This is a genomic window from Sphaerospermopsis sp. FACHB-1094 (assembly GCF_014696195.1).
GTDB lineage: Bacteria > Cyanobacteriota > Cyanobacteriia > Cyanobacteriales > Nostocaceae > Sphaerospermopsis > Sphaerospermopsis kisseleviana.
The window spans coordinates 1-57,369 of record NZ_JACJPT010000018.1; the positions used below are offsets into that span (position 1 = coordinate 1).

The window sequence follows — 57,369 nt, forward strand, 5'->3', positions numbered from 1 at the left end:
CTTTTGCTCCCATGTCAAGTCAAATTTTTCTCTGCTCGCTGCTGCTTATCTTGTTTCTTTTGTCAAGTTCATTTTATACCAAATTAGATGAGCTTACCCTGACAATAGTTTCCTATAAATTACCCCTTCTTAGTCCCCAGGAGTTAGCAAGAATGTTTACTATGAGTGATTTAAAGAACACCAGATACTATCAAGAAGTCCGCTATGAAGAGGCGTTAAATCTGGTAATGCGTTTACTGGAAAGGCGCGTAGGAGGAATTAATCAAGATTTACAGGTAAAAATTAATAAGTTATCTGTGGAAGATTTGGAAAATCTAGGTTTAGCTTTGTTGGATTTTACTAGTGTTAATGATTTGGTTATTTGGTTAAATAATCAAAATATTGCAGAGGGTTAAATATTAATGGTGGGTTACGTTCCTAACCCACCTGACAACTTTTAATTTAATTGTTTCATCATCACAGATTTATTCAGTTTTACCAATAAATTTTCTCTGTTATCCGTGCCTGGAGTGGTTCAATATTCCATATTTTATAACTTGTCGTAATTTAATAACTTTTATTTAAACACTATTAAACACAATGATTTACACAAAATCACAAAAAAATGTAATTTAGTAAATTTTGCAAAATATTGGAAATAATTTTCATCTAGCTTATTGACTTTTATTCCTAAAAGTTTTAAATTGATTTACCGTATTAGTTGAAAGTTATTTGCAAAAATACTGAGAAAAGTTACTAATGAATAGCAATAAAGTGGGTGTGACTAAAAAGGGCTTATTAGCTGCTAGTGGGGCATTTGCAGCCCTCGCTGGTTTAGTTAGCACCTTGGGCGGAATGCAAGAAGTTGTAGCTAACCCGAATCTCAACCAACAAGCACCACGCTTACTTGCCCAAAGAAGTTCTCAAAGTTTAACAATAGTTTTTCCTACTCGAAAGGATGCACCTGATTTGCAAGAAAAGGCTAACAAGGTAGCCAAATTCTTGTCTAAAGAATTGGGAATGCCTGTAAAAGCGCAGTTAGCTGATGATACAGCCGCCGTGGAAGCTTTACGAGCAAACCGTGCTGATGTGGCTTTCTTGAGTAGTCGTCCAGCTTTGAAGGCTGAACAATTAGCAAATGCACGCTTGCACTTAGCGGAAGTTCGTGACAATTATTCCGGGAGATTTACTTACAACTCCATATTTGTTGTTCCCAAAAATAGCCCTCTGCAAACCAGAAATACCGCTAAAGCAACTCTGGAACAGCTACGGGGTAAAAGAATGGCGTTTACTTCTCCTACTTCTGGTTCAGGTTTTATGTTCCCTGTGAGTGAGTTGGTGAAAAACGGTTTTGTACCTGATAAAGACCGTATGGAAGGGTTCTTTGGTCAAATTGCCTACGGCGGTAATTATAGTAAAGCTTTAGAAGCTGTAGTGCGTGGTCAAGCGGATGTGGCAGTAGTATCAGAATATGCCATGTACCCCCCTTATATTTCCAATGAAGACCGGTCTAAGTTACGTGTGCTGCATGAAATTTCTGGTGTTCCTGCTCACGGAGTTGTTTTTGATGATGATATTCGAGTAGATGTTCGGGAAAAAATCATTAACGCCCTACTCAAGTTAAATAGACCAGAAAATAACGAAATGCTCAAGAGCTTGTATAATTCTACAGAGTTAGTGAGAGTCGATCATAATCGTCATCTCAGACCTGTCCGCGAAGCCTTGAAAACTTTGGGAATGGAACCATAATTACAGCAGAAGTCAGGAGTCAGGAGTAAAACTGGCCTTGTACATAAGGTTCAATTGAGATTCTGTAGCTCATTGATCTGCAATCTGCTGTAATTAGGGGTAAGCATTATGCTAAACCCCTATAAAAATTTCTCCTTATATCCAATTAGCTATTATCAATTACTAGCGTGAAACAGATCGAATGTCATAATTTAGAAACGGCTTATTCTACATCTTTAAATCGTCCTATCCTCAACAATATTAATCTTGAGATTGAACAAGGTGAATTTGTGGTTTTGTTGGGTTTGAATGGTGCAGGTAAGTCTACATTATTGCGATCGCTGGTAGGTTTAGTACCATTGGAAAAAGGAGAAATTCACATTAGTGGTTTACAAATTACTCCCCAAACATTGCCGAAAATTCGCCGGGAAATTGGGATGTTGTTTCAAGGTGGTGGTTTAATTCGGCAATTATCAGCTATTGAAAATGTTTTGTGTGGTCGTTTGGGTGTGAGAACAACTAGACAAACTTTATTTGGTTTTCCTCAACGCGATCGCCTTTTGGCAAGAGAATTATTAGGACAATTAGGTTTAAGGGAGCAAATGTATCAAAAAACGGGTCAACTGAGCGGTGGACAACAACAAAGAGTAGCGATCGCCCGTGCTTTAATTCAATCACCACAAATACTTTTAGCTGATGAACCTATCACCGGTTTAGATGTAGTTGCATCCCAACAAGTAATGCAAACTTTATCTCACCTCAACACAGATCAAGGCTTAACTATTATCACAGTATTACATGATTTAGGCATAGCCGCAGAATACGCCCACAGAGCTATAGTTTTAGATGCGGGTCGTGTAGTTTATGACGGAAAATGTGATAACTTGCAAGAAAAATTTTCTCATGTTACAAGCGTGTAAAAATCTAGATTCACCCCAATAACTTTATAATTAATGTTTAATTTTTGCTGATAACATTTTTGTTTTAATCCTGTAAATCCTTAAATCCTGTACTTCGACTTACTTCGACACCGCCCTTCGACACCGCCCTTCGACACCGCCCTTCGACACCGCCCTTCGACACCGCTCAGGACAGGCTCAGGACAGGCTCAGGACAGGCTCAGGACAAGTCGCTCAGTAACAAGACATCCTGATTCTGACAAATTGCCCAATTAGCAACTTACATTATTATTGATTTTATTTTTATATTCTCAAATCAAAATTACGAGTCATGAAAAAAATGAAAAAATCCTTTAATTCTAAATTTCTTCACCATTACTCTTGGCTAATGAATATAGTGATTGTATTAGTAATGGTAGTAGCTTATATTTGGGCTTTGCAAGGTTTAAAAGTAGACTCTGCACTATTAAAAGATAGCTGGCCTTATATTATAGATTTTATTAGTCGCTTATTTCCACCAGATTGGAAAGTGGTAGATATAGCAATTAAAGGATTAATTGAAACCGTGCAAATGTCCTTATGGGGAACTTCTCTTGGTGCTATTATTTCCCTACCAATAGCGATCGCCAGTGCTAATAATATCGCTCCCTTATGGTTACGTTGGTTAGCAAATTTACTGCAAAATGCCGTTCGTTCTGTTCCCTCAATTATTCTCGGTTTAATATTTGTAGCAGCTACCGGTTTAGGCGCTCCCGCAGGAACGTTAGCTTTATCCATCTACACTATTGGTTATCTTGCTAAATTTTATCAACAAGCTATTGAAGCTGTAGATGCTCGTTCTTTAGAATCTTTACAGGTAATTGGTGCATCAAGAATTCAAGTAGTTCAATATGGAATAATACCCCAAGTTTTACCCTTGGGATTAGGCTATACTTTGTGGATGTTTGAGTACAATATCCGTGCTGCTTCCGTACTCGGTGTAGTTGGTGCAGGAGGAATAGGTTTTCAGTTAAAAAGTTATATAGATGGTTTTGAATACAACAAAGCTACAACCATGATGTTAGTGTTATTAGTAGTAGTAACAGTAATTGATGTTATTAGTAGTAAATTACGGCGTTATTTAGATTCAATGTAAAAATTCAGGATGTCCAGGATTTGAGTACAGGATGTGATTTATCGGTTATTTGTTGGTGCTGAATGTTGTATTATTCTGAATAATCATAAACAAAAAAAACTCAACTTCCTAACAACCATGTTTAAGAAATAATGAACCACGAAGACACGAAGGAAGCGAAGGAAGAAGATTATAAGCTGGGTTTAAGATCCCCGACTTCTTTAAGAAGTCGGGGATCTGCCTGATACCGCTTTACTTGTAAATGTGCTAGGTTATTTAAAACACAGTGTCTAACTTTTTCAGACTTTTTCAGAAAAGTGATACTCCTGTGTTGTTTAATGACAAAGCTTACAACAATCTAAGACTTGCTAAGGGTGAAATACAGCAAAATTAGTCATGTATATATTTGTACTTGATAACACTATAGTTTTCCAATTTAACGAAGTAGAAAATTATCTGCGTTTATCTGCGTACCCTTCGGGAAGCAAGCTACAATTATTACTACTTGTACCTCACTTAAATAGAAATCGCTGTAATATAGATGTTATAATAAAAATCAACAAGGAAATAAAAACTACCCATGATTACTGGAATTAAACAAAAAGCAACCGTTGGTAAAAATGGCAAAATTGAATTACCTACAACTGAGTTACCAGAGGGAACAATTGTAGAAGTAATTGTATTGTCATCTCCTCTATCTGTAAAGAAAAAAATATTAACTGCTCGTGAGTTACTTGATTCGAGTTTGATAGGTTTATGGGAAAAAAGGGACGATATTCCAGATAGTCTTGTTTACGCTCGTCAGTTACGTGAACAGTCCCAAAGGAGAGATTATGATTCTCCTAGATAGTGATATTGTGATTGACTTTCTGCGTAAATATTCACCTGCAATTATTTGGTTAAGTTCTTTAGGAGATGAAGAAATTGCTTTACCTGGTTATGTAGCAATGGAATTGATGCAAGGATGTAAGAATTAGTTGGAATTGCAGGAAATTCGCAAATTTATTAATAATGTTGAAGTAATTTGGGCAACACCTGAAACTTGTGATCAAGCATTAGAAGTATTTGCAAATTATCATCTTAGTCATAATTTGGGATTAATTGATGCTTTAATTGGTCAAACATCAATCGCTTTCGGTTTATCATTACATACATTTAATGTTAAGCATTATGCTGTTATTCCAGGTTTAATCACAGTCCAACCTTATAAAAGATTATAGAATTATTAACTATTGTCTGAATCAGGATATCCAGGATTTGAGGATGTACAGGATGTAATTTATCAGTTATCTGTTGGTGCTGAATGTTGTAATATCTGAATCAGGATAAACAAAAAAATCCCCAAATTCCCACTAACAATCATTAAATAATATCCTGTAAATCCTTTAATCCTGGACATCCTGATTCAGACAAAAAAATCCCCAACTTCCGACAAACCAATTCTTGATTATTGATTAATCTGTAAGTTTCCTAGTTTAAGAAATGATGAACCACGAAGACACGAAGGAAGCAAAGGAAGAAGATTATAAATGGCGATCGCCCATTCTCCTAACTAATAAAATCATCCGATGATCTTCACCATTAGGATGAAGGAATAATAAGCCGGAGATTGGGAATATCGAGAAAGTCTTTGATGTTGTGAGTAAGTAGCGGTAAGTCATAGCGTAAAGCTGTTGCAGCAATCCAAGCATCTTGTGGAGATATTGGTCGTCCTGCACTTTGTCGCTTGGCACGAATATACGCCCATTCTCGACAAAGTGATTGATCAACTGGAATAATTAAGTAGTTAGATAGGTATTGTTCTAGTTGTGTGAAACGACTATCTCCCCATTTACGCAAAATTGCCCACTGAAACAGTTCAGCTACGGTCATGAATGACATTGCTAATTGTTGACCAGTTAAATAAGGTAAGTAAGGGTCGGCATAATCACTACCTTTGAAGATGAAAGAAGCGATATCAGTATCAATGAGGTAAAAGCTCATGGCGTTGCGTTAAATCACTTCTTGGCGTTGTTGTCGTAGGAAGATGAGAAAATCTTCGATGGAGTCTTCTTCAGGCCAAAAGTCAGCAGCAAGATGTTTGAGGTTATCTACGGTGATAGGGGTCTGTGTGGCAAGTAGTTCCTTGAGTGTGGTATCTTGCCAAAACTGATGACTGAGATTTTTAAGATCGTTTTCAGAGTTTGAGAATGAATTGCTTTGGGTAAAAATTTGCAACAGTTGTTGACGTTCTGTAGATGATAGCTGTTGGATAGCAGCGATCGCATTTTCGAGTCGTGAAGTCATAGTGCTGTTTTGTTTATATGATTCTATATTTATTTAAACTCAAGGGCGATCGCTCTCCCAACTTATGCCTGAATAGTGATCGCTCGCAACTACTCTAATGTTAGGAGATCGCCACCTCAATCGCTCAGACAACTTATGTATTTATTTTTTATCACTAGCACTAAATGGTGAAACAAGTATGTAAACGAAATTTAAAACCAGGTGAGAGAACCTGCATTCTTTGTTAAGATTCATCATTTTGTGTCATCTAGGGGAGAAAATTCGCACAAAATCAGAGTTTTCTACTAAAAAACTCTTATTACCGAAAATAATTGAAGTTACAAACGGCTATATTAGCCGTGACAAACTTCAGGAAAACACGCTTTAAAGGAGCTTATTTTACCAAATCATCCCCAAATTCAAAACAAAACCCTTTAAAACATCTTCCCCCGAAACCGTAGCAGGAGAATCTAAAACCTCAACCTCTTTTCCTTGTCTATAAATCTCAACTTGACGAGATTTACGATTAATTAATATCCCCAAACGCACACCATTATCTATATACTCTCTCATCTTTTCTTGTGTAGTCTTCAAACTATCACTAGGAGAAAGTAACTCAATTACAAAATCAGGACAAATAGGAGGAAACTTTTGTTTTTCCTCATCAGTTAAAGCATTCCATCTTTCTAACTTGATCCAAGAAGCATCAGGAGAACGATCTGCACCATTTGGTAACTTAAAACAAGTAGAAGAATCAAAAGCTATCCCAGTACCATCAATATCAGTCCAATTCATTAATTGTTGAGTGATTCTACCATTACGATTTCCCGTTTCTCCTCCCGTTGGTGGCATAATTATTAACTCTCCATTTGCATTTCTTTCAAATCTCAATTCCCGGTTGTTTTGACATAGTTGAAAAAACTGCTCATCAGTCATTTCTATTACTGATTCTAAATTAACAGTTAAAGCATTCATGGTCATATCCTCATTGAAAAATAAGGCTGTAATTTTAACTATCTCATATCATATTATATACGATTAATTTAATTTTTTTTATATAGATTATTTAACAGAGAAAATAACGATGTACACAAAAACTCTCTTACCTCTGTGGTTCATTCCTTTTCTTCTGTGTCCTCTGTGCCTCTGTGGTTCATTCCTATACCAACTACATAATCATTCAACAACCATATAGTTAAATAACCAACTATTTATGTAAATAGAAATTACAAACATCTGAGAAAACCTTGCTAAATTGTTAAGATTTATCAATAATGATTACGTTTTTTATATCATTTTGTTTCAGTTCAGGGAGAAAACCCCCACTGACACAGAGTTTTCTGGTACAAAACTCTTAATTGCCGAAGAAAATGGAAGAAATGAACTTCCAGTAGAGAACACGCCTCAAAGGAGCTTATCTGAATGTTCACCCAGGTCAAGTCCACAATTAGACATATTGCACCTGACGACCTACGCGGACGCAATCTGATTAAAGTCGTTTATGTTGTGCTTGAGTCTCAATATCAAAGTTCTTTATCTCAAGCAGTACGGGAAATTAACGCCAACCATCCCAGCGTGGCCATTGAAATTAGTGGTTACTTAATTGAGGAACTGCGCGACTCGGAAAACTATGAAGATTTTAAACGCGATATAGCTAGTGCTAATATATTCATCGCTTCCCTGATATTTATTGAAGACTTAGCGCAGAAACTCGTCGCAGCAGTCGAACCCCACCGGGATAACTTCGATGTAGCGGTTGTGTTCCCCTCCATGCCTGAAGTTATGCGCCTTAACAAAATGGGTAGCTTCTCCTTGGCACAGTTGGGACAATCTAAGAGCGTTATTGCCAACTTCATGAAGAAGCGTAAAGAGAAATCTGGCGCTGGTTTCCAAGATGGAATGTTAAAGCTCTTGCGTACCCTTCCCCAAGTGCTGAAATTCCTCCCCATTGAAAAAGCGCAAGATGCGCGTAACTTCATGCTGAGTTTTCAGTATTGGTTAGGTGGTTCAGCAGAAAACCTGGAAAACTTCCTGCTAATGCTGGCTGATAAATACGTCTTAAAAGGGGAAGATAAACAAAAACTAGCTGCTGCTGAATATCAAGCACCAGTAGTTTATCCCGACATGGGTATTTGGCATCCTTTAGCGCCAAATATGTTTGAAGATGTACGAGAATATCTAAACTGGTATTCTGTCCGCAGAGACATTTCTCGAAATATCAAAGATCCCCTCGCACCATGTGTAGGTTTGGTTTTACAACGAACTCACCTAGTTACTGGAGATGATGCACATTATGTAGCAATTGTCCAGGAATTAGAATCATTAGGTGCAAAAGTTCTCCCTGTGTTTGCTGGTGGTTTGGATTTCTCTAAACCTGTAGATGCTTATTTCTACGAACCTACAACCAGATTACCCTTAGTTGATGCGGTTGTTTCCTTAACCGGTTTTGCTTTAGTGGGTGGACCTGCAAGACAAGACCATCCCAAAGCTATTGAAGCATTAAAAAAATTAAACCGTCCTTACATGGTAGCCTTGCCTTTGGTGTTCCAAACCACCGAAGAATGGTTAGATAGCGATTTGGGGTTACATCCTATTCAAGTGGCTTTACAGATTGCTATACCTGAACTAGATGGAGCAATTGAGCCTATTATCCTATCCGGTAAAGATGGGGCAACAGGTAGAGCGATCGCCCTCCAAGACCGGGTAGAAATTGTTGCTCAACGTGCCTTAAAATGGGCTAGTCTGCGTCGCAAACCCAAATTAATCAAAAAAGTCGCCATCACCGTTTTCAGCTTCCCCCCCGATAAAGGAAACGTAGGAACTGCGGCATATTTAGACGTATTTGGTTCTATCCATGAAGTTCTCAAAGGACTGAGAAACAACGGTTACGATGTGCGGGACATCCCGGAAACCGCCCAAGAGTTGATGGAACAAGTCATCCACGACGCACAAGCACAGTACGCAAGTCCTGAACTCAACATTGCTTACAAAATGTCAGTCCCCGAATATGAAGCACTGACACCGTACTCCCAACGCTTAGAAGAAAACTGGGGTCCACCACCAGGAAACTTAAACAGTGATGGACAAAACTTGCTCGTATACGGTAAGCATTTTGGTAACGTCTTCATCGGTGTGCAACCCACCTTCGGCTATGAAGGCGACCCCATGCGCTTATTATTCTCCCGTTCCGCTAGTCCTCATCATGGCTTCGCCGCTTTCTATACTTATTTAGAAAGAATTTGGGGTGCTGATGCCGTTTTACATTTTGGTACACACGGCTCATTAGAGTTTATGCCTGGTAAACAGATGGGGATGTCTGGAGATTGTTACCCAGATCAATTAATTGGCACAATTCCCAACCTGTATTATTACGCAGCGAATAACCCCAGTGAAGCGACTATTGCTAAACGTCGCAGTTATGCAGAAACAATTTCTTACTTAACTCCACCTGCGGAAAATGCTGGTTTATACAAAGGTTTGAAAGAACTCAGTGAGTTAATTGGTTCTTACCAAACTTTGAAAGACAGCGGCCGGGGAGTTTCCATTGTGAATGCGATCGTTGACAAATGCCGCATTGTTAACTTAGATAAAGATATTGACCTGCCAGAAACCGACGCAAAAGATATGTCCTCTGAAGAACGGGATAATATCGTCGGGATTGTTTATCGCAAGTTGATGGAAATTGAATCTCGCTTATTACCTTGCGGTTTGCATATCATCGGTAAACCACCTTCTGCGGAAGAGGCGATCGCCACTTTAGTGAATATTGCCAGTCTAGATCGGCAAGAAGACGGTATACTTGGTTTACCCTCCATCATTGCTAACAGCTTAGGCCGCAACATTGAAGAAATCTACCGCAACAGCGACAAAGGCATTTTAGCCGATGTGCAATTATTACAAGACATTACAATGGCTACCCGTGCGGCTGTAGCGGCTTTAGTACAAGAACAAATTGATGCAGAAGGTCGAGTTTCCTTAGTATCCAAGTTGAACTTCTTTAACATGGGTAAAAAAGAACCTTGGGTAGAATCGCTGTATCAGTCAGGTTTTAATAACGTGGATACATCTGCATTAAAACCCTTGTTTGAGTATTTGGAATTTTGCTTAAAACAAGTATGTGCAGATAACGAACTTGGCGGTTTATTGCAAGGTTTGGAAGGTGAATATATTTTACCCGGACCCGGTGGCGACCCCATCCGTAATCCTGATGTATTGCCCACAGGTAAAAATATACACGCTTTAGATCCCCAATCTATTCCTACCACTGCGGCGGTACAATCTGCGAAAATCGTCGTTGATAGGTTGTTAGAACGCAATAAGGCTGAAAATGGTGGAAACTGGCCGGAAACCATCGCCTGTGTCCTCTGGGGTACAGATAACATCAAAACCTACGGGGAATCCCTCGCCCAAATTATGTGGATGGTGGGAGTACGTCCTGTTCCCGATTCTTTAGGACGGGTGAACAAGTTAGAATTGATACCCTTGGAAGAATTGGGTCGTCCTAGAATTGACGTTGTAATTAACTGTTCTGGTGTCTTCCGTGATCTGTTCATTAACCAGATGAACTTACTGGACCAAGGTGTAAAAATGGCTGCTGAAGCTGATGAACCCTTGGAAATGAACTTTGTGCGGAAACACGCACTGCAACAAGCAGAGGAAATGGGAATAAATCTGCGTCAAGCTGCAACCCGTGTTTTCTCTAATGCTTCTGGTTCTTATTCTTCTAATATCAACTTAGCGGTGGAGAATAGCACTTGGGATAGTGAAGCAGAGTTGCAAGAAATGTATTTGAAACGCAAATCTTTCTCTTTCAATTCTGATAACCCTGGGGTAATGGATGAGTCACGGCAGATTTTTGAAACTACTTTGAAAACTGCTGATGCAACTTTCCAAAATCTTGATTCTTCGGAAATCAGTTTAACTGATGTTTCCCATTATTTCGACTCTGACCCAACAAAATTAGTTGCAAGTCTGCGTACAGATGGTAAGAAACCTGCATCTTACATTGCAGATACAACTACCGCGAATGCACAGGTAAGAAGTTTATCGGAAACTGTGCGTTTGGATGCGCGGACGAAGTTGTTAAACCCCAAATGGTATGAGGGGATGTTGTCTCACGGTTATGAAGGTGTGCGGGAACTTTCTAAGCGGTTGGTAAATACTACTGGTTGGAGTGCTACTGCTGGTGCTGTAGATAACTGGGTTTATGAGGAGACAAATGAGACGTTTATTAAAGACGAGGAAATGCAGAAACGTCTGATGAATTTGAATCCGCATTCTTTCCGCAAGATTGTTTCTACTTTGTTGGAAGTCAATGGTCGCGGTTATTGGGAGACAAGTGAGGAGAATTTAGATCGGTTGAGAGAGTTGTATCAGGAGGTGGAAAATCGGATTGAAGGTATAGAATAGGTTTAGATGGGCAGGTTTTTTACCTGCCTATTTTTGAGATTTTGATTTTTTTTGCACGCAGAGGCGCAGAGGCGCGGAGAGGTGTTAGGAGTATGGTATAATTGCTGTGAGTTTCGCGCAAAGGAAGAGAGAGATTAGTTTATGATTTAGGTGAACTAAGAATTTTTGATAATTCACATAATGACATAAAATTCAAAGATAAATGATTCAAACATTTAAAAATAAGTCTTTAGAAAATCTGTTTAAAGAAAATTTTAATAAAGGAGTTCCCGCAAACCTAGAAAAGAAAATTAGAATTAGATTAGAAGTTATAGACTCAGCTTTAATTGTAGATGATATTAGATTACCAGGATATGATTTACATGAATTAAAAGGAGATAGAAAAGGAACTTGGTCAATTAAGGTATCAGGAAACTGGCGAATAACTTTTAAATTCGAAGATGGTGATGCTTATGATGTCAATTTAGAAGATTACCATTAATGTTGTGTTAAGATAGTAGTAAATAGTTGAAAACTGTTAAATAAATTTCACCAAGCTATTAAGGAGTATTAATTATGAATAATTGGCAAAATATTACTGAAGATAGATTAGCAAGACCAATACATCCAGGTGAAGTAATTGCAGATATTTTAGATGATTTAGAAGTTAATTATCACGATTTTGCCGAAGTTTTAGGAATATCTCATCAAACAATTCAGGAAATTATTAATGGTGAAAAATCCATTACTGTAGATATTGCCATTCGTTTGGGTAAAGCGTTAGGAAATGGACCGAGATTGTGGTTAAATCTTCAGCAAAAGGTTGATGTTTGGGATGCTTTGCAAAGTCATCAGGAAGAATATAATAAGGTTATGACTTTGGTTTAGAAAAAATGATGTTTTAAAGGGGTTTGTTTTGAATTTGGGGATGATTTAGTAATTTATGTTTTAGTAAAAGAAGTAATTTTTTAAATATAGGCACTGTGTAAAATATGAAACCTAAAAATTACTTAGCCTTGACATTTAGTTTAAGTTTAGCTGTGCTAAATTGTGAAATTTTACCAGCTTATGCACTGCCAGGACAAAATATAAAAACAGTAATTAAATGGTCTCGAAATCATGCAAAAATTACACCTTTAACTTCTGTTAAAAAGCTAGAAGAAGGTTATCCAGACTATAGTAGTAAAACTTCTTTTAAAAAATATTCTGTTAGCTTTGATGTTTGGATAAACTCAAAAGGTATTGTGACTGAACAAATGATAGATGCTAGAAACCATGAAAATAATCGTATAAATTTAGAGTTTACGAAAAACAATAATAATGGTTTACAGTTAATTAATATGATATATGGTCAAACTATTGTTAATGACTATTAGAATGCTAAATATGTTGACATGGTAAAAATTGGTGGACTAGGACTTATTAAATTTTATAGAGGAAAAAAATATGCTTATGAAATTTGGGGAGATGGAGGTTCTCATCAATTTACAATTATTCCACTAAAGGATTTAGTAAGTAGGATTGACAATTGGAAACGACAGCAGTAATAATTCATGGTATAGATTCATTAAATAAGACAATTATCTTTAATAGTAATATGCTATATCCTAGAACATTTTCAGAGTTAGAGTTTATCAAACAGCTTAAACAACTTGAAGCTGTTCAATTTCAACTAAAACAGAATAATATACTCGGAGCTAGAATAGCCCTTTTTTTACTAGATAGTTTAGCAGATATAATCTCATATTACTTTATTTGTGACTGTCCTTATGATTTAAATATAACTGATGAACAAATGATTAAAATAAAACCAAATTTTCTAGACAGAGTAAAGTTTATAAAAGAAGAATTTCCTTGGGTTGTAGATGAACAACAATATCAATTTATAGTAGAACTGCGACGATTAAGAAACGACACTTTTCACGAGGCTAAGTTGAGAGAAGATGAAGTGATAATTTGCTTAGTTAAAATTTATTATCAAATAATAATAGAGATTCTAAAAGGAGCTACTTTATACCCAGCAGACTATGAATATTATGGAATTTCTCATGATGATTTACGGGAAGATCAAAAACTGCTTAACTATATAGAATCGAAAGGTTTATTAAATGATGGTTTAAAAGATGGCTATATTACCTATTATGAATTAATAGAAAAGGTAGTGAGTCAATATGAATCAGAAGCAGATCAGATATATTACCAAAACATTAATCAAATATTATCTAATGATCTAATAAGAAGAATAGACATCTTAAATGAGATGATTATCTATGTAATTGATTCCTTGAGATCATCTGAAATATTTTATGAAGAACTAGAAAAATTACTTAATGATGAACCAATTAATCAAAGAGATGATACCCATATTGGCGAAAGCGAAAAAGATATAGACGATTTTATTCAAAATATTAATCCATATATTAAGAATAAATATCGCAAGATGGGAAATCTATCAAAAAAACAAATAGACGGATGGAAAGTTCAAGCTAAGAATTTACTAAATGAACAAAAAATTCACGATACACTTAAAAAATGGGGAGAAATAGATAGAAAACTTTCAATATTGTCAAATATCGGAGTTTTATTTAGTGCAGCTAAAGCAAGCAAATGAAGGAAAAATAAAACCGCAATTTAAAGGCAATATACATATTCAAACAACCCCTGAAATTCACCAGAAAATCTATGTTGCTGCGGAAAAACCAGGTGTGGATGTTAAGAGTTGGATAAATGAAGTCCTCACTAATGCTGCGGAAAAAGCTATTGATTCATAATGTGAAATTGTATTAGATATTAGGAATGCGTAGGAAGTGCGATCGCTGTTTTGGAGGTTTGGGGTAGTGAGATCGCTGTTTGGGTATGTAGGTAAGGTGCGATCGCTGTTTGGGGGATGTGGAGGTAGTGCGTTAGCGAAGCTTACCGAAGGTATCGCTGTTTGGGGGATGTGGAAGGTGCGATCGCTGTTTTGAGGTTTGAGGAAGTGCGATCGCTCTGTAGGGATGTGGAGGGAGTGCGTTAGCGAAGCTTACCGAAGGTATCGCTTTTTGGGGATGTGGGGAGTGCTTTAGCGAAGCTTACCGAAGGTATCGCTATTTGGGGGTTTGGGAGTGCGATCGCTCTGTAGGGATGTGTGGGGATGCGATCAAAAAACTAAACTTCGTCATCTAAGAATGGCAATAAGTCCTCTAAATCTCTCGCCCCATGTAAAACCCGTAGAACCTCCACCCGTTCCTCTTGAACTTTATAAAAAATCAAATAGTCCTGAAAATTCTTAATCCGCCACTGGCGAATTGTTCCCATATCAGGCAAAGATAACACAACCTTACCCATATTGGGAGTTATCGCCAATTGAGCAAAAGCATACTCAACAAATTCCAAAAACTTCTCTGCTGATTCCCGATTACCGTTCACCAAAATATAATTTGCTTGTTGTCTGATATCCTGAGTAGCACGATTGCGAACAATTACCTGAAAAGCCATACTCACTACTACCCTGCACCAAAGATTGATCGGCGCAAATCCCGCCAATATTCAGGAGTTACAGGTTCTGCTTCTGAGTCCAAACCTTCTTGCAACAAACTAGCTAATTTTGCTTGAGCATCCTTACGCCGTTTATCTTGCTGCAATAACATCAAAAAATAGTCCGCTACAGTATCATAATTGCCAGATTGAAGTTGAATCTCAAGATAAGACTCCAGTTCTTTTGGTATTGGAAAACTCACATTCATAAGTGTCTAATATGAATAAAATTTTATTAGTATCTTATCATTTTTTGGTGGTGGGGGGAGTGCGATTGGCTTCGCCAGTGCCGTAGGCGATCGCTGTTTTAGGATGTGGGAGTGCGATCGCGTTTTGGGGATGTTGGGGGTGCGATCGCGTTTAGGGATGTAGAGAAGTGCGATCGCTGTTTTGGGTTTGGGGGGTGCGTTAGCGAAGCTTACCGAAGGTATCGCGTTTAAGGGATGTGGGAATGCGTTAGTAAAGCTTACCGAAGGTATCGCTATTACTGAATACTTTCAATTAATTTAATATTATTTCTCAACCATTCATTGACTAAAATTTGCACATCAATATTTTTTTCTTGAGCGATTTTTTTGAAAAAATTATCAACATCTGGTTCAAGGTAAATTGGATAATGAAACGTTGCATCAGGGTGATAAAACTTACCTTGTTCAGCTTCTGAAAAATCATATTCTGCTTTCATAGTTTTCTTCCTTGGTAATATTGCTGTTCATTAAAAGTTGCTTTTCGTGCTGAAATGATACGAATCAAACATGAATCTTCATCTGTTTGTTCAAAAGTATGAATAACAACCCTTAAAATACCCGTTTCATCTAAACCTATAGTAATCCATCTGTCTTCATAATCACTATGTTCCTCATCATATAAACTTAATTGATATTGATCACGAAAAACAGTTGATGCCAACCGAAAATTGAGTTGATGTTTACGAATATTTTGTTTTTCTTTGGCTGGATTCCAATCAAAATTATAACGCAAATTTATAAATTACAAAGGATTGAATAAGTTTACACCATGATTATATCATAATTTTATACTTTGACAGCGTTAGTGGTGGCTTACTATAGGTATCGCTGTTTGGGAATGTTGGGGAAAGTGCGTTAGCGGTAGCTTACCGAAGGTATCGCTGTTTTGAAGTTTGGTGATGTGCGATCGCTTTTGGGAATGTGTAGGGGATGCGATCGCTTGTGGAGATGTTGGGAGTGCGTTAGCGAAGCTTACCGAAGGTATCACCTATTTGATAAACATAACTATTCTTCTTCTGCTAATATCTGTGAAATATCCCGTGCAGCATAAATTAACCGGACAATTTCAATACATTCATCCCCTTGCAAATAAAAAATTAGATATTTTTCAAATCCTTTAACCTGCCACTTTCGCAAACCCACTAAACGAGGATTTCCAATATCATAAACACTGCCAATACCCGGTAGTTGTGCTATTTGTGAAAAAGTCTGCCTAGTAGCATCAAAAAAACTCAATGCTGCATCGAAATTGCTCTGTGCAATGTAAGCAAACTGTTCATCTAGATCAGCACTAGCCTTTGGTCTAATTATAATTCGCCTAGTCATTGTTATGATTTGCGAATTTTTTCAATCAGTTGGGAGCGTTTTTGTTCCCACCATTCATCTGTAATTTCTATTCCTTCACCGCTATCTAATCCTTCCAATAATAACTTTTCTATTCTTGATTGTTGGACTCTTTCTAAGTCTTGACGAATCAAATGTCTAATGTATTCGCTGGTTGTACTGTAGCCACCTTTTTCAACCTGTTCGTTGATAAAATCCCGCATAGAATCGGGAAGAGAAATATTTACTGTAGTCATAATTAACAAGTGTTGATTTTTCTGACTATTTTATTATGGCAAATATTGTCAATTTTTGTCAAACAGTCTGCACACTGATCGCTTGTTGAGGGTGTTGTAGGTGCAAGATATGAGTTTAGGGATGTAGAGGAAGTGCGATCGCTGTTTTGGGTTTTGGAGGGAGTGCGATCGCGTTTTGGGAGTGTTTGGGAGGTGCGTTAGCGAAGCTTACCGAAGGTATCGCTCTTTGGGATGTGTGGATGTGCGTTAGCGAAGCTTACCGAAGGTATCGCGTTTTGGGAGTGTTTGGGAAGTGCGTTAGCGAAGCTTACCGAAGGTATCGCTAGTTGGGGATGTGGAGGAAGTGCGATCGCCGAAATCGTTTATTATAGAGATTTGAACCAATAAAATCATAACTTGTGAGTCAACAAGACAAGCTATTAGCTAAAATTTTATCAGGCGCATCTGATACAAATATATCCTTTGAGCAACTGTGTCAACTATTAATCAAATTAGGATTTGATGAAAGAATTCGTGGAAGTCACCACATTTTTACAAAAGAAGGAGTTGAAGAAATCTTGAATCTCCAACCCAAACAAGGAAAAGCCAAAACATATCAAATTAAACAAGTCCGTGAAGTTTTACTCAAATATCAGCTAGGAGGTCAAGATGACTCTACGGTATGAAATTATTATTTATTGGAGTGAAGAAGACCAAGCATTTATCGCAGAAGTTCCAGATTTACCGGGATGCGCTGCTGATGGAAAAACTTATCAAGAAGCACTGCAAAATATAGAAATTATTATGCATGAATGGATAGAAACTGCTCAAGAGTTAGGTCGAAAAATTCCTGAACCTACACAGCGTTTAATGTCTGCTTAATTGAGGATGTAGGGAGTGCGATCGCTGCATTTAATTAACAATAATTAACTCATCAATTGATTTAAAACCAACACAGTTAACCCTGGTAAAGAAGGTAAACGTATATCATTTGTCAAGAAAAAAGACGCACCACCATAAATAGCAGTGGCCATTTGAATAGCATCCGGTGTTCTTAAATTGTAATCTGCTCTTAATTTAGCTGCATTTTCAGCGATATCTGGTAAAACTTCAATAGTTGTTAAACCTTGAGAATTGAAAAGAATATCACGATATTGTTGAGCTAATATTGTATTTCCCGGACGTAAAGGATAAACTAAAACTTCTGATACAGTTAAAACCGACGTGACAACACTAAACTCACCTCTATACATTGCTGTGAAAAAAGCATCTGTAACTTCTAAATAGCTAGGATTTTCTTCTATAAAATAAATTAGCGGTGCAGTATCTAAACCTATAATTTTATCCTGTAATTCATTTAACCATTCCATGAATCACGCTCCTGATTGACATATTCCTGAGCGTCAATATTTTCCCAAGTTTCTTTACCTAAACCACGTAACTCTAAAATACTACGCTTTGGCTTTGGTGTCATTTTCCATTGTTGACGAATTAAGATAGATAAATCTTCAACTAATTTAAGCTGTTCTTCAGGAGTCAGATTTTTAGCTTGTTCTAACAATTCTTGATAATTAGACATAAATTTTTTCGCTTGTTTTCTACCTTAATTTCACTATACTCTCAATATCAGCAATAGCAGTAGGTGAAATCTCAATCCGGTATGGCATATTTTTCCTTAAATTCTGCAAATGCTTGATTTAAGGGCATACCTTCGCCTTGTTCAAACTCATTTATACTTTGACGTATCTTAGCAACAGATTCTAATAATTCCAGTCTATCAATCAGTTTTTGATAACTTTCAGCATCTTGAACCACAGCAGCAGCTTTAGCAACTAAACCCGACGCAGTGATATTTTGATCGCACGTCAACAACTGTACAATTTCACCTTTACTAGATAAAACTAACGCAGTTGCTGCAATTTGTCTATCGTGCATTTCATTAATTGAATATAAGCTCATAGTCATTTCAATAACAATCGCTATTATTAGATGTAAAAGATGTAACCAATCATCAATATTGCATATTCAAGGAGTATATAATTAGTGATATTAACAATTGGGAGCAACAACCGTGATAGATGGTAAAGCTATTTCTATTTCATTATTTACAGGTGCTTATGGTCTAGATTTAGGATTAGAAGAAGCAGGTTTTCATACTGTAACTGTAGTAGAAAAAGATCGTGATGCTGTTAAAACAATAGCTCTTAATCGTCCATTCCTCCAAGAAAGTGCAATTTCCAGAGAAATACAAAACGTCACCTCTCAACAATTATTAGAAGAAGGGGGAAGAGTTTTAAATTTAGGACGTGCTTTACAACCACAAGAAGTTGATTTAGTTACAGGTGGTCCACCATGTCAACCATTTAGTACCGCAGGAAAAAGAGGTTCTGTAATGGACCCTCGCGGTAGTTTATTTATGGAATTTATTCGCATTGTTAAAGAAGTTAAACCTCGTTTTTTCTTAATGGAAAATGTTAAAGGTTTGCTTTCTGCTCCACTGCGTCATCGGCCAATTAATCAACGGGGAAAAGATTACCCACCTTTAGAAACTGATGAAATGCCTGGTGCTGCTTTAAAAGTAGTATTATCAGAAATGCAAGCAATAGGATATAACATAGTTTATAACCTATTAGAAGCAGCAGATTATGGAGTACCCCAAAATCGAGAGCGTGTCATATTTATCGGTTCTAGAGATGGTGAAACTGCTACATTTCCTATTCCTAAATATTGCAAAAATGGTCAAACTTTACCTAAATGGAGAACATTAAAAAATGCTTTAACTGGTTTAGTTGATGTAGAACCAGAATTTATGTCTTATTCAGAAAATCATTTAAAGTATTTGAAATTATTAAAAGCTGGACAAAATTGGAAACATTTACCAGAAGATTTAAAAAAAGAAGCTATGGGAGGAGCTTATAATTCTGGAGGGGGAAAAGTCGGTTTTTATAGAAGATTATCCTGGTATAAACCTTCACCAACAATTACTACCAGTCCCCATCAAAAAGCTACAGATATGTGTCATCCTGTAGAATTACGTTGTTTAACAGTGCGTGAGTCTGCAAGGATTCAAACATTTCCTGATGATTGGATTTTTTATGGTTCTGTAAGTTCTAAATATAAACAAATTGGTAATGCAGTTCCTGTATTGCTTGCGAAAGAAATTGGTAGTTATCTCTTTAAGTTAATTCATGGAAACAAATCGAAAGGTAAAGAGATAGCCGAACAATTATCACTTTTTTAAGTAGAGATCAGCAATTTTCTATTTTGTAGCCAATTCAGCAAAAGCTTTATCAATTTTCTGTAACATATCTCTTATATGATTTTCAACCAGATCATAATCCATAGAAATCATATTCCAAAATCTTTCACCAGCAATACGAGGAATGTTACTTCTATCTGAAAAAGTCCATTTACCTAAATCAAAAGCTGCTATAAATAAAGGGTTTTTATGAATACTTAATTATTTTTTTGCTCTTGGTACTTGAGAACCAGTCAATGTTCCTTTTAAAGTTTTTAATTGTACAAAATTCACTGTTTCTTCCGAAAAAAGTAAAATGTCAATTCCAGTAATTTTAATTCCAAATTCAAACTCCGGGTTAATAATATAAGGACTTCGCTGTTTTGGGTTTGGGGGAGAGCGATCGCTGTTTGGGGATGTGGAGGAAGTGCGTTAGCGAAGCGTCAATATCCAAAAATCATAAACAATCCCCAAAGTCTTTTGATTAATATCTGTGCTTTTTGAGAATCGGCTTTCCTTCCTTGTTTTTCAAAAAGACGCGCAGCTTGCTGTAAGTCAGCTATGGCTGCTTGCCTATCTCCTGATTGAGCTTTAGCAATTCCCCGGTTGTAGTAGGCTAGAGCAGAGTTAGGATTAATCTTGATAGCTAGGTTGTAATCATCTATAGCACCTTGCTTATCTCCTAAATCATCACGGACATTTCCCCGGTTGTTGTAGGCATTGGCATCGTTAGGATTAATCTTGATAGCTTGGTTGTAATCATCTATAGCACCTTGCTTATCTCCTAATTCCTTACGGACAACTCCCCGGTTGTTGTAGGCATCGGCAAGGTTAGGATTAATCTTGATAGCTTGGGTGTAATCATCTATAGCACCTTGCTTATCTCCTAAATCATTACGGACACTTCCCCGGTTGTAGTAGGCTTGGGCAAAGTTAGGATTAAACTTGATAGCTTCATTATATAAAGCTATTGCACCTTGATAGTCTGATTGATTAAACTGCTCATTACCTTTTTTAAACAGTTCCTGGGCTTTCTTTATTGTTCCTGTCGAATCAGAAACGCCTGTAACTGGTTTTTTATTGGAATTTTGCCCGTGCTTATTTATACTTGATAGTGATACAAGCTGTTTATAAGTATCAATCGGAATCCCTAAAAAATCCCTTGTTTCTAATCTCGCATCAATTGTAGATAGTCCACTTACCCCTATCAAACGACCCTGTTCATCTAAAATTGGACCCCCACTCATACCCGGTTTAACAATATTACTTAAAACCAAAGCATACTCATCAACAGGCTGACTTACTACCCTGGCAGTAGTCTCTAAAGGCACATATTCCCGCCCCTTACTTACCTGGTCAGGTGCAGCCCAACCAAAAGCATAAACCGTACTCCCCGCACTCACTTGACTAGAGTTACCAATCTCCACAGGACGATAATTTTCATTACTGGTAAACTGGAATTCTGCCAAATCTATCTTACCAATTCGTTTAACCGTGCTGTAATTAACTTGGTAGGTTTTACCCGTTCCAGTCCTCACAGTATAATTTCCTCTCTTATCAACTACGTGCCAACAAGTGAGAACAGTGTAAGTATTTCCTTCACCTTTAATAATAATACCCGAACCAGTATTAGCCCCATCAATGCGAACTGTAATTTTATCAGCAATATCCCGAACTTGCTGAGGAATAGAAGCTACCGCCCTTTGTGACTGAACAACCACCACAGACGCACAGAGTAAAGCTACTGGTAAACTATAAGTAAATTTCATCATATCCATCACCATAGAACTTGTCTAAATCCATACTGACAGCTAAAGTTAAAAATAACCTCCTGATTCAGACAGTTTACCCGTTCCCAGTCTCGTACTGGTAACACCAATCAACAAAAATCAATAAAAATTCAATTTAATTAAAACCATTATGTTACCTTTGTTCAACAAAAACTTAGTTGGTAAAATCATTTCTGGCAAAAAAGGACGCTATGAAATTATTAGCGAATTAGGTCATGGTGGCTTTGGAAAAACTTATTTAGCCGAAGATTTAGATCATGATAATCAAAAATGTGTAGTTAAACAACTCCTACCTAACCAGCACAAAAAATTAACCCTTCAGGAATTTAGAAAAATTAAAGAACTGTTTGCTAAAGAAGCTCAACACCTAGAAAAATTAAATCATCCCCAAATTCCTAAATTAAAGGAGTATATCATTATCAATAAAAAATTATCCTTGATAGCTAAACAGGAATTTTATATAGTAGAAGAATATATAGAAGGTAAAGAATTACGTCAAGAATTAATTCCCACTCAAAGACTGAGTAATGATCAAGTTTGGGAAATATTGTATAATATTGTTAAAGTTTTAGCATTTGTTCATAGTAAAGCTTTAATTCACAGAGATATCAAACCAGAAAATATTATCAGATGCAAAGACGGAAAACTATTTTTAATTGATTTTGGTTCAGTTAAAGATATGACCGAACTAAAAAAGATCAAATCCTTCATAGTCATGACTTCTGAACCATATACACCAATGGAACAAAAAGATGGTTTTCCTACCTTTACCACAGATATTTATGCTGTAGGTATGATTGGGATTGAAGCCTTAACAGGAATACATCCTGATGTACGTCATCAAAAATACATTACCATAGATGACAACACAGAAAAGTTTATTTGGCGAGATTCTGCTGGTGAAGAACTTAATCAGGAATTAGCTGATGTGATAGATAAGATGGTACATCCTGATTGGCAAAAACGCTATAACACAGCTACCCAAGCATTAGAAGCATTAGACAAAATAAGACCTCTCCATCCTGTACAAAGAATACAACGTAACGAAGAAGTGAATATTATTTCTGTCACCACAGAAAACCCTGGATTAGTATTAGTTTCCCAACAAATGTTAGGAAGTGTATTAAACACAGTCTTAACATTACCAGAAGTGATCACAATTACACCAGAGGCAAAATCATCAAATACTCAGATAATTAATGAAGAACTACTATCACGAAACGTTCTGATTATTGCAGGAATTTCCATAGCATTAGCTGTTGGTTTGCTTAGTTTTAATGTTGTCTCTTCTGGGAAAGCTGATAAACAAAAACCTCAACCCCAAGAAACAATAATCACAGAACCAAAGGATGAGAATTTAACTAAAACCTATGTTGATGATACAAAATACATGAGTTTTAGCATCAAATATTCTGATAAATGGACAGCTACACCAATACAACCAGGAGAAGAAGAAAAAGTAAAATTATATCCCAATGATAAAACTGCAAATAATAATTGTGCTGTAGAATTAATAGTACATATTGCGGATTTAGGAAAAGCATTATCCCTAGATGAATATAAAAATACTGCCTTAAATAGAATTACTCAAGATAGTAATAATTCATCTATAGTGCTGAATGATAGTAAAAAATTAAGCACTTATGACGCATATCAAATAATGTTCAATCGTCAAAAAGATGGATGTCAATTGAAAAAGTTAGAACGAGGAACGGTGAGTTTTAAAAAAGGGTATTATATTATTTATCAAGCACCAGAACAAGATGATAAGAGGTTGTGGCCTTTGGTGGAAAAGATGATTGATTCTTTTGAAATTAAGGATGGTAAATAATATGACAGCACTAACATTAAATCTCAATTCTATTATTAAACTAAATAGAGAGCAATTTTACCAACTCTGTGCAGAAAACCCGGATTTAAAATTAGAACGCAATACTCAAGGAGAGTTAATTATTATGCCACCAACGGGAGGAGAAACGGGGAAAAGCAATGTTAATTTAATATTTCAAGTAGCATCATGGAATGAAACAACCCAACTAGGAGAAGTTTTTGATTCTTCCACAGGATTTACTTTACCAAATGGTGCAGACCGTTCTCCTGATGTTTCTTGGGTAGAAAAATCTCGTTGGGATGGGTTGACTAAAGAACAAAAAGAAAAGTTTATTCCCTTATGTCCTGACTTTGCTATTGAAATTATGTCACCATCGGATAATTTAAAAAAAGTTCAGGATAAAATGCAGGAATATATATTAAATGGTTGTCGCTTAGGTTGGTTAATAAATCGGAAAAAACAGGAAGTAGAAATTTATCGTCCTGGACAAGAAGTAGAGGTTTTAAAATTGCCATTAACTTTATCTGGTGAGGATATTTTACCGGAGTTAGTGGTTAATTTGGGTAAAATTTGGGGATAATGTAGGATAATGTAGGTTGGGTTGAACAAAGTGAAACCCAACACATTCTTATCAATATCAATTTCTGATAAATTTACATCCACCTGAAAAATTTGGTTTTAATGACTTGTAGAATTAAGCTAAATTAAATATTTTGTACATCCTTTAATCCTGGAAATCCTGATTCTAGCAATTTCCTATTCTGACAATTAAAGTTGACAACTTTTAGCCACCACCGCGTCCACCTGCATTTGCAAATTATTTAAATAATTATAATTAATAAACTTCCCGGAATCTTGCGATACAATTAATAATTGAGGCGGTTTAATTTGCACAAATTGCGGTGCAAGTCGCGCTATAGTTTCTATAGGTATTCCCCAACTAGAATTAACTATCATATCCTGCACAGGTTTACAAGGTTGTGAACCATCAATATATAAATCTGGTGTTTCCCATAACGGGTTTTTGTGTAAACCATTAATACCCACTAATTCACTTTGAATATTCAACACAGGTCCTCCACTCATACCTTTATTAATATTATTAGTATATCCCAGTTGATAACTTCCCTCTAAAGGTTTATCAAGAACTAGAGATACATTTCCTTTAATGAAAATTATCTCTTTAATTTCGTTAGTAAACCCAGTAGTAAAAACTTTATCTCCTACGGTTAACCTAGATGAATTTCCCATAGTGGCAATTTGATAAATTTGTTCAGAACTAAATTGCAATAATCCTAAATCATGATCTCCAAATTTCACAATTTGGGAAATTTTAGCTGGATAAATTCTACCATCAGGAGTTTGAATTTGATAAGGTAGATTACTAGCGTTCAATACATGATCATTGGTGATTACAGTATAAATTTCTCCTTGTTTTTTGATCAGTGTTCCTGTTCCTAAAAAACCATTGGAGAGAATTTTCACTGTGATCAATTTTCCTGTTTGTTTTACCTGATAATCTGACAATTGACTGCTATCAGATGACGGTAAAAATGTTGTTTGTTGTGCCGAAAGAAAAATAACTATTCCTCCTAAACAAGTGACAAAAAACAGTGTAAAATTAAGTCCTGACAGTAGATATTTACCAATCATTGTTCTCTGAAAATTATAGGTAATACATTTTAATTTTCTTCCTCTAAAATTTCATTCAGGTTGATATAAACTTCCCCATCTTCATAAAACGCTGTTGTGCTATTACTTAATGGTACAGGTCTTGCACCAGCAGCACCTCGACGAAAATATTTGATTTGTTTCAAAACTCTACCAGGATCAGTACCGGGTATAAGAGTAACTACCACATCTTCTTTTAAGCAATTACCACGTACTCGATCAACTATACACAATACAGGATAACCGTTAATGCTTCTTCTCGATGTGAGATATGGCATCATTTGATTATCGTAGTATCTCTGTAATCTGTTGCTAACTATTTGACAACGTTCTTTTGGGGACAGAATAAAGGAGTTACTAATCCACTGTAACATAGGTTCTTCACCGCGACCTGTGCGAACACGGGTAATAGGGTGTTTCCCACTGGTGTCACACCTATATTTCTGACCTGCGTAACTGGGTTGTTGTAAGATTAAGGCTATTAGGGAAGCGATAGATGACCCTAAAAATATTTGTGACAGTAGTTTGAGTTGCATAAGTTTGTGACTAAACCCTGAAGGTAAAATTGATGGATAAGTCTATTTGGGGAGATTAATTATATTATATAATAGCAGTATAATTTTGTTTGTGTGAAAATACATTAAAGTTTTCTAACGAATGTTTTCAGTATTAGTCTTATCTTCTGCTATCATCAGTGACTTGATTCAGGTGCGATCGCTCATCAACAAAAAATAGGCGATCGCACAAAATTAACCCTATTTTCCTATTATTCAACTGTTACAGACTTAGCCAAATTCCTTGGCTGATCGACATCTAAACCCTTTCTCGCTGCAATATGATAAGCCAATAATTGCAACGGAATAACTGTCAAAATAGGCGACAAAATTTCCTCTACATCACTAACAGGAATTAAATCATTAAAAATTTCTGCTGCTTCTCCATCATTCACAGATGTCACTCCTATTAACCGGGAATCTCTCGCCTTCGCTTCCTGGGCATTAGAAATCACCTTTTCATAGACACTACCAGGCATAGCGATCGCTACTACCGGAACTTTACTATCTAATAATGCGATCGGTCCATGTTTCATCTCTCCTGCTGGATATCCTTCCGCATGAATATAACTAATTTCTTTTAATTTCAAAGCCCCTTCTAAAGCAATAGGAAAATTAATTCCCCTCCCTACAAAAATGAAATCTTTTGTTTCTGTAAACTCATGAACTAACTGTTCAATATATTTTTCCTGAGTTTCTAAAATCGCCTCAATTTCTATCGGTAACTGCCTTAAACCAGCAATAATTTCTGTTAACCTTTCAGAAGAAATTGTTTGCCGACGATAAGCTAAATCTAAAGCTAAACCATAAAACGCCATCAACTGAGCAATAAAAGTTTTCGTCGCCGCAACACCAATTTCAATCCCCCCATGAGTATTAATAATATTACTCACCATTTGCCCCAAAGTGCTTTCCGGGCGGTTGGTAATGCCTAAAAGTCGCGCTTGATACTTAGCTTCTTTTACTTGTCTACGGTCTTTTTCCATACTTAAAGCAGCTAAAGTATCCGCAGTTTCTCCTGATTGAGTCACCCCAATAGTTAAAGTATTAGCAGTCAAAGGTGTAGGTGCATAGCGAAATTCAGAGGCATATTGTACTTGAGTGGGAATTTCTGCCAATTGTTCTAATAAATACTTACCTACCAACGCTGCGTGCCAACTTGTACCACAAGCCACAATTTGAATTTGTTCTAAATCTGCGTAAAATTCCTCTGCTAAATTCAAACTAACAGGAGTTTCCCCACTTCCCGGAAAATAAGCTTCTAAACAAGCTCTAACTACACCCGGTTGCTCATAAATCTCCTTGAGCATGAAGTGTTTAAATCCCTGCTTTTCCACCATAATGGGATTCCAATTCAAAGTGCGGGGATGCTTCTTTAAACGATTTCCAGCAAAGTTGTACACCTCAACCCCCAACGGAGTCAAACGGGCAATTTCCCCATTTTCTAAGGGCAATACAGCGCGGGTATGGGCAACAATTGCCGGCGTGTCCGAAGCACAGAAAAACTCACCTTGTCCAAACCCAATTACTAAAGGCGCTTGCTGACGCACTACAATCAATTCATCAGCGTAGTCAGCAGAAATAACTGCGATCGCATAAGCCCCTTCTAACTTTTGCACCGCTTCCCGCACCGCTTCTAAAAACACAGAAGCCGAATTACTATCTTCAGGAATATGCTTTAAACATTCAGCGATGAGATGGGGAATAACTTCTGTATCTGTATCTGAACGAAATTCATGTCCTAATGCTTTTAAATGTTCCCGCAATTCACGATAATTTTCAATAATTCCATTCTGCACCACCGCTATCCGCAAAGCAGTATCCTGATGGGGATGGGCATTATATTCTTCTGGTTTACCATGAGTTGCCCAACGAGTATGACCAATACCAATTTGAGCCGGGTTTTCTACTTGTTCCAGTTTAGAACGCAAATTTAGTAATTTACCCTTAGCCCGCACGCAATGGATATCACCTTCCCATATCGTAGCAATACCCGCAGAATCATAACCTCTATACTCTAACTTTTCCAGTCCAGATAATAAAATATCCGTTGCTGCTTGAGTGCCTATATATCCAACAATTCCACACATTTTTTATACTACTCCGGTTATTAGTTAACAATTATCAGTTAACAGTTATCACCATAAAGCGGTAATTATATCAAATCAAAAGGCTGGGGACTGGTGACTGGGGACTGGGGAAATATTTATCTTTCTCCTGCCTCCTGAACTCCTAAAAAATATTAAGTGCTGAAAACTGAGAGAAGAAACAAGAATCGTGTTAGTTGATGGGTTTCTTGTTTCTCCCTAGCTCAGTCTTCAGCACTATTGTACTGAGTATTTTAAAATACCAGCTTTGTTAGTATGCTAGACCCATGCTGCGAGTTGTTTCAGCACCCAAATAAACGCGGATGCTCAAAAAGTCGGTGGGGCAAGCTGTTTCACAGCGTTTGCAGCCTACGCAGTCTTCTGTGCGGGGTGAAGATGCCACTTGAGCAGCTTTACAGCCATCCCAGGGAACCATCTCTAAAACGTCAGTGGGACAAGCGCGGACACATTGGGTGCAGCCGATGCAGGTATCGTAGATTTTTACGGTATGAGACATTGAAAAAACTGCTCCTTTCGAGTTCTCTTCTTTGGGAAGGAATCATAATCAACGCATAGTTTACCGCAGTGCTGGATGGGCTGTAAGTAAAAGGCTACATAACTTCAAACAATTTAATAAGCCCTATGAACATTTTATTTGCCAAAATCGCTGCTATTCAGCTTTAATCAGCAACAGGGGCATCAAGTGTTTACTCTATTGACTGTCTCCAAATATGGCAAATTGTAAAGATGTGTAAATTTCCGAGCAATTTCTCAGGGTTATCTATAGTACCTATAAATTGGTCGCTGGTAACTCTCAAGTTCCATCAATTTGTTAAGAAGTATTAACTAATTAGATACAAAATTACACAAAATTAAATGCGCTGCAATTTCCTAGTAATCATCAAATATGTTATGTTTTTTTGACTTATTTTATGTAATATTACTGTAGAGTAAGATCAAAATTTTATCTCAGGAGATCAAGGAGTCGTAGGGGCTACGTAGGGGCGAAGCATTCGGAAAATAACCTGTGATACAAATTGACAATTTATCGCCCGAATGCTTCGCCCTTAAAGGAGTCAGGAGAAATAATTATAGTAAAGTAGGAATTGTGCGTCGCTATCTATCTCTGTTACACTTCAAAAGAAATTGTTAAATTTTTTATTAAGATGCAAATTGCTCAAAAATATAGTAAATCATTAATCATAATCCAGCCCTAGTCACCTATGGTAGAGGTTAATTCACCGATTACGATACCATTTTTAATAATGTAAATCCCATCACATAAACTGATTATGAAACCAGACTCTTTACCAACTGAGTTGATTTTAACAAACCCGCGTCAGTCTCTTGGTAGATTACAACTTGATTGGACACCCCAACCAGGGAACTATGTTGATTTTGAAGGTAAAACCTATGCAGTATTAGAGCGTCGTCATAGGTATCAGTTGAAAGCAGGACGCTACCGCCTACATAATATCGCTATTTATGTCCAAAAAGCTAAACGACCATCAGAAAAAAGTTTAGTAGCTGGACGTTGGGTTATAGGTGATGCTAGTTGTGATTACAATGCTCATTCAGAAATCATCCGCTGTGCAGTCAACCCAGATGGTCCTTGTGAGTCTTGTCGGTTCTATGAAAGTTCAGGTGACAGATGACAGGTGACAGGTGACAGTAAGAAGGCAAGAGGCAAAAGTTTATTCTTCCCAATTACCAATTACCCATTACCAATTACCCATTACCTCCCCTATGGTTAAACGAGTACCATTAACAAAGTCCCATCCTGACTGGAGACGTTTACCAGTTGGTTGAACTTCTCTTAACCATAACAACCCTTCCCCAGTTTGAACAATTGCTCCTATACCTTTGGCAATGTTTACTACTTCGCCAGGTTGGGTAGATACAGTTGACAAATCTGGTAAATTGTGTATTTTATCTCGTAATTGTTCTGGGAGCTCTTGAATATAAGCACGTTTAAGAGGAACTGTAGCAGTAATTTTCAAAGGTTGATTGCGAAAAGTTGTGACGCAGTTAGGATAAAAGCCTCTAATTTGATTATGTAATTTAATGGCACTTTTTGACCAGTCTAGGCTATAGTCTTCTTTTTGAATCAATGATGCATAATTGGCCAGAGAATCATCCTGGGGAATAGGTGTAATTTCCTGGCGTTCCCATTTTAATAAAGTTTCCAGCAATAAATCTGCACCTATAACCGCTAATTTATCGGCTAAAACTTGGGCATTCTCCAGTAAACCAATTGGTGTATTTGCTTTTAATAGCATATCTCCTGTATCCATGCCCACATCCATTAACATGGTTGTGATACCAGTTTCTTTTTCACCGTTATAGATACACCACTGAATAGGAGCAGCCCCTCGATATTGGGGTAAAATCGAACCATGTACATTGATACAACCCAATTTTGGCATATTTAAGATTTTCTTAGACAAAATTTGTCCATAAGCAACAACAACAAACGCATCCGCATCTAATTGTTGTAGTTGGTTTAAAGTTTCCCCATCTTTTTTAACTTTCTCAGGTTGCCATACTGGGAGATTGTGAGCATTAGCAAGTGTTTTGACAGGAGAAGGTGTTAGTTTATTCCCACGTTCTCGTCGTTTATCCGGTTGAGTGACAACTGCTAAAACTTCAATATCTGGATTATTCAGTAATTTTTCTAGAGTGGGAACAGCAAACTGGGGAGTACCAAAAAATACAACTTTCATTATTAATTTGTTGCGAGTTTTTAGCTAGGATTTACTAGTTAATATTAAATGCGTCACGATTCACTGACAACTGACAGCCCACAATGGACTAAATCACAATAACCGTGAAAAAGACGCAAAGCAATTTTGCTTTGAGTACATTAATTTTCGCTATTTAATGGTAGAATGTTTATTATAGGTGCTACAAAAAGTTCCTGAATAAAATACAACGACCCAACCAGCAGGTTAACCAAGATCAATCACTGATTGTATCTGCTGTTTACAGGTTATAATCTTTTGTATTGTCTCATGGCAGGACAATTAAGCATCTACTCACCCAGCTTATAAGAAAATCGAGTGAGCCAAAACCACGCCCGATAAAGTATCTCCACCAAGTTCCGATACTTTATCGTACTTTAGGCGGTGGATGTAGGTGAATGCACTGCCCATGCGTGGGGCTATTATGATCCTGACTTATTTGCTTAGGGATTGACAGTTCCCCTAAATAATGCTATTTTTGGAGTAGGTCGAACTGGTAATAAACATGATTGTTTTCGAGTTCAAAGCCAAAGGCACAAAACAGCAACATCAAAGAATTGATGAAGCTATACGGATAAGCCAGTTCATTCGTAACAAGTGCCTACGGTTTTGGATTGTTTGTAACTGTGGGTGCATTCTTGATCGTGACCACAACGCTGCAATCAATATTTTGGCGAAGGCACTAAAACAGACAGGCTATGATTTAAGTACCGTCGGGCGGACGGAAACTTTTACCCTTCGACTGCGCTCAGGGTTAACGCTTGTGGAGAGATGACCCTCTACCCAGATTTGGTAACAAGTTTGGGCATGGTTGCTCATTGAAACAAGAATCCCCGTCTTTTTAAGGCGGGGAGGGTCAATTGATTGCAAGCTAATTTGTAACTGCTGAATTTGGTAGAGATAAAGGTGAGGTTTTTGATGTTGACCCGACTTTGCCAAAATTTTAAAGGAATAAATCAGTTTTAGACTTGACACTCTGAGTCCTAAAGGAGCGGATATTCTTGATTCAACGAGTCCACTTAGACTAGATCCCTTGCAGTTTCTAATCCAGAGGTGGTTCTCTCCTCAAGCGTTACTTAGGGAATGCCCTTTCCTAGTTGGATGATTCCAAATTTTGTTTGAGTTTAAATTCTGTGTCGTGTTTCGACTACTTCGACTTACTTCGACTTACTTCGACTGCGCCCTTCGACACCGCCCTTCGACACCGCTCAGGACAGGCTCAGGACAGGCTCAGGACAGGCTCAGTACAGGCTCAGTACAAGTCGCTCAGTACAAGTCGCTCAGTACAAGTGCGCTCAACACAAGTCTAGCTCCCATGTAGACGCGAAGCGGCTTCCCGAAGGGTAGATTTTACCTATTCCTAGCAAGGAACTAGAACTATGGAATAGAACCCACCAATCTTCAGTTGTCAAGGTATCGATTGCCGTTAGGCAGTTATGTTTTTATACAGGTTGATTACCTGCCCATGAAGGGGTAATCCGTTCGCCTACATCCACTGTTCCTTAGTACGATAAAGTATCAATGCCTTGCTCCGATACTTTATCTCGGTAGTTTTGGCTCACTTGATTTCCTTATAAACCTGAAGGAATGGATTAGCTCTTGCTAAAACATTTTTATCAGAATAAATGAATTTAGGCACTAGAATTAGTCACCTAACAGCGTAGTTTATATCCTGTCGGAAACTCCTATATTTGGTTATACCTATATTGTGGTCTACCTAAATATAGGCAGTTTTGAGATATAAATACTTATTTAGAGAATCCGAAAATGATTAACGTCGGTATTCTCTGTGATTATATTCACCTAAAAAAACTAAGTTATTCAAAGAATGTAAAGGGGTTAATTGATGATTAGAAAACTTTTGTAAAGTGATGCAAAATTTATCCAGATAATCTCGTTAGAGATTCTAGTTTGTTGTTATACATATAATCATAGCTTTTTCTCTTCCTGCATAGACATTGCTCCTCACACAGCCACTGCCCCTTAGAGAGTCCAATCATGCTGAAATCCCTTTTGCTGTCAGGATGGTTCCGCGTACAACCATTTTTTAAGTACGTTATCGTTGTTATATTAATTGCTCCCTTGGTAGGTGTATCAATTCACTCTAGCATAGCGAAACAATCACATTTAAAAGTAGGAAAGATTAGTACAGGAATTGGCCAATCTGATTCAAATTCCCAGGTAACGGCTATAGCTGGGAAAAATGATTTAAAGATAGGTAAAGTCAACTCCTTGGAAGCAAAATTTGGGAACTTTGGATCAGTAAATAAGCCTGTGAGTCAAGCAAAACAAGTATTACAGGCTGATAAAATTAATTCTGGGGCAGGACAACAAAATCAGCACTCAAATAGTAATTTACCTGTCAGCGATATTTTAGCGGTAGTAAAACAGGAAAACTTAGCAAAAATACCTACTAGTCAGAGAGATTTAATTCAAAAATTAAAAGATGTTAAGAGCCAGGCTTTACAGGGTGAGGTAAATTCTTTAGAACGTGCGAGTTTAGAGAATGAGGTATTAAAAACATCTGCAAGCACATCAAATATTAGAGAACCACAGCCATCCACAATGATGGAAATACCTGTAAATGAACAGCAACAGCAGTACGATACAGTACCAGATGATCCCATAAATAGTCCTCATCCAATTCCTTGGAAATGGATCATGATGACTCAAGAAGCTATAGGTGGTAAAGGGGGTTCTGGAGTGCGGCACTATCGCAGTATACCAGTGGTTTCTCCTGATGGTAGGTATGCGGTTTATAGCCGAGTGCAACTGGAAATACAACCGGAAATGCACAACAGCCGAGTTACCAGCTTGTTGTTTATCGAAGATCGGCAAACCAAGAGACTGCGGGTGATGTCAAAAACTGCTGCTGTTGGCGATCCCCTGTTAGATCAACAGATTTCAGATCAAGCTGATACCCAAGGGAAAATAGGGGTATTAGTTCCGGTTAGTTGGTCCGAAAAAGGCGATCGCTTTTTAGCCCGCAAATTTGTAGGTATGTTCAACACAGCAGACCTGACAGATCATGCAGTAATTTGGGAACGGCAAGAAAATCATACTCAAACCGTTGCTCCTGCCCAAGGAGAAGATGAGCATGAGAAAATAGCAATCTTGTTAGGGTGGAGTAAAAAACAACCTGATCACGTGCTATTCCGTGCGGGTGAACTAGGGGAAGAAAATTGGCCTTTGGTACAAGTTGCCAGTGATGGCAAAACTATCAATGTCAGCAACGACGGTGATCAACCTGTGACTTTTGGGACAAGAGATAGACAGGTTTGGGCAGAACCTCAAGTTGCGTCTAGATAGTTAGTCAGGAGATCAAGGAGTCAGGAGTCAGGAGGCAGAAGAAGCAGGGGGGAAGGGGGCCTCACAGGGGTAGGTTTTTAATATTATCTATTAAGGCAGGACTAGGAAGACAAGGAGGGAAAGTAGACAAGGAAGATTTTCTCCGCACAATAGTCTTTTTGTTACCAAGAGAATATGATTTTGTACGGTTTTCCTCCCTTGTCCACTGTCCTTCCTTGTCCCCCAAGTCTTGACCCACATTCCGCACTTCAAATATTTTCCATGTAAATGTAATGAGCTTGAGTCTAAATGGGAATATTTTGTATTTATTCCGTATTTTTTTACTACTTCTAAGGCGATTATTAGGAATAATTTAGTTAAGCCATATTTATAGAGTTTATCCATGACTCTACCTATTTTATCGTCATTTAAGTCTTCTGCTTTTATTCCTTCTCCTATTAGATGTTCTACGGCTTTATCTTTAAAGAATTCTGGAAATAAATATAGTGGTCTTGATACAAAGCCTAGTCCATTCAGAATAATTGCTTTGACTACTTTTCCTGTGTTTACTTTCTCTCTACTATCCACTGAGAATATTTCATTGATTTTTTCTACTATTCCTATCTCATCTATTATTCCTGCTATTATTCCTAAGTGATCTATGTTTTTACTCTCAATATCTTCTTGTTGGTAATTCATAATATGAAGGCATTTTTAGGTAATTCAATCTTATTCTCTCATTTTCTTTCTAAGTTTATTCTCAATGCCTTATGAATTTCTATCTCGTAGTCAAATGGAAATTAACGTCTATATTTTTACTTTCTTAATTGCGTATTTCTGTTTAACCCTCTATGCTGCTTATGATACTTGTATATGTACTACAAATTGAAGTGCGGAATGTGGGTTAGAAGGTGGTCATATCTACGTACCATTTTTAATTGTCAATGGTAGACCCGATGCTATTCTTGATAGCAATTCCGGCAATGACCCAGAAGTTTATTTTACATTCTTAGGTGCTAACCCTGGTCGTGTAGATCATGTTCGACTTTTGGGAGATAACACCTTTGGCTTTGAAGATTTACCAAATGGGGGAGACTTGGATTACAACGATATAATTGTCAAAGTTAACTTGTCATCCATAGTTTAGAGATAACAAATATAGAGACGTTTAATGAAACGTCTCTATAATCATGATAAAAATGTTAAATAAATATTAAACTTTGACTTGCTCTTTTGAAGTTTGCAAAATTCTTTTAAGAGAATTTTCTTTGACTATCATGGCAGCGTGATTAATATCTAACCATATCCTTTCTCTTTGAGATGCTTCTGGCCAGTCTTCTAATACTTGATCTACTGGCAACCAAAATAAATGAACCCGGTAAATATTACCACGTTTACTATATTTATAAGCACCGATTTTTTCAGTATTTACCCGACCAATAACCCCTGCTTCTTCCCAAGCTTCTTTAGCTGCTGAATCAGGTGGAGTCATCCCTTTGCAAACTCCTCCTTTGGGAATTACCCAACTTTGCCGTTTACGATTAGTGATTAATAAAACTTCTACTTTTCCATCTCGGACACGATATGGAATCACTCCTGATTGTTTACAAATTTTATTGGTTTTTCTGCTCATAGAAGTACATTCCTGATACATTAACTTCTAGATTGTAATTACTGCCATATCTACAAGGCGATCGCTATGGTCATGTTGACAATTTTTACTATATGTCTTTGGTTACATCTTTCACGCTGTTAATTAGTTATTCCGTATAATTTTTCACCAAGTTTGACTATTGCTCCTTTGTGATGGTATTTCATATCCAATTAACAGGATAATTATATTGTCATGAAAGCAAAGCCTTGAACGTATTACTCGATTATATTAATTAAAACCAACTGCGGAGGAAAGCCATATTGGCAATAAAATAGTGTAATTATAGTGTCAGTTATGTAAACTCAACTGCCAACATTTTGGTTAATTGAACCAGAAAAACCGCCATTAAAGCAGATTATCGCTGGGGGTGTGATTTTGCCAGATGGACAAATTGCGATCGCTCGCTGTTGTACATTTACAAACTGGTATTTATGTTTTTTAACCTGCTGCTGATGGAAACCGACAGCTGAATACTTACGTTAATTTAACACATCTCATTGAAGATTGGTATATAATATAAATCAGTTTTTTTAAACATAACTAACAACATAAAAACTTTCATGGCAGATTTAATATTAGTTCCGGGTGCAACTGGTGGTGTAGGACAACTTGTAGTTAGCAAACTTTTAGAAAAAGGTTTGTCAGTTCGCATTCTCACACGGGATGCAAACAAAGCTGCAAAAATGTTTAATGACAAAGTAGAAATTTTTGTTGGTGATATCCGCGAACCCAATACCCTCTCACCAGCAATGTTAAATATCACTTCTATTATCTGTTGTACGGGAACTACTGCTTTTCCTTCTGCTAGATGGGAGTTTGATTCATCTGTGAATCCCATTGATTTTGGTTTAGCTTTGTTTGATACTCAACCACTTGAAAATAAAGCTAAAAATACACCTTTAAAAGTTGATTCCCAAGCTGTAAAAAATTTAGTTGCAGCAGCACCGAAAATTTTAAATAGATTAGTGTTTGTTTCTTCCTGTGGTATTCTCAGAAAAAATCAGTTTCCTTTTAATATTCTCAATAAATTTGGTGTGCTGGATGCGAAAAAGGAAGGTGAAGACGCTATCATTAATTCAGGTATTCCCTATACAATTATACGCCCTGGTAGGTTAATTGATGGACCTTATACTTCTTATGATTTGAATACTTTACTCAAGGCAAAGACAGAAGGTAAATTAAATGTAGTCTTGGGTAAAGGTGATCAACTTTCTGGTGATGCTAGTCGCATTGATGTGGCTGCTGCTTGTGTGGAAAGTTTGTTTTATCCCAGTGCTGCTAATCAGGTTTTTGAGTTAGTTAATCAAGGAACAAGACCAAATGTAATTGACTGGGAAAAGCTTTTTTATCAATTGACAATTGACAATTGATAATTGATAATTGTTTCATTCAAGGCTTCCGCCGTGAGCGTCAGCCGATAGCGTAGCGTGGCGTTAGCCATACGGTTTAAAACCTCCCCTTTCAAGGGGAACAAAACAAAAAAAAATCCGCTTTGTCATTGTCAATTTTTAATTGTTAATTGTCCATTATTGAAATATCCCCAAATCCTTGATTTTTTCTGAGACTTTGAGGATATATGGATTCCAATACTGCTCGGTTAAGGATTTTCGTAGGTTGGGTTGAACAAAGTGAAACCCAAAGAACCCTTGTAAATGTTGGGTTTCGTTCCTTAACCCAACCTACATAATTTATTTTTTTGAGCTTAACCGACAAGTATTGATATGGATTCTAGTTTTCAACGAATTTCAAAGAATCTAATCTTCCTAAAACCGCCATATCTTCAGCATCCAATTCTACAGGTATACCACTCCTAATTAGTTCTGAAAAGTCTTCATTAGGAACCATAATTGTTAGTATGTAAAGACGATTTTTACCTGTATTTCTAATCAAATGAGTGCCATTTGGTGGAACTAATAAACTATCTCCGGCCTTGATAGGTACTTTTTTGCCATCACAAATTGCAACTCCTTCTCCTTTGAGAATAAAAAACATTTCCACTGCCCATTGATGGCGATTTGGTGGAGTTTGTCCCCCAATATCAAAGATTTCTACACAACAAGTTAAGGAAGTATTTGCAGTTGTGGAATCAAAGATAATTGCTAACCGATTTGTATCACGGGGATTGATACGGTATGCTTGATAATCTTGGGGAGATTTGATAACTGGAATTACACAACTTGTAGTAACCATATATTTGGTAATTGGTGATTGGTGATTGGTGACTGGTGATTGGTGATTGGTGATTGGGTATTAATCAATCCAAAATCTAAAATCCAAAATCTAAAATCCAAAATCTAAAATCTAAAATCTAAAATTATGCTGACTACTGACTCCTGCTATAATTGCCGAAGAATCAGTAACAAAACCAAAGCATTGTTTAACGTTGTACAAAGTTGCTAACCAACAATATTCTGGTGAAGTTGTGGCTGTACAATCTTGGACTAAAATGCAGTCGTATCCTAAAAAATTAGCATCACATAAAGTTGTGAGAACACATTGATCAGCATTGACACCCGCAAATAATATTGTCGTTATTCCTAAGTTTCTGAGAATACTATCTAAGGATGTATCCCAAAACCCACTCATGCGATATTTATCAATGCAAATATCTGTCTCAAGTTGTTCTAATTCCTCTACTACCGCCGCTGCCCAGCTATCTTTCATCAGCACCTTTGCACCGTTTTTAGGTAGGCTATCACCTAATCCTACACCTTCACCGGTGGGATTATAAACATGAAGCAAACCTGCACTAATATTGAGTAAGTCTGGTCTATTACCCCAATTTAACCAAATTATTGGCACATTAACAGCCCGCAATTGTGGTAATAAGTTTTGTAAAGGTACTATGGGTTGACGTGCGGGGGTGACATCCACACCAATATGCGCTAACCAGCCATCAGGATGACAAAAGTCGTTTTGCATATCAATAATGATAATGGCGGTTTTTGCCAAGTCGATACGCACAGTTTTGGTTTCTGTTGTTAAAATAACGGGTTGTGGGGTTTTTTGCGGACGAGTAATATCTGCAAAGCTTTCATTGACTTCCCAAGCGTTGGGGTAAAATCCTAGTGTTCGTAAGGGTAGATTCATAATTGTTGGCACCCAAGATCATTGATTCTTTTGTAACTTGAAATAATCATAATTGTGCAATTGCTTAATCAACGTTAAAAAAGGTGAAAATCATGAACTTTACTATTAAAAAAGCTTTAATTGCTGTTACAGATGGTTACACAACTTTAGATGTTCAGGTTGTTAATGGTATCATCGCTGCTATTGGTGAAGATTTGGATGTGATTGGTACTGCAATTGACGGTGAAAATAAACTGCTGCTACCTGGTTTTTTCAACGCCCACACCCATTCTTCGGAAAAGTGGCAACGGGGAATAATTCCACCTTTACCTTTAGAATTATGGTTGGCGTATTTGTATGATTTTTCTCTTCTGGATATTGAACAAGTTTATCTCAGCGCCTTGGGTACGGCTGCGGAAACTTTGCTGTCTGGGGGAACAAGTGTTGTAGATCATTTGGTGTTAATTCCTGATAAAGAGTTAGAAACTATTTCTACTGCTGTTCGCGCTTATCAAGAAATAGGAATTAGGGCTTTTATTGCTCCTTTAATTCAAGATGAATCTTTAACTGCGGGGATGCCAGAAGGTAAATTTTTAGAAAATCATCAACCTTATTTTCGTTCTCCTGCGGAAACATTAGCAATTATAGAAGAAGCTGTTATTAAGTTTCATCGTCCAGAGGAAGGTATAACTATTTTAGTTGCACCGACGGGAATTCAATTATGTACTGATGCTTTATTTACGGGTTGTATTGAGTTGAGCGATCGCTACAATCTTTGTCGTCATTCGCACTTATTGGAAACTAAAGCCCAGGAAAAGTTAGCATTAGAAAAATATGGTTGTAGTGCGGTTGAACATTTAAATCATATTGGATTTTTGCATGAAAAAACCAGTTTAGCTCATTGCGTTTGGTTAACTGATGCTGATATTCAAATTTTGGCAGAAACCAAATCTACTATTGTTCATAACCCGTTAAGTAACCTGCGTTTAGGTAGCGGTATTGCACCGATTTTAAAATATATTCAAGCAGGGGTAAATGTAACTTTTGGTTGTGATGGTGCTTCTAGTAATGACTCTCAAGATTTGTTAGAAGCGATTAAAATAGGTTCTATTTTACATAACGTGACTGATTTTGATTATAAATCCTGGATTACACCACGTCAAGCGGTAGAAATGGCTGCTTTAGGTGGTGCAAAAGGATTAGGGATTGATGAAAAATTGGGGTCTTTAAATGTGGGTAAAAAAGCAGATTTGGTACTTTATGATTTAACCAGTTTATCTTTGCTTCCTCGTACAGATCCCATTGGTTTATTAGTATTAGGTCGTCCTGTAAATGTTGTTAATAGTGCTTGGGTAAATGGTAAACAAATTATTGATAATGGGAAATTTACAACTATTAATGTTGATGAATTGCGAAAAGAATTATTTAACCGTAGTCAGTGGGTAAGTCGGGGAAAATCACCAACTTTAGAACAAATTGAGGTTCATTATCGTCGAGTGATGGGCTTATCAATTGACAATTGATAATTGATAATTGATAATTGTTTCATTTTTTTAAATCCTCTTCCTTTCAGGGAGAGGTAATTATCAATTGTTCATGATTGAAATATTTTTTTTGTAAGTATGTCAACCTTAAAAAACCTCATATCCAGATCCCCTACTTCTTTAAGAAGTAGAGGATTTATACACCTTCCTGTTTTACGTTTAATAATATAAAACAATGCGGCTTTTGGGAAATAAATCAACCAACAACCTGACATTTTTTAAAACGAAAAAACTAAACAAGGCGTTGTAAAATTAAATGATTACGCTCAGTTAATATTGCTTTCCAGTTCGGTTCAACGACAATTGTGCTAATTTTTTCCACAATTATTGCAGCACCATTTATATGATCTCCTGGTTGTAAATGTTCCCGAAGATAAACTGGTGTATCATGCCATTTTTGTTCAGTAAACATTTGGACTATTTCCACTGGTTGGGGTGTTTTCTGTTGTGGGCGTTGACGAATAATTACAGGTTCTTCAGGCGTATCCATTTTTTGGATGACTTCTACAGAAATGGATTCAACAATTAAGGGTTTTTCTGTTTGAATGAAACCATACCTTGATTTATGTTCTTTTTCAAAATTATTTTGCATGAATGCCACATCTAAGGTAAAATCTACTGTGATAATTGAATTATTACCCTCATATTTTAAATTAACTTTTTTAACTACTACTTCTTCTAGTTTCGTTTCTTGTTGTTTGTTTAACTCCCTTCTGGATTGGTCTTCTAAAGATGCCATTAATTGCTGTAAGTGGGGAATTAATGATTGATTTAAAGGGTGTTCTACTCCTGTTAATTTGGTAACTCTCACATCAGCTAAACCCATACCATAAGCAGAAAGTACCCCAGCAAAAGGGTGTAAAAATATCTGTTTCATTCCTAAAGTATCAGCAATTAAACAAGCAACTTGTCCACCTGCACCCCCAAAACAACAAAGTACATATTGAGTGACATCATAACCACGTTGGAGGCTGATTTTTTTAATAGCATTGGCCATATTTTCGACAGCAATAGAAATAAAACCCGATGCTACTTGTGCGGGAGTTCGATAATTTCCAGTGAGAGATGCAATATCTTCAGCTAATTGTGTAAACTTCTGAATTACTATTTCTTTATCTAGGGGTAATTTCCCTTCACTACCAAAAACTGCGGGGAAATATTGAGGTTGAATTTTCCCTAACATGACGTTAGCATCTGTGACTGTTAATGGTCCTCCACGTCGATAGGAAGCGGGTCCAGGATTTGATCCAGCAGATTCTGGTCCGACACGATAACTAGAACCGTCAAAAAATAAAATTGAACCACCACCCGCAGCAATAGTATTAATTGCTAATACGGGAACTCGCATCCGCGCACCGGCAATTTCTAAATCTAGTTGTCTTTCATATTCTCCTTTAAAGTGAGCAACATCTGTACTTGTTCCTCCCATATCAAAGGTAATTACTAAATCAAATCCTGCTCTTTTGCTAGTTTGAACTGCACCAACAATACCACCAGCAGGGCCACTTAAAATACTATCTTTACCTTGAAATTGTTCTGCATCGGTTAACCCTCCATCAGATTTCATAAACATTAATCTGACATTGGGTAAATGACTAGCTACTTGGTTAACATAGCGACGGAGGATAGGAGTTAAATAAGCATCAACAACAGTTGTATCTCCTCTACTCACAAGTTTCATTAAGGGACTGACTTGATGGGATACTGAAATTTGTGTAAAGCCTATTTCTTCGGCAATTTGGGCTATTTGTTGTTCATGTTGGGGATAGCGATCGCTGTGCATCAAAACAATGGCACAACTTCTAATTCCTGTGTTGTAAACTTTTTGTAAATCCTGTTTAACTTGTGCTATATTGACTGGTATTAATTCATTACCTTGGGCATCATATCTTTCATCTACCTCAATTACCTGTTCATAAAGCATAGTGGGTAAAATAATCTGACGAGCAAAGATATTTGGGCGGTTTTGGTAGCCAATTCTTAACGCATCTTTAAAACCTTTGGTAATGAGCAAAACAACCCTATCACCATGTCTTTCTAACAGCGCATTGGTAGCTACTGTTGTTCCCATTTTGACAACTTCTATATTTTGATAGGGAATCTGTTCATTACCGGATATGCCGATAATATCCCGAACTCCTTGAATAACTGCATCTGCATATTGTTCAGGATTTTCTGATAATAATTTATAGACTATTATCCATTGCTGATTAGGCAAAGGAACAATTAAAAAACGTTCTGGACAATTTACAAGTCGATCTATTATTGTTTGATTATTGGTGACAGCGACAATATCTGTAAATGTGCCACCCCGATCAGCAAAAATTTTCAACATTACCAAAATTCCTCAATAATATATAATATATATAGCAATACCTATGCCAATTTTCCAAAGATAGGTCTGAAACCCAATAAAATCGTTACGATATCAATAGGGTTTCAGAGTTTTGGCGAAGGTATTGATATAGCAAATTCGTTTTTATTTCTGAAGAGATTGGTGTGGGCGGGAAATTTTAGATGTTAGATTTTAGATTGGATATAACAAAAACAATCCAAAATCCTTGCATCGAAAATCCAAAATTAAGAACTCCTGCCTCCTTTCCTTAGTAATAATACGGTGAGTTCTCACTTTATGCTACTAGGATTCAAAACCCAACTCAAAGTTAACAAGCAACAACGACTACTACTGGCGCAACACGCAGGAGTAGCCAGACACGCTTGGAATCAAGGTTTAGCACTTTGTCAACAGGTATTATTACATAACAAACTTAATCCTCAAGACAAAATCAAATTTCCCACAGCTATAGATTTACATAAATGGTTAGTAGCAGCCATTAAATCTACCCTTCCTTGGTATTATGAAGTTTCTAAATGCGCCCCTCAATACGCATTAAGATATCTGTCAGATGCCTTTAAATCCTTCTTCAAAAAAAGTAAAGGCTTTCCTAAATTCAAGAAAAAAGGGAGACAGGATTCTTTTACCTTAGATGGGGCAATTCATATTGACTATAGAAAAATCAAAGTCCCTGTAATTGGCTGGCTAAAAACTTATGAAATTCTCCCGACAGGATATAAACCGAAATCTGTCACCATAAGTAAACAAGCTGATAAGTGGCCATGTCTGCCGACAGGCAGGTTTATCTCTTGGAAAATAGAAATAGGGTTTGCTGAAAAAGTTATCTGTGAGGGCTAGGAGTATGGCTAACGCCACGCTTACTTCGACTGCGCTCTTTGAGGATCATAGCACCTAAAACCAGGCGCAATTTTAATTTTCATCATCCTCAATCCCTTGATTTATCTAGATTTTACATTTATTCAGCATCCCCTCAATAGAAAAGCTAACAGCAGTTAGCGGTCAGCCGTAAAACCCTTTTAGTGCAAGGCTCTGTGATGAAAATTTTTATCTTATTTACCTACAATATGCTGTATTACTAATTAACAATGAATAATAACCAACTACCAATTATTAATCACCAATCGCCAATCATAAGGAAGAAACTGTGAAAATTTTAACTAACCATAGCACTATTTTAGTAGTTGACGACAATCCTATTAATTTAAAACTTCTGGATTATACCTTGAGTGCCGCAGGATATAACGTCAAAATGGAAGCAAATGGACTAAATGTGATACAGAAAGTTGATGATATTATGCCTAATTTAATTCTGCTAGATATTATGTTGCCTGATATTAGCGGATTTGAAATTTGTGAGCAACTTCAAGCCGATCCTCGCACGCAGTCGATCCCGATAATTTTTATGACTGCTCTGGCTGATACTATGGATAAGGTGAAAGGTTTAAGTCTAGGTGCTGTTGATTATATTACTAAGCCCTTTCAAAAAGAAGAATTACTAGCCCGTGTACGTACGCATTTACATTTACAGAGTTTAATTACATCTTTAGAACGGCAAAACCAGGAACTCAGACAACTGACACAACGTAATGAGGACTTAGAACAGAGAGTGGCAGAACGAACAGCAGAATTACAAGCAGCACTAGAAAAAGAAAAAGAATTAAGCCAATTGAAATCTCGGTTTATTACAATGGCATCCCACGAGTTTCGTACACCTTTAGCCATTATTTCTTCATCATCGGGTATTTTGCAAAAATTTAGCGATCGCCTGAGTGCAGAAAGAAAAGAGCAACATTTCCAAACCATCCAAAACACCATTAAGCATATAACCCAAATACTGGATGATGTACTGATGATTAACCGCGCCGAATCCGAGAAAATAGAATTACATTTAGAAGCATCAGATATTATCGCTTTCTGTCGTCATCTCAAAGAAGAAATCGAAACTACGAGTAACCAACATACAATTAATTTCTATTTAGATTTAGGCGAGGAAATTATGGAAAATTATCTGATTATTCAGTTTGATGAAAAAATTTTACGGCAAATTCTCACCAATCTCCTGACTAATGCTATTAAGTATTCTCCGTCTCACAATTTGGTTAATTTTAGTTTGACTAAAAACAATAATCAAATATTATTTAAAATTAGCGATCGCGGCATTGGTATTCCTGAAGCAGATCAAGCTAATTTATTTGAACCTTTTCACCGAGCATCTAACGTTGGTACAATTGTAGGAACTGGTTTAGGGCTGGCCATAGTCAAAAAATGTGTGGATCTGCACCAAGGGAAAATTAACGTAGAAAGTCGTGCGGGAGAAGGAACAACATTTACAGTTAGTCTTCCTTTTTTCAAAGGATAATTAATATCACGTCTAGTTAAACAATTAACATATCTGTTGAGGCTGGTAATTGGTAATTGATAATTGGTAAGTAGGTAGGCACAAAAAAACCAAACTATGTAAAGCAGGACTTACACAAAAAATAACGAAATTAGGGGTAATTCATGAATTACCCCTACGCAAAAATCATGTTTGTAGCCCAATCTGGCCTAATTACTATCAAGATAAGTAAGTAAGTTGCTGGGAAAAAACAGAAGTATGTAACAAAGAATAAATTAATCAAAAACCTCTTGCCTCTTGCCTGTCATCAGGACAATTTTTAGCGCCCACCTACTTATTAATTGTCAATTATCCATTATCAATTGATCATAATGTTATTATCACTGGGGAAGCATAATTTTAATAATAGTTTCTGCTCCTGGTATACTCTCAATTAAAAACTTTCCTCCATGCAGTTCCACTAACCTCTTAGCAATTGATAATCCCAGTCCAGAACCTTGTTGTTCATACATTTTACGTTCAAACTGGACATAAGCCCCAACTCTAGAAATTTGCTCTTTGGTCATTCCTCTGCCGTAGTCAATCACATATAAATGATAGGAATTATTACTGCTATAGCCGATAATTTTTACTGGTGTATTAGGTAGAGAAAATTTCAAAGCATTATCAATTATTTCCTCAGCAATTTTACTGAGTCTGACAGGAGAAACTTTGACTATTGCATCAGATATTTCTATACTCAAATCTGCTGTTCTATGTGCTTTTTCAGCAATTTGTACAGCTACATTTTCCATAGTTGATTTGACAAAACTTTTGACTCCATTATTACGAAGCCGTTCCACTTTTTCTGGATCAGATGCTATTAATTCCAAGTCTGCATACATCAGGAAGTTAATAGTTAGTCTATGTAACCTCAGAGCAGCTTGATGAATGGATCCTAAAATTTCCAGATTTTCATGGGAAAGGTTTTCCTCAAGCATCAATAAATTTGAGAATCCTAAAATATGATTCAGAGGAGTATTGATTTCATGGGGAAGTGAATGACTGATAGAACTGCTTAAATCATTTAATTTTTTTTGAGTTCGTTCATCTACTATTGCTTGTTTATCCAATCGAGTATTAATTGCTTGTAGTAATTCATCTGGATGAAAAGGCTTAGTTAGGTAATCATCTGCACCAAGTTCCATCCCTCGACGTAAATCTGATTTATCCGCTCTAGCAGTTAAGAAAATTAAAGGAATGGTTGCAGTAGAAAAATCCTGACGAAGTTGAGTTAAGACACTATAGCCATCTAACTCGGGCATCATCAAATCACAAATAATTAAATCAGGATGTTTATCTTTAGCCAATTGCACACCCTGTAAGCCATTTTCTGCAATTAGTGTATCAAACTCTGAGAGTTCTAAAATTTCTTGGATATTGTTTCTGATTTCAACTTCATCTTCAATAATTAAAATGTTTTTCATTTTTTGTTTCCCTGATATTATTTGGTAGATGGATTAAAAATAAGGATAACAACTCAGATTGCCTTTTGCTTTAATCTTGATACTTGATTATGACTAATTGTAAGCTATTTGCGCTTCGTGATAAATGAGGAATAACTGACTTAATATAATTTAGCTGATCCTACTGTCCACTTAGAAAGTCTTACCGTAGATATACTTACAGTATATCAGTAGGTTGCAGGGATTGAAGGGATTGAATATTCAACTTACACAAGTTAGGACTTACGCAATATTGTACTAAAAATATTGTACTAAAAATATTGTACTAACAACCTGATTCTTGGGTAGGGGTAATTCATGAATTACCCCTACTTTCCTTCTATTTTGCATAAGTCCTGCAACTGTGAATGTGAACAATTTACGAACAATTTACGAACAATTTACAGTCCAATAATTTTCACATCTTCAACCGGACTAGGGCTAAAAATAATAGAATTAATGACTAATATAATATCTGCCAAAAATGCTTATGAGAATTTCGTTTTTTAGGTTTTTGCTAACTTCTCTGTGGTTGATGGTTGCCTTTTTACCTACAAATTTGCAAAATAGGAATACAGTTTTAGCGGAAGCACCCCCAGAAGTTTCTCAATTAGTTAATGGTAAACAGATTAATGTTAGTAAATCTGAATTTGGAGTGAGAATAGTAGACTCCCAAGGTAAAGCTAATTTTTTTCCCACCACCAAAGTACCTTTAAAAAAAGGTGATGCTTATGGTTGGAGAATGACACTACAAAATTACCAGGGTAAAGTCAAATGGCGGGAAGTTTTACGTTTACCAAAAGCCCCAGAAACTTGGGCTACACCGGAGAAGGATGAGAATTTTTCCCTATCTGCGGATGGTAGTACAGCCATCACAACGCGGACGCAAACAGTTAAAAATGGTGTGATTGAAAATTACTGGAAAATCGCTCCTGGTGATCCTCTTGGTAAACACAGAATAGAAGTTTATGTTGATGATCGTCTGATTTCTATTTTTGAATTTGAAACTGTAGAATTTTAACATTTCTCGTTCCCATATTCTGTATTTTCTCGTTCCCATACTCTGTATGGGAATGAATTATAGAAGGCTCTGCCTTCAATAAAAAAACAGAGGCAGAGCCTCTGTAATAGCATTCCCAGTCTGAGACTGGGAACGAGATCAAAGAAAATAGGGTTTTTATTCTTCGTCTAATTCCATTTCTTCTTCATCATCTTCTTCATTAGATTTAGAAACAGAATTAGCAGAAACTACTGCGCCTTGATCTAATTTCCCGCGGACTTGTTCTTTAATTTTTTCTGCAAAATCTGGTTTTTCTTCTAGATATTTAATGGCGTTATCTCGACCTTGGGAAATGTTATCACCGTTGTAACTGTACCACGCACCTTTCCGCAGTAAAATGCCGGTTTCTTCTGCTAAGTCCACTAAACAACCAAGGGTAGAAACTCCTTTACCAAAGATAATGTCAAATTCGGCAATTCTAAAGGGTGGTGCAACTTTATTTTTGGCAACTTTCACTTTTACTCTATTACCAAATTCATCAGAACCTTTTTTCAAGGTTTGAATTCTGCGAATATCTAGACGCACGGAAGCGTAAAATTTCAACGCATTACCGCCCGTTGTGGTTTCTGGACTACCGTAGGTGACACCGATTTTTTGCCGTAATTGGTTAATAAATATAACTGTGCAACCAGATTTACCAATATTACCTGTAATTTTCCGTAAGGCTTGGCTCATCAATCGTGCTTGTAAACCTACGTGAGCATCACCCATATCACCTTCGATTTCCGCACGGGGTACTAGGGCGGCTACGGAGTCAATGACAACTATATCAACGGCGGCGGAACGTACTAACTGATCAACGATTTCTAAACCTGCTTCACCAGTATCCGGTTGGGAAACCAGTAAATTTTCAATATCTACACCTAGTGCAGCTGCGTAGGTGGGATCTAATGCGTGTTCTGCATCTACGAAAGCAGCTATGCCGCCATTTTTTTGTATTTCTGCGATCGCATGAAGAGCTACTGTAGTTTTACCAGAACTTTCCGGTCCATAAATCTCAATCACCCTTCCCTTGGGTAAACCACCACCCAAAGCTAAATCCAGTGTTAGCGCCCCTGTGGAAATTGTTTCTACACGCATCCGGGTAGCATCACCCAAGCGCATAATTGCCCCTTTACCAAAGCTGCGCTCAATCTGGTTGAGTACCATATTCAGTGCTTTTTGCTTGCCAGTATCCGCTGTGTTGGTTGCCATTAGAGCCTCTAAATATAGGATTTAAGAAAGTTGCGTTGGGTTCTTGATTGGAACAGATATACTATTTTAACCGGAAAAAGTGCAATTGGTAAGGTGTGGGAAAAAAGTTTTATGGGAGGAGTCAGGAGTGGTATGGGCGAAGCATTCGGGCGACTAATTATAAATTTTTGTCCAAGCCTATTTTCCGAATGCTTCGCCCGTACAGGAGTCAGGAGAAAGATAAATATTTCCTGTTTCCCCAATCACCAGTCCCCAGTCCCCTATCACCAATCACCAATCACCAGTTCCCAATTCCCAATTTAATACTGTGGCACAGAAGGATCTACTTCCAAACTCCAAGCATTAATGCCACCTTTAACGTTAGTTCCCACTATACCCGCTTCTTTGAGAATAGCCAGAGCTTTGGCAGAACGTCCACCCATTTTACAATGGGCAATTAAACGGTGTCCGTTAAGTAATTCTTTTACCTGAGTAACACCATCACCATTTTCAATCTCTGGCAATGGTACTAAGACAGAACCAGGAATTTTCGCAATTTCATACTCGTGGGGGTTACGTACATCCAACAGGACAAAATCTTGCGCCCCGCTATCAATTAATGCTTTTAATTCCGTAACGGTCATTTCTTGAATGTCCATTTGTTGCTTCGCTTCTGCTGCTTTTGCTTGGGGAATACCACAAAATTCTTCGTAGTCAATCAGTTTTTCAATTACCGGACGGATGGGGTTAGGACGTAATTTCAACTCTCGGAATTTCATATCCAAAGCGTTGTACAACATTAAACGCCCACTGAGAGTAGTACCTTTACCAATAATAATTTTTACCGTTTCCGTCGCTTGGATCACACCAATAATTCCCGGTAAAATTCCTAACACTCCACCTTCTGCACAGGAAGGGACCATTCCTGGTGGTGGTGGTTCGGGGTATAAATCACGATAGTTAGGACCACCTTCGTAGTTAAAGACGGTTGCTTGTCCTTCAAAACGGAAGATTGAACCGTAAACGTTAGGTTTGTTTAATAATACGCAAGCGTCGTTAACTAAATAGCGTGTGGGGAAGTTGTCAGTTCCATCAACGACGACATCATAAGGACGAATGATATCTAAAGCGTTTTCCGCACTGAGACGAGTTTCGTATAAGTCAACCTGACAATAGGGGTTAATTTCGTGAATGCGGTCTTTTGCGGATTCAATTTTGGGTTTACCTACCCAGGATGTGCCGTGGATAACTTGACGTTGCAAGTTAGAAAAATCAACCACATCAAAGTCAACAATACCGATGCGGCCAATACCTGCGGCTGCTAAGTATAACAGCAATGGCGAACCAAGTCCACCAGTACCTATACATAATACACTGGCAGCTTTGAGGCGTTTTTGTCCTTCTAGACCCACTTCGGGCAAGATTAAATGACGGGAGTAGCGTTCGTAGTCGTCTTTCGTTAACTGGATTTCATCCAGATTAGGATTTAGCATAGTAAGAAAATGCAGAATCTCAGAGTATTAATATTAACTCAAAGTTGGTTCAGTTTATGAGTTCTATTTTTTTGGCTGGGGGAATTATATCACGTTGGGGACTGGGAAGGGGGCGATCGCACTTTTTGCGGTTAAATTATATTAGCTCACGCAAAGACGCAAAGACGCAGAGAGTAAAAGAGTGGTTAATTTATTAAAATATTAAAAATTTTATTAAAAATTTACTATCCGCTGAATTATGTAAATAAAAATCACGATTTTAGTTAAGTATGTTGCTTTGTTGACATGAAATGTAATAACATGGAAAAAATTAAATTTTGGCTAAATTTCGTTTTAAGTTCAAAGTTTTAAGTTCAAAGTTTTAAGTTCAAAGTTTTAAGTTCAAAAAAGCACCAGGATTAATTTAATTCAGCAATTAGCAGGAAATAAAATATGAGTGGCAGAAAAACTTTTAACGTCACTGCTGGTATTTCTACTGAATCACAACCAGGATTGTTTGATGGTATCACCTCAGCATTGCAAGCTTACCAAGAACGGAAACGGCAAGAAAGAGAAGCAGCTATCAAAAGGGAACAAAATATACAACAAAAAATTACTCAAATTCGCGCAAAAAGTCGCTCTGGTGCGGTAAAAAAGATGATTATTGCAGAACCTGAAGAAGTGAAATCAAGTATAACCAAAGTAACAATAGATGCTGAAGTCAAGCAAGCTTTGTCTCAAGATGCACAAAGACAGGTGCAGAGTTTACTGAGGCAATTACCGAGTATTCAGTCAGAATATCAAATTTTGGTAGATCAAGAATTATTAGATGCTGTAAGTGTTCAACAAGCTATTCAGAAAACAGAAATAGCATTACAGAATCATAATTTAACTGAAGCTCAGAGATACTTACAAGTATTAGATGATGCTCGGATTCAGGCAACTCAACAGATGAAAAGTGAGGTGACAGCACAGCTTGATTTTATACAATCAAGATTAGCAAATTTAGAGTCTCGTCTTCCTGAAAGTGTCACTCAACAATTACAAACTAAAATTAATGTTATGTGTAATAGTTGGCACAGTCTTAGGGATGAAGACATAGCAACCATACATGAAGAAATTAGTAATTATGAGTCGCAAATTGAGCAAATTCAAACTGCGGCGGATAATTTAGTAGCATCTTGGCAGCAAGTTGGTTATACTGCCCAAATTTGTGCAATTGATGACGGTGATGTCATTATAGAAATTGAAACCCATGAGGGGGCAAATACTCAAATGCGGATACAGTTTGATGGTCAACAAATTGACTTAGCAGGTCCCCATGATCAAGAAGGTGAGTCTTCCTGTGCTAATCGTACTTTTGATGTGATTCAACTGTTTCAACAGCAAGGTTATCAGGTGGAATGGAGCGAATGGAATGGTGAACCTGTTGATCAGGAATGGCGTAATTTGGATATGAGAATTATGTCAGTGAAAACTACTACAGAATTTTATCAAGCTGATACATCTGAACGCCGTTCAGAAAGTCAGGGATATTAATTGAATAGTTAAATTAAATAGTTAAATTAAATAGTTAAAATTATGACACAACCTCTATTAGTAAATATAGCCGATTGGTTGCCCCGGTCCTCTGCCAATGGTCCAGGACATCGCATGGTGATTTGGGTGCAAGGTTGTCCTTTTCGCTGTGTGGGTTGTCAAAATCCCGACTATTTGGAATTTAAGTTAAATCAGGTGGTGACAGTTGAGCAAATTTGGCAAAAATTCCAACAATTACCAGATTTAGCAGGTATTTCTATTTCCGGTGGTGAACCATTCGCTCAAGCGGTGGCTTTGGCAGATTTAGCGCGTCGAGTGCAATCTGTGGGTAAAACGGTAGTTTGTTGGACAGGGTATCAATTAGAACGATTACAATTAAATAATATTCCTGGTAGCCAAGAGTTCTTAAATCATATAGATTTATTAGTAGATGGCTTGTTTATACAACAGCAAATTAGTAATCAACCACTAAGAGGTTCAAATAATCAAACATTGCATTTTTTATCTGGTAGAATTGTAGAGGCTGATGTGGTGAATATACCTCGTCAGGAGTGGGTATTAGGTTCAGATACTTTAACGTATACGGGTTTTCCCGTGGAATATCCGCAAGTTGATCAGGGAGGAGTAGAAACTAGATGAGTATTGTAGTGATAGGCGATCGCGCAACTGGTAAAACCAGCATGGTGCGAGCATTGGCAGAAAATGGTAAATATGTACAAATAGCCGATGGGCAAATATTGGCGAGGGACTTGTATAATCCAGACACCAAAAAAATCGCAGGTACAGATCAATTAAACACCAGAACATTAAAAATGGAGGTAGATTTACCAGCGACTGGTGCAAGACAACTAAATATTTTATGGATAGATACCCCCGGAGAATTTTGGAGTAACCCCCAACTAAGAAGAGATTTTCCCTCTGCTTGGCAAGCAATGGAAGATAAAGTTAAACAAAGTAAAGCAGTAATTTTAATCTTACCTCCTCACCAAAGTCTTGTATCTAGCACTCGGATAAATTTAGCTCCTGATTATTTACAACCAACAGCAATGAATCCTGTACCTAATGCTGATCAATGGGTGAATGGTTTACAGAACTGGTTTGACTTTTTACAACAAAATTGCCAACGAGTCAAACACATAATTATTGCCCTGCATAAAGCGGATTTATTTTGTGATGTGGAATCAGAAGGAAAAACTTGGAGATATAAGCCAGATCGAGGAGGTGCAGCACCGTGGTATGAATATAGTGATCATGTAGTTGACGCATATTTTGGGGTAGCAAATCAAGTAATTCGTAAATACAAAAGTACAGAAATTGGTTCTCGGACAAACTTCTTTATTACTACTACTGAAAATCAAGAATTACTAGAATTACCTTGGTTGTATCTTGCTCCTTATCTGATCCATAGATTCTGATATTATCAATAATTTCAATACAATAATTTTATGACTCAAAGTACAGTCCTGAAACTTAAAAAACAATCTATAGGCAATGATATTAGAATCATTGGCTCACGTAAATCTGGAAAAACCACTTATTTAGCTTCACTATTAAGGCTACCCGATGAGTTAAAAAAACAATTTCCGGGTTTGAAAATTATCCCAGCATCCGATGATGCTGAGGAACTGATTGGTGCAGCTAAAAATATTTTAGAACAAGGTGCAGTTTTTGCGCCTAATGATATTGGTAATGAACCATATTTTTCTTTTGAAATTCAAATCCCAGCTAGTAAAAATTCACCAGGAATTACATTAAATTTAGCTGTCAAGGATTATGCAGGAGAAACATTTGAATGTGCTGCTTACCCCAGTAGAGCATCTGAGTTTGCAGAATATTTAGAAGATTGGTTAACCTCCCCAAGTTGGATGATTATGCTCACAGATTGGGAAGCTACCAATGATCAAAAAATCTATGCACCTGCTTTATATAAACTCTTGACAGAATTATCTGAGCAAGCTGGAGTGAATGAAACTTTAAATAATTTGAGAGTAGCAGTAGTGATGAGTAAATGTGAACGAGGGGAAATTTGGCCTTGTCGTTTAGATGCTGAAGAAGATTTATTTAAAGTTCGTTTGCAGGAAACCTATAAAGTTTTGAAAGAGAAATTGCCACCTGACAGATTACGTTTTTTTGCCTGTTCTTCCTTTGGGATAATGAGCGATCGCTTGGGAGAACATGATCCTCGTCCTAATCGTTATATACCCGATGATGGCAGTTCCGCCGAGTTCAGCGCCTATTTACGAGATAAGGATGCGTGGAAACCCTTTGGTTTAATTTCCCCACTTTATTGGTTAAGCACAGGGAGGGTATTCCATGACGAACGCCTCTAATCTTCCCCTTGACATCGGTGGAAACCAGGATTTCCGGGTTATTGGTCCCCGTCGTTCTGGAAAAACAGCTTTTATGGCTGCCTTAGCTCGTTGGCCAAATGCTAAATCAGACAGTCCCATTGTTTCCGTTGATCCTTATAACGATGAAGCTGGGGAATTAATTAATATAGCTCAGGACATTTTAGAAGATGGAAAAGAATTAGCAGGTACAGATTATGGTAGTGGAGACGCTGAGAACTTACCAACATACACCTTACTAATTACCTTAAAAGCTAAATTTCTCAATCATCCTCTCCCAGCTTTAAGAAATCAACCGATCAGATTACGAGTATCCTGTCGAGAATATTCAGGAGAACTGATCAAAGAGTTAAAGAATATTGCCAACCCTAGCTCACATTTGGTTAGTTATTTAGATGATTGTGCCACTGCGTCGGGGTTATTGATACTCATAGATAGCACTGCTACCAAAACATCTGATAAAGAATATGCTCAAGCATTGGAGAATTTACAAAGAGAATTAAATGAACGATTAAGTATTAATAATGGAGGATTACAGAACTACCGAATAGCTGTAGTATTTACTAAATGTGAACAACCTCCAGCTTCAGGTTATTGGCAGAATATAGACACTTTCCTGGGCTTAAAATTTCCCAATGTTAAAACTACATTAAACAAATGGCGTAATAATTGGGGATGTTCTACAAATTACTTTTTTTGTTCTACCTTTGGTATAAAAGGAACACCACCAAGACCAAATTTCAGGAAAAAAAGTAGAGATGCGGGTGGAACTTATGGGGTAATTGATAAACCAGGAGTATGGCGACCTTTAGGTTTAGTTGCACCTTTATATTGGTTAGCAACGGGTAAGGAAGATAATCAATTAAGAGATATCAAATAAGAGAAATTGAGGAGAAGATAAAATGACAGGTATTCCCATTTACCAATTTTGTAGAGCATTTGATAACGTCCGTTGGTCAGATGTATATCAACGTTATGTATCTGGTGGTTATGCTTTTGAAAAAATCACTCGTTGGAATCGAGAAGTTCCTGAAGAAATTCGTCAAGTAGTGATTAATGGTTATTTTGCTCTGAATGATAATTATCCACCAGAAGAAGATGATTTTGCTTTGATTGCGAGAGAAATAAATGATAAATATGCGGTTTTAGCTGTTGCTAATAGACAACTAGATGATGGTGGTCGTCCTACTATCGGGTATAAATATTTTTGGTTAGAAAAATCATCTCCAGATGTTGATGGTATCTTAACTCTAATATCTTGGTGGAGTGATCAACAAGAGCCGAAGCCGAAGTTTAAGATGGAGGAATTGGTTGAGTCATCATCACCACAAATATTTTACTATCGTCAAGAATATCCAAAAACGCACTTTAAAGAACCTTCTTTACAAGAAACTTTGAAAACAGTCGAAAAATTACAATTAATTCCTCATACTGTTGTAGCAACAAAACAGGAATGGCATGAAAGACCTGAATATATAAAACTACACTATTTAGCTTTAGGCCTTAGTTTTCGCGCTAAATATTCTAATGCTTGGGCTTGGAATGTAAATAAAATAGCATCTCCAGAGAAGTTTTTAGCTATCTTTTACACTACTCAAGAGGATATACCTAGTAATATTCGTAAATTTTCCTTATCTCCATTAAATTCACCATCACCACAAACACATAATCCTCATAATTCAGATCCTAATTCTAATAATAGTGCTATTACAGCAACTACAGAAAATACATCTCCACTTGCAAAAAATCCTGGTCAAATAGCACCAGAAAAAAAGATTAGAAAGTGTTTAACAGATATAGCAACCATATTTACTAATCAGAATAGATTAGATGATAAAAAGGCTAAAGAATTATTTGGATATTTAGAGGATTATCCAGATGAAGATTGGTCTAATTTTATAGATAAAATTACTCTGAATACACCTTCTGGTAACGAAAATTATAAAGAATTAATATATCTGATTGTCCCTGAATACCCATCTTTTAAATCGTGGCTTTTTGATATCGTTAAATCTGTTAACCCTGAAAATATTTCTACATCTTTTTTAGATGAGTTTAGAGACAGAATAATAAAAATATTATTACTTGATGATAATAATCAAGAAACGATTTTAAAGTTTCAAAAATGTTTACTAGAAAATAGTTCTCACTATCCAAAAGCCAAAAAAAGACTTCCAGAGTCTATATACTTTGGAATTACTAAATTATTAATGCAATTATTAGAATCTAATCAAAGCAACAATCGCCTAAATGAATATGTTGAGTATTTTTTGATTGAATACAATAATATTTACAAGAATTTTTTTCAAGAATATGCAAAAATTCTTAAAAGAAATATAAAAAATATCAAATCATATTCTTCTTCAGAAACTAAATTTGAACTCTCTGGAGACATAGAAAATTATCCATCAATAAAATTGTTCTTTGATGAAATTTCAAAAAATCAAATTGATGTTAAACGTAGGCTTCCTAAAAAAATTAGAATAGAAATTTTTGGAAAAGAAAACCCACCACCTCCACCACCTAAACCCTATCCTAATATTGAAATAAGTATTATAGTTTTTGTTGCCGGAACTGCAATTTTTTTAGTCTCTTGGTATCAGCAGTTTAAGATATTACCGATATTAACGAGTGTAACGATTTATGTTATTTTGACTATTATTGCGTGTCTACTAATAGGAAACCCTCTAGTAAAGAGAGTTTCTCCACAATGGTTAAAACTTACCGCACTGATGTACATTTTTTTCACTGTATTATTATCATTAATAGGATTTGCGTCTGTGAATCATATAAACTTGTTATTTACAAAAAAACAGTTTCCAGATTATATTAATCCAATATCCGGTAATAGTCATAATCCCAAAGATAACAACTGTTCATCTTTGGAAAAATCAAAGTTTAAAATGTGTAAATATAATGAATTAACTAAGCAAATGGATGATCCTTATCGTAATTCTAGCCCACCTTCAAAGAAATGAAATCAACTCAAAACAGAAATTCTTTGTTTATTCATTCATTACTCATCCCTAACCCATGAACACCCTTCCCATGAGAATCGGCTTTTACACCCTATCCGGCATAGTTTCCGCCTTAATAGGCTGGAGTATAAGTCAAATAATCTGGCAAGAAATAGGCGCTTATTTAACGCCATTTATTCCCCAAGGATTTAATCTTCCTCCCTACATAATCTTATTAGTAATTGTCACACCCTGCATAGCTAGTGGAATGATAATTGCCGAAATTTTTATCAGCAACCCTACCCGTTATCAAGCTAATTGGCGAGTTCTTTCTCGCACATCCTTAAAAAAAGTATTTCTTGTTGGTGCATTTCTGGGTTTAGTCCTCAGCATTTTCAACTGGATGCTATTAGCAAGTAACTGGTCTGGAGGTTTTGTCAGAATCATTTCTTGGCTAATTATTGGTGCATTTGCTGGTT

63 protein-coding genes and 2 pseudogenes (1 of these 65 only partly in view) are annotated in these 57,369 nt (G+C 36.8%); 37 read left to right on the top strand and 28 right to left on the bottom strand.

What is annotated here, in order from left to right; translation table 11 throughout:
* The 7 genes from H6F47_RS08040 to H6F47_RS08070 all read left to right on the top strand — a co-directional run.
* On the top strand, nucleotides 1–395 hold a 395-nt coding region (locus H6F47_RS08040; RefSeq protein WP_190648492.1), incomplete at its 5' end, for a DUF4351 domain-containing protein.
* Between the two features lie 358 nt (nucleotides 396–753).
* On the top strand, nucleotides 754–1,728 hold the full coding sequence (locus H6F47_RS08045) for a phosphate/phosphite/phosphonate ABC transporter substrate-binding protein (protein ID WP_347239075.1): 975 nt from the start codon (nucleotides 754–756) through the stop codon (nucleotides 1,726–1,728).
* 167 nt (nucleotides 1,729–1,895) lie between these two features.
* On the top strand, nucleotides 1,896–2,627 hold the full coding sequence (locus H6F47_RS08050) for a phosphonate ABC transporter ATP-binding protein (protein ID WP_187041366.1): 732 nt from the start codon (nucleotides 1,896–1,898) through the stop codon (nucleotides 2,625–2,627).
* A 319-nt stretch (nucleotides 2,628–2,946) separates the two neighbouring features.
* Nucleotides 2,947–3,741, top strand: coding sequence for a phosphonate ABC transporter, permease protein PhnE (phnE, locus tag H6F47_RS08055; protein ID WP_190648550.1), 795 nt, complete (start codon nucleotides 2,947–2,949; stop codon nucleotides 3,739–3,741).
* 559 nt (nucleotides 3,742–4,300) lie between these two features.
* Nucleotides 4,301–4,570: a hypothetical protein gene (locus tag H6F47_RS08060; protein WP_137668310.1), complete on the top strand. Its 270-nt coding sequence runs from the start codon at nucleotides 4,301–4,303 to the stop codon at nucleotides 4,568–4,570.
* Entirely contained in the window at nucleotides 4,554–4,697 is a 144-nt protein-coding gene (locus H6F47_RS08065; protein ID WP_137668309.1) for a type II toxin-antitoxin system VapC family toxin, read from the top strand. The genes H6F47_RS08060 and H6F47_RS08065 overlap by 17 nt, the downstream gene beginning before the upstream one ends.
* A complete protein-coding gene (locus H6F47_RS08070) occupies nucleotides 4,698–4,940 on the top strand; it encodes a hypothetical protein (protein WP_190648498.1) in 243 nt (80 codons plus the stop codon). It begins immediately after the preceding gene.
* Nucleotides 4,941–5,301: 361 nt separating this feature from the next.
* On the opposite strand, the gene H6F47_RS08075 is transcribed toward H6F47_RS08070, so the two are convergent.
* The 3 genes from H6F47_RS08075 to H6F47_RS08085 form a co-directional block, all read right to left on the bottom strand.
* Nucleotides 5,302–5,703: a type II toxin-antitoxin system VapC family toxin gene (locus tag H6F47_RS08075; RefSeq protein WP_137668307.1), complete on the bottom strand. Its 402-nt coding sequence runs from the start codon at nucleotides 5,701–5,703 to the stop codon at nucleotides 5,302–5,304.
* 9 nt (nucleotides 5,704–5,712) lie between these two features.
* The gene (locus tag H6F47_RS08080; protein ID WP_137668306.1) at nucleotides 5,713–6,006 is read right to left on the bottom strand and encodes a hypothetical protein; all 294 of its coding nucleotides are present in this window, start codon (nucleotides 6,004–6,006) and stop codon (nucleotides 5,713–5,715) included.
* Between the two features lie 378 nt (nucleotides 6,007–6,384).
* Nucleotides 6,385–6,960: a Uma2 family endonuclease gene (locus H6F47_RS08085; protein ID WP_137668305.1), complete on the bottom strand. Its 576-nt coding sequence runs from the start codon at nucleotides 6,958–6,960 to the stop codon at nucleotides 6,385–6,387.
* Nucleotides 6,961–7,407: 447 nt separating this feature from the next.
* On the opposite strand from H6F47_RS08085, the gene H6F47_RS08090 reads away from it, so the two are divergent.
* The 7 genes from H6F47_RS08090 to H6F47_RS28455 all read left to right on the top strand — a co-directional run bounded on the left by H6F47_RS08090 (nucleotide 7,408) and on the right by H6F47_RS28455 (nucleotide 14,339).
* Nucleotides 7,408–11,394: a magnesium chelatase subunit H gene (locus H6F47_RS08090; protein WP_190648500.1), complete on the top strand. Its 3,987-nt coding sequence runs from the start codon at nucleotides 7,408–7,410 to the stop codon at nucleotides 11,392–11,394.
* 202 nt (nucleotides 11,395–11,596) lie between these two features.
* On the top strand, nucleotides 11,597–11,875 hold the full coding sequence (locus tag H6F47_RS08095; protein ID WP_096566385.1) for a type II toxin-antitoxin system RelE/ParE family toxin: 279 nt from the start codon (nucleotides 11,597–11,599) through the stop codon (nucleotides 11,873–11,875).
* Nucleotides 11,876–11,949: 74 nt separating this feature from the next.
* Nucleotides 11,950–12,261 carry a HigA family addiction module antitoxin gene (locus H6F47_RS08100; RefSeq protein WP_096566387.1) on the top strand — a complete coding sequence of 104 codons (312 nt, stop codon included), beginning with the start codon at nucleotides 11,950–11,952 and terminating at the stop codon, nucleotides 12,259–12,261.
* Between the two features lie 104 nt (nucleotides 12,262–12,365).
* Nucleotides 12,366–12,749, top strand: coding sequence for a hypothetical protein (locus H6F47_RS08105; protein ID WP_190648503.1), 384 nt, complete (start codon nucleotides 12,366–12,368; stop codon nucleotides 12,747–12,749).
* Between the two features lie 152 nt (nucleotides 12,750–12,901).
* A complete protein-coding gene (locus tag H6F47_RS08110) occupies nucleotides 12,902–13,984 on the top strand; it encodes a hypothetical protein (RefSeq protein ID WP_190648505.1) in 1,083 nt (360 codons plus the stop codon).
* Entirely contained in the window at nucleotides 13,962–14,144 is a 183-nt protein-coding gene (locus H6F47_RS08115) for a toxin-antitoxin system HicB family antitoxin (RefSeq protein WP_137666901.1), read from the top strand. Before H6F47_RS08110 ends, H6F47_RS08115 begins: the two co-directional genes overlap by 23 nt.
* Nucleotides 14,145–14,210: 66 nt before the next feature.
* Complete coding sequence (locus H6F47_RS28455) at nucleotides 14,211–14,339, top strand: hypothetical protein (protein WP_277877139.1); 129 nt, start codon at nucleotides 14,211–14,213, stop codon at nucleotides 14,337–14,339.
* Between the two features lie 181 nt (nucleotides 14,340–14,520).
* Here the strand turns inward: H6F47_RS28455 and H6F47_RS08125 are convergent, their stop codons facing one another.
* From H6F47_RS08125 to H6F47_RS08150, 7 genes are all read right to left on the bottom strand, one after another.
* The gene (locus H6F47_RS08125) at nucleotides 14,521–14,850 is read right to left on the bottom strand and encodes a type II toxin-antitoxin system RelE/ParE family toxin (protein ID WP_137666900.1); all 330 of its coding nucleotides are present in this window, start codon (nucleotides 14,848–14,850) and stop codon (nucleotides 14,521–14,523) included.
* Nucleotides 14,851–14,858: 8 nt separating this feature from the next.
* A complete protein-coding gene (locus H6F47_RS08130) occupies nucleotides 14,859–15,098 on the bottom strand; it encodes a type II toxin-antitoxin system ParD family antitoxin (RefSeq protein ID WP_137666899.1) in 240 nt (79 codons plus the stop codon).
* 275 nt (nucleotides 15,099–15,373) lie between these two features.
* Complete coding sequence (locus H6F47_RS08135; protein ID WP_096566407.1) at nucleotides 15,374–15,574, bottom strand: hypothetical protein; 201 nt, start codon at nucleotides 15,572–15,574, stop codon at nucleotides 15,374–15,376.
* Entirely contained in the window at nucleotides 15,571–15,870 is a 300-nt protein-coding gene (locus H6F47_RS08140) for a BrnT family toxin (RefSeq protein ID WP_096566409.1), read from the bottom strand. Before H6F47_RS08140 ends, H6F47_RS08135 begins: the two co-directional genes overlap by 4 nt.
* Before the next feature lie 69 nt (nucleotides 15,871–15,939).
* Nucleotides 15,940–16,125 carry a hypothetical protein gene (locus tag H6F47_RS27585; protein WP_206755139.1) on the bottom strand — a complete coding sequence of 62 codons (186 nt, stop codon included), beginning with the start codon at nucleotides 16,123–16,125 and terminating at the stop codon, nucleotides 15,940–15,942.
* Between the two features lie 17 nt (nucleotides 16,126–16,142).
* A complete protein-coding gene (locus tag H6F47_RS08145; protein ID WP_137666898.1) occupies nucleotides 16,143–16,463 on the bottom strand; it encodes a type II toxin-antitoxin system RelE/ParE family toxin in 321 nt (106 codons plus the stop codon).
* A gap of 2 nt (nucleotides 16,464–16,465) precedes the next feature.
* Complete coding sequence (locus H6F47_RS08150) at nucleotides 16,466–16,717, bottom strand: type II toxin-antitoxin system ParD family antitoxin (protein ID WP_137666897.1); 252 nt, start codon at nucleotides 16,715–16,717, stop codon at nucleotides 16,466–16,468.
* 398 nt (nucleotides 16,718–17,115) lie between these two features.
* Between H6F47_RS08150 and H6F47_RS08155 the strand changes: the two genes are divergently transcribed.
* A complete protein-coding gene (locus tag H6F47_RS08155; protein ID WP_190346951.1) occupies nucleotides 17,116–17,382 on the top strand; it encodes a type II toxin-antitoxin system HicA family toxin in 267 nt (88 codons plus the stop codon).
* Nucleotides 17,366–17,578, top strand: a complete 213-nt coding sequence (locus H6F47_RS08160) for a type II toxin-antitoxin system HicB family antitoxin (protein WP_137666895.1) — start codon at nucleotides 17,366–17,368, stop codon at nucleotides 17,576–17,578. The genes H6F47_RS08155 and H6F47_RS08160 overlap by 17 nt, the downstream gene beginning before the upstream one ends.
* Before the next feature lie 44 nt (nucleotides 17,579–17,622).
* Here the strand turns inward: H6F47_RS08160 and H6F47_RS08165 are convergent, their stop codons facing one another.
* The 3 genes from H6F47_RS08165 to H6F47_RS08175 form a co-directional block, all read right to left on the bottom strand.
* Nucleotides 17,623–18,066 carry a PIN domain-containing protein gene (locus H6F47_RS08165; RefSeq protein WP_137666894.1) on the bottom strand — a complete coding sequence of 148 codons (444 nt, stop codon included), beginning with the start codon at nucleotides 18,064–18,066 and terminating at the stop codon, nucleotides 17,623–17,625.
* Nucleotides 18,054–18,275 carry a hypothetical protein gene (locus tag H6F47_RS08170; protein WP_190648511.1) on the bottom strand — a complete coding sequence of 74 codons (222 nt, stop codon included), beginning with the start codon at nucleotides 18,273–18,275 and terminating at the stop codon, nucleotides 18,054–18,056. The genes H6F47_RS08165 and H6F47_RS08170 overlap by 13 nt, the downstream gene beginning before the upstream one ends.
* Nucleotides 18,276–18,346: 71 nt before the next feature.
* Nucleotides 18,347–18,655 carry a hypothetical protein gene (locus H6F47_RS08175; RefSeq protein ID WP_242027355.1) on the bottom strand — a complete coding sequence of 103 codons (309 nt, stop codon included), beginning with the start codon at nucleotides 18,653–18,655 and terminating at the stop codon, nucleotides 18,347–18,349.
* A 112-nt stretch (nucleotides 18,656–18,767) separates the two neighbouring features.
* Between H6F47_RS08175 and H6F47_RS08180 the strand changes: the two genes are divergently transcribed.
* Complete coding sequence (locus H6F47_RS08180; protein WP_190648553.1) at nucleotides 18,768–19,937, top strand: DNA (cytosine-5-)-methyltransferase; 1,170 nt, start codon at nucleotides 18,768–18,770, stop codon at nucleotides 19,935–19,937.
* 440 nt (nucleotides 19,938–20,377) lie between these two features.
* Here the strand turns inward: H6F47_RS08180 and H6F47_RS27825 are convergent, their stop codons facing one another.
* Nucleotides 20,378–21,706: a tetratricopeptide repeat-containing serine protease family protein gene (locus H6F47_RS27825; protein ID WP_242027356.1), complete on the bottom strand. Its 1,329-nt coding sequence runs from the start codon at nucleotides 21,704–21,706 to the stop codon at nucleotides 20,378–20,380.
* Between the two features lie 148 nt (nucleotides 21,707–21,854).
* Between H6F47_RS27825 and H6F47_RS08190 the strand changes: the two genes are divergently transcribed.
* Together H6F47_RS08190 and H6F47_RS08195 are read left to right on the top strand one after the other, a co-directional pair.
* On the top strand, nucleotides 21,855–23,555 hold the full coding sequence (locus H6F47_RS08190) for a serine/threonine-protein kinase (protein ID WP_137666891.1): 1,701 nt from the start codon (nucleotides 21,855–21,857) through the stop codon (nucleotides 23,553–23,555).
* 1 nt (nucleotide 23,556) lies between these two features.
* Nucleotides 23,557–24,135 carry a Uma2 family endonuclease gene (locus H6F47_RS08195; protein ID WP_137666890.1) on the top strand — a complete coding sequence of 193 codons (579 nt, stop codon included), beginning with the start codon at nucleotides 23,557–23,559 and terminating at the stop codon, nucleotides 24,133–24,135.
* A gap of 188 nt (nucleotides 24,136–24,323) precedes the next feature.
* On the opposite strand, the gene H6F47_RS08200 is transcribed toward H6F47_RS08195, so the two are convergent.
* The 4 genes from H6F47_RS08200 to psaC form a co-directional block, all read right to left on the bottom strand.
* Entirely contained in the window at nucleotides 24,324–25,208 is an 885-nt protein-coding gene (locus H6F47_RS08200; RefSeq protein WP_137666889.1) for a serine protease, read from the bottom strand.
* Nucleotides 25,209–25,237: 29 nt separating this feature from the next.
* Nucleotides 25,238–25,762, bottom strand: a complete 525-nt coding sequence (locus H6F47_RS08205) for a COP23 domain-containing protein (RefSeq protein WP_137666888.1) — start codon at nucleotides 25,760–25,762, stop codon at nucleotides 25,238–25,240.
* A gap of 230 nt (nucleotides 25,763–25,992) precedes the next feature.
* On the bottom strand, nucleotides 25,993–27,870 hold the full coding sequence (gene glmS / locus H6F47_RS08210; protein WP_137666887.1) for a glutamine--fructose-6-phosphate transaminase (isomerizing): 1,878 nt from the start codon (nucleotides 27,868–27,870) through the stop codon (nucleotides 25,993–25,995).
* Nucleotides 27,871–28,138: 268 nt separating this feature from the next.
* On the bottom strand, nucleotides 28,139–28,384 hold the full coding sequence (psaC, locus tag H6F47_RS08215; RefSeq protein WP_010997613.1) for a photosystem I iron-sulfur center protein PsaC: 246 nt from the start codon (nucleotides 28,382–28,384) through the stop codon (nucleotides 28,139–28,141).
* Nucleotides 28,385–29,159: 775 nt separating this feature from the next.
* Here psaC and H6F47_RS08220 point away from each other — a divergent pair.
* Nucleotides 29,160–29,522, top strand: coding sequence for a DUF6464 family protein (locus tag H6F47_RS08220; protein WP_190648513.1), 363 nt, complete (start codon nucleotides 29,160–29,162; stop codon nucleotides 29,520–29,522).
* A gap of 66 nt (nucleotides 29,523–29,588) precedes the next feature.
* Here the strand turns inward: H6F47_RS08220 and fmt are convergent, their stop codons facing one another.
* Nucleotides 29,589–30,590, bottom strand: a complete 1,002-nt coding sequence (gene fmt / locus H6F47_RS08225) for a methionyl-tRNA formyltransferase (protein ID WP_190648516.1) — start codon at nucleotides 30,588–30,590, stop codon at nucleotides 29,589–29,591.
* 523 nt (nucleotides 30,591–31,113) lie between these two features.
* Here fmt and H6F47_RS27830 point away from each other — a divergent pair.
* A pseudogene (locus H6F47_RS27830) lies at nucleotides 31,114–31,224 on the top strand (RNA-guided endonuclease TnpB family protein); the annotation flags it as partial.
* 1,382 nt (nucleotides 31,225–32,606) lie between these two features.
* Nucleotides 32,607–33,917 (top strand): hypothetical protein, encoded by a 1,311-nt coding sequence (locus H6F47_RS08230; RefSeq protein WP_137666885.1) that lies wholly within the window; start codon nucleotides 32,607–32,609, stop codon nucleotides 33,915–33,917.
* A 246-nt stretch (nucleotides 33,918–34,163) separates the two neighbouring features.
* On the opposite strand, the pseudogene H6F47_RS08235 reads toward H6F47_RS08230, so the two are convergent.
* Nucleotides 34,164–34,595: pseudogene (locus H6F47_RS08235) on the bottom strand (DUF4277 domain-containing protein); the annotation flags it as partial.
* 220 nt (nucleotides 34,596–34,815) lie between these two features.
* On the opposite strand from H6F47_RS08235, the gene H6F47_RS08240 reads away from it, so the two are divergent.
* Complete coding sequence (locus H6F47_RS08240) at nucleotides 34,816–35,043, top strand: DUF4114 domain-containing protein (RefSeq protein ID WP_190648558.1); 228 nt, start codon at nucleotides 34,816–34,818, stop codon at nucleotides 35,041–35,043.
* Nucleotides 35,044–35,109: 66 nt separating this feature from the next.
* Here the strand turns inward: H6F47_RS08240 and H6F47_RS08245 are convergent, their stop codons facing one another.
* Entirely contained in the window at nucleotides 35,110–35,529 is a 420-nt protein-coding gene (locus H6F47_RS08245) for an NUDIX hydrolase (protein WP_137666882.1), read from the bottom strand.
* A gap of 581 nt (nucleotides 35,530–36,110) precedes the next feature.
* On the opposite strand from H6F47_RS08245, the gene H6F47_RS08250 reads away from it, so the two are divergent.
* Complete coding sequence (locus tag H6F47_RS08250; protein WP_137666881.1) at nucleotides 36,111–36,920, top strand: SDR family oxidoreductase; 810 nt, start codon at nucleotides 36,111–36,113, stop codon at nucleotides 36,918–36,920.
* A 358-nt stretch (nucleotides 36,921–37,278) separates the two neighbouring features.
* Here the strand turns inward: H6F47_RS08250 and H6F47_RS08255 are convergent, their stop codons facing one another.
* Genes H6F47_RS08255 through H6F47_RS08260 form a run of 3 tightly spaced genes read right to left on the bottom strand, consistent with a single transcriptional unit; the run spans nucleotide 37,279 to nucleotide 38,640 of the window.
* Entirely contained in the window at nucleotides 37,279–37,740 is a 462-nt protein-coding gene (locus H6F47_RS08255) for a cupin domain-containing protein (protein WP_096572601.1), read from the bottom strand.
* Nucleotides 37,719–37,841 carry a hypothetical protein gene (locus tag H6F47_RS28460; RefSeq protein WP_277877140.1) on the bottom strand — a complete coding sequence of 41 codons (123 nt, stop codon included), beginning with the start codon at nucleotides 37,839–37,841 and terminating at the stop codon, nucleotides 37,719–37,721. The genes H6F47_RS08255 and H6F47_RS28460 overlap by 22 nt, the downstream gene beginning before the upstream one ends.
* Nucleotides 37,842–37,851: 10 nt before the next feature.
* Nucleotides 37,852–38,640 carry a cysteine hydrolase family protein gene (locus H6F47_RS08260; RefSeq protein ID WP_096566437.1) on the bottom strand — a complete coding sequence of 263 codons (789 nt, stop codon included), beginning with the start codon at nucleotides 38,638–38,640 and terminating at the stop codon, nucleotides 37,852–37,854.
* 92 nt (nucleotides 38,641–38,732) lie between these two features.
* Between H6F47_RS08260 and H6F47_RS08265 the strand changes: the two genes are divergently transcribed.
* Nucleotides 38,733–40,142: an amidohydrolase gene (locus tag H6F47_RS08265; RefSeq protein WP_190346955.1), complete on the top strand. Its 1,410-nt coding sequence runs from the start codon at nucleotides 38,733–38,735 to the stop codon at nucleotides 40,140–40,142.
* Nucleotides 40,143–40,395: 253 nt separating this feature from the next.
* Here H6F47_RS08265 and H6F47_RS08270 read toward each other — a convergent pair whose 3' ends face one another.
* Entirely contained in the window at nucleotides 40,396–42,498 is a 2,103-nt protein-coding gene (locus H6F47_RS08270; RefSeq protein WP_190648519.1) for a hydantoinase/oxoprolinase family protein, read from the bottom strand.
* Nucleotides 42,499–42,795: 297 nt separating this feature from the next.
* Between H6F47_RS08270 and H6F47_RS08275 the strand changes: the two genes are divergently transcribed.
* Both H6F47_RS08275 and H6F47_RS28830 read left to right on the top strand, forming a co-directional pair.
* Nucleotides 42,796–43,356, top strand: coding sequence for a helix-turn-helix domain-containing protein (locus tag H6F47_RS08275; RefSeq protein WP_242027357.1), 561 nt, complete (start codon nucleotides 42,796–42,798; stop codon nucleotides 43,354–43,356).
* A gap of 307 nt (nucleotides 43,357–43,663) precedes the next feature.
* Nucleotides 43,664–44,878, top strand: a complete 1,215-nt coding sequence (locus tag H6F47_RS28830; protein ID WP_137667070.1) for a hybrid sensor histidine kinase/response regulator — start codon at nucleotides 43,664–43,666, stop codon at nucleotides 44,876–44,878.
* Between the two features lie 359 nt (nucleotides 44,879–45,237).
* Here the strand turns inward: H6F47_RS28830 and H6F47_RS08285 are convergent, their stop codons facing one another.
* The gene (locus H6F47_RS08285) at nucleotides 45,238–46,323 is read right to left on the bottom strand and encodes a response regulator (RefSeq protein WP_137667071.1); all 1,086 of its coding nucleotides are present in this window, start codon (nucleotides 46,321–46,323) and stop codon (nucleotides 45,238–45,240) included.
* Between the two features lie 508 nt (nucleotides 46,324–46,831).
* Here H6F47_RS08285 and H6F47_RS08290 point away from each other — a divergent pair.
* Nucleotides 46,832–47,362, top strand: coding sequence for a hypothetical protein (locus tag H6F47_RS08290; RefSeq protein WP_190346958.1), 531 nt, complete (start codon nucleotides 46,832–46,834; stop codon nucleotides 47,360–47,362).
* Nucleotides 47,363–47,518: 156 nt separating this feature from the next.
* Here H6F47_RS08290 and recA read toward each other — a convergent pair whose 3' ends face one another.
* Nucleotides 47,519–48,595 carry a recombinase RecA gene (gene recA, locus H6F47_RS08295; protein ID WP_096566445.1) on the bottom strand — a complete coding sequence of 359 codons (1,077 nt, stop codon included), beginning with the start codon at nucleotides 48,593–48,595 and terminating at the stop codon, nucleotides 47,519–47,521.
* Between the two features lie 30 nt (nucleotides 48,596–48,625).
* On the opposite strand from recA, the gene H6F47_RS08300 reads away from it, so the two are divergent.
* Entirely contained in the window at nucleotides 48,626–48,898 is a 273-nt protein-coding gene (locus H6F47_RS08300; protein ID WP_190648522.1) for a hypothetical protein, read from the top strand.
* Here H6F47_RS08300 and moeB read toward each other — a convergent pair.
* Nucleotides 48,895–50,067 (bottom strand): molybdopterin-synthase adenylyltransferase MoeB, encoded by a 1,173-nt coding sequence (gene moeB, locus H6F47_RS08305; RefSeq protein WP_096566447.1) that lies wholly within the window; start codon nucleotides 50,065–50,067, stop codon nucleotides 48,895–48,897. The two genes, H6F47_RS08300 and moeB, sit on opposite strands and share 4 nt — an antisense overlap.
* A gap of 56 nt (nucleotides 50,068–50,123) precedes the next feature.
* On the opposite strand from moeB, the gene H6F47_RS08310 reads away from it, so the two are divergent.
* The 8 genes from H6F47_RS08310 to H6F47_RS08345 all read left to right on the top strand — a co-directional run.
* Nucleotides 50,124–50,264 carry a hypothetical protein gene (locus tag H6F47_RS08310; RefSeq protein ID WP_190346960.1) on the top strand — a complete coding sequence of 47 codons (141 nt, stop codon included), beginning with the start codon at nucleotides 50,124–50,126 and terminating at the stop codon, nucleotides 50,262–50,264.
* Between the two features lie 235 nt (nucleotides 50,265–50,499).
* On the top strand, nucleotides 50,500–51,585 hold the full coding sequence (locus H6F47_RS08315; RefSeq protein WP_137667073.1) for a hypothetical protein: 1,086 nt from the start codon (nucleotides 50,500–50,502) through the stop codon (nucleotides 51,583–51,585).
* Nucleotides 51,586–51,627: 42 nt separating this feature from the next.
* A complete protein-coding gene (locus tag H6F47_RS08320) occupies nucleotides 51,628–52,224 on the top strand; it encodes a 4Fe-4S single cluster domain-containing protein (RefSeq protein ID WP_190346962.1) in 597 nt (198 codons plus the stop codon).
* A complete protein-coding gene (locus H6F47_RS08325) occupies nucleotides 52,221–53,000 on the top strand; it encodes a hypothetical protein (RefSeq protein ID WP_190648525.1) in 780 nt (259 codons plus the stop codon). The genes H6F47_RS08320 and H6F47_RS08325 overlap by 4 nt, the downstream gene beginning before the upstream one ends.
* Before the next feature lie 30 nt (nucleotides 53,001–53,030).
* Nucleotides 53,031–53,915 (top strand): hypothetical protein, encoded by an 885-nt coding sequence (locus H6F47_RS08330; protein ID WP_190648527.1) that lies wholly within the window; start codon nucleotides 53,031–53,033, stop codon nucleotides 53,913–53,915.
* Nucleotides 53,899–54,813 (top strand): hypothetical protein, encoded by a 915-nt coding sequence (locus tag H6F47_RS08335; protein ID WP_137667077.1) that lies wholly within the window; start codon nucleotides 53,899–53,901, stop codon nucleotides 54,811–54,813. The genes H6F47_RS08330 and H6F47_RS08335 overlap by 17 nt, the downstream gene beginning before the upstream one ends.
* 22 nt (nucleotides 54,814–54,835) lie before the next feature.
* Nucleotides 54,836–56,911, top strand: a complete 2,076-nt coding sequence (locus H6F47_RS08340; protein ID WP_190648530.1) for a hypothetical protein — start codon at nucleotides 54,836–54,838, stop codon at nucleotides 56,909–56,911.
* Nucleotides 56,912–56,966: 55 nt separating this feature from the next.
* Nucleotides 56,967–57,369: the 5' portion of a hypothetical protein gene (locus tag H6F47_RS08345; protein ID WP_190648533.1), read on the top strand. It continues 704 nt past the right edge of the window; 403 of the gene's 1,107 nt are visible here — the first part of the coding sequence; its start codon is at nucleotides 56,967–56,969; the stop codon falls past the right edge of the window.

Bases quoted from the DNA above. Each gene is read 5' to 3' on its own strand.
- H6F47_RS08275 (WP_242027357.1), top strand. From the start codon at position 42,796: ATGCTACTAGGATTCAAAACCCAACTCAAAGTTAACAAGCAACAACGA.
- H6F47_RS08250 (WP_137666881.1), top strand. From the start codon at position 36,111: ATGGCAGATTTAATATTAGTTCCGGGTGCAACTGGTGGTGTAGGACAA.
- H6F47_RS08145 (WP_137666898.1), bottom strand. From the start codon at position 16,463: ATGACTAGGCGAATTATAATTAGACCAAAGGCTAGTGCTGATCTAGAT.
- phnE (WP_190648550.1), top strand. From the start codon at position 2,947: ATGAAAAAATCCTTTAATTCTAAATTTCTTCACCATTACTCTTGGCTA.
- H6F47_RS08130 (WP_137666899.1), bottom strand. From the start codon at position 15,098: ATGAATGTGAGTTTTCCAATACCAAAAGAACTGGAGTCTTATCTTGAG.
- H6F47_RS08150 (WP_137666897.1), bottom strand. From the start codon at position 16,717: ATGACTACAGTAAATATTTCTCTTCCCGATTCTATGCGGGATTTTATC.
- H6F47_RS08085 (WP_137668305.1), bottom strand. From the start codon at position 6,960: ATGAATGCTTTAACTGTTAATTTAGAATCAGTAATAGAAATGACTGAT.
- H6F47_RS08065 (WP_137668309.1), top strand. From the start codon at position 4,554: ATGATTCTCCTAGATAGTGATATTGTGATTGACTTTCTGCGTAAATAT.
- H6F47_RS08315 (WP_137667073.1), top strand. From the start codon at position 50,500: ATGAGTGGCAGAAAAACTTTTAACGTCACTGCTGGTATTTCTACTGAA.
- H6F47_RS08095 (WP_096566385.1), top strand. From the start codon at position 11,597: ATGATTCAAACATTTAAAAATAAGTCTTTAGAAAATCTGTTTAAAGAA.
- psaC (WP_010997613.1), bottom strand. From the start codon at position 28,384: ATGTCTCATACCGTAAAAATCTACGATACCTGCATCGGCTGCACCCAA.
- H6F47_RS08260 (WP_096566437.1), bottom strand. From the start codon at position 38,640: ATGAATCTACCCTTACGAACACTAGGATTTTACCCCAACGCTTGGGAA.
- H6F47_RS08075 (WP_137668307.1), bottom strand. From the start codon at position 5,703: ATGAGCTTTTACCTCATTGATACTGATATCGCTTCTTTCATCTTCAAA.
- H6F47_RS08100 (WP_096566387.1), top strand. From the start codon at position 11,950: ATGAATAATTGGCAAAATATTACTGAAGATAGATTAGCAAGACCAATA.
- H6F47_RS08080 (WP_137668306.1), bottom strand. From the start codon at position 6,006: ATGACTTCACGACTCGAAAATGCGATCGCTGCTATCCAACAGCTATCA.
- H6F47_RS08060 (WP_137668310.1), top strand. From the start codon at position 4,301: ATGATTACTGGAATTAAACAAAAAGCAACCGTTGGTAAAAATGGCAAA.
- H6F47_RS08090 (WP_190648500.1), top strand. From the start codon at position 7,408: ATGTTCACCCAGGTCAAGTCCACAATTAGACATATTGCACCTGACGAC.
- H6F47_RS08285 (WP_137667071.1), bottom strand. From the start codon at position 46,323: ATGAAAAACATTTTAATTATTGAAGATGAAGTTGAAATCAGAAACAAT.
- H6F47_RS08175 (WP_242027355.1), bottom strand. From the start codon at position 18,655: ATGAGCTTATATTCAATTAATGAAATGCACGATAGACAAATTGCAGCA.
- fmt (WP_190648516.1), bottom strand. From the start codon at position 30,590: ATGAAAGTTGTATTTTTTGGTACTCCCCAGTTTGCTGTTCCCACTCTA.
- recA (WP_096566445.1), bottom strand. From the start codon at position 48,595: ATGGCAACCAACACAGCGGATACTGGCAAGCAAAAAGCACTGAATATG.
- H6F47_RS08335 (WP_137667077.1), top strand. From the start codon at position 53,899: ATGACGAACGCCTCTAATCTTCCCCTTGACATCGGTGGAAACCAGGAT.
- H6F47_RS08105 (WP_190648503.1), top strand. From the start codon at position 12,366: ATGAAACCTAAAAATTACTTAGCCTTGACATTTAGTTTAAGTTTAGCT.
- H6F47_RS08160 (WP_137666895.1), top strand. From the start codon at position 17,366: ATGACTCTACGGTATGAAATTATTATTTATTGGAGTGAAGAAGACCAA.
- H6F47_RS08265 (WP_190346955.1), top strand. From the start codon at position 38,733: ATGAACTTTACTATTAAAAAAGCTTTAATTGCTGTTACAGATGGTTAC.
- H6F47_RS08255 (WP_096572601.1), bottom strand. From the start codon at position 37,740: ATGGTTACTACAAGTTGTGTAATTCCAGTTATCAAATCTCCCCAAGAT.
- H6F47_RS08205 (WP_137666888.1), bottom strand. From the start codon at position 25,762: ATGCAACTCAAACTACTGTCACAAATATTTTTAGGGTCATCTATCGCT.
- H6F47_RS08220 (WP_190648513.1), top strand. From the start codon at position 29,160: ATGAAACCAGACTCTTTACCAACTGAGTTGATTTTAACAAACCCGCGT.
- glmS (WP_137666887.1), bottom strand. From the start codon at position 27,870: ATGTGTGGAATTGTTGGATATATAGGCACTCAAGCAGCAACGGATATT.
- H6F47_RS08135 (WP_096566407.1), bottom strand. From the start codon at position 15,574: ATGAAAGCAGAATATGATTTTTCAGAAGCTGAACAAGGTAAGTTTTAT.
- H6F47_RS08310 (WP_190346960.1), top strand. From the start codon at position 50,124: ATGAGTTCTATTTTTTTGGCTGGGGGAATTATATCACGTTGGGGACTG.
- H6F47_RS08320 (WP_190346962.1), top strand. From the start codon at position 51,628: ATGACACAACCTCTATTAGTAAATATAGCCGATTGGTTGCCCCGGTCC.
- H6F47_RS08330 (WP_190648527.1), top strand. From the start codon at position 53,031: ATGACTCAAAGTACAGTCCTGAAACTTAAAAAACAATCTATAGGCAAT.
- H6F47_RS08340 (WP_190648530.1), top strand. From the start codon at position 54,836: ATGACAGGTATTCCCATTTACCAATTTTGTAGAGCATTTGATAACGTC.
- H6F47_RS27825 (WP_242027356.1), bottom strand. From the start codon at position 21,706: ATGATGAAATTTACTTATAGTTTACCAGTAGCTTTACTCTGTGCGTCT.
- H6F47_RS08195 (WP_137666890.1), top strand. From the start codon at position 23,557: ATGACAGCACTAACATTAAATCTCAATTCTATTATTAAACTAAATAGA.
- H6F47_RS08325 (WP_190648525.1), top strand. From the start codon at position 52,221: ATGAGTATTGTAGTGATAGGCGATCGCGCAACTGGTAAAACCAGCATG.
- moeB (WP_096566447.1), bottom strand. From the start codon at position 50,067: ATGCTAAATCCTAATCTGGATGAAATCCAGTTAACGAAAGACGACTAC.
- H6F47_RS08200 (WP_137666889.1), bottom strand. From the start codon at position 25,208: ATGATTGGTAAATATCTACTGTCAGGACTTAATTTTACACTGTTTTTT.
- H6F47_RS08270 (WP_190648519.1), bottom strand. From the start codon at position 42,498: ATGTTGAAAATTTTTGCTGATCGGGGTGGCACATTTACAGATATTGTC.
- H6F47_RS08230 (WP_137666885.1), top strand. From the start codon at position 32,607: ATGCTGAAATCCCTTTTGCTGTCAGGATGGTTCCGCGTACAACCATTT.
- H6F47_RS08290 (WP_190346958.1), top strand. From the start codon at position 46,832: ATGAGAATTTCGTTTTTTAGGTTTTTGCTAACTTCTCTGTGGTTGATG.
- H6F47_RS08245 (WP_137666882.1), bottom strand. From the start codon at position 35,529: ATGAGCAGAAAAACCAATAAAATTTGTAAACAATCAGGAGTGATTCCA.
- H6F47_RS08125 (WP_137666900.1), bottom strand. From the start codon at position 14,850: ATGGCTTTTCAGGTAATTGTTCGCAATCGTGCTACTCAGGATATCAGA.
- H6F47_RS08165 (WP_137666894.1), bottom strand. From the start codon at position 18,066: ATGGAATGGTTAAATGAATTACAGGATAAAATTATAGGTTTAGATACT.
- H6F47_RS08190 (WP_137666891.1), top strand. From the start codon at position 21,855: ATGTTACCTTTGTTCAACAAAAACTTAGTTGGTAAAATCATTTCTGGC.
- H6F47_RS08170 (WP_190648511.1), bottom strand. From the start codon at position 18,275: ATGTCTAATTATCAAGAATTGTTAGAACAAGCTAAAAATCTGACTCCT.